The organism is Bacillus altitudinis (assembly GCF_001191605.1).
Taxonomy (GTDB): Bacteria; Bacillota; Bacilli; order Bacillales; family Bacillaceae; genus Bacillus; species Bacillus altitudinis.
The window spans coordinates 344,603-402,273 of the sequence record NZ_CP009108.1; the positions used below are offsets into that span (position 1 = coordinate 344,603).

58 protein-coding genes and 1 tRNA gene (2 of these 59 running past the window's edge) are annotated in these 57,671 nt (G+C 40.6%); 14 read left to right on the forward strand and 45 right to left on the reverse strand.

All coding sequences use genetic code 11. The features are described from left to right. From ID12_RS01760 to ID12_RS01795, 9 genes are all read right to left on the reverse strand, one after another. Positions 1-117, reverse strand: partial view of a macrolide family glycosyltransferase gene (locus ID12_RS01760; protein ID WP_050826634.1) — the 5' end (the start) only. The gene continues 1,053 nt to the left of window position 1, outside the view; 117 of the gene's 1,170 nt are visible here — the first part of the coding sequence; its start codon is at positions 115-117; the stop codon falls past the left edge of the window. A 167-nt stretch (positions 118-284) separates the two neighbouring features. After that, positions 285-1,175 carry an ABC transporter substrate-binding protein gene (locus tag ID12_RS01765; RefSeq protein WP_034657816.1) on the reverse strand — a complete coding sequence of 297 codons (891 nt, stop codon included), beginning with the start codon at positions 1,173-1,175 and terminating at the stop codon, positions 285-287. Positions 1,176-1,408: 233 nt separating this feature from the next. Further along, entirely contained in the window at positions 1,409-1,873 is a 465-nt protein-coding gene (locus ID12_RS01770; RefSeq protein WP_050826635.1) for a DinB family protein, read from the reverse strand. A 517-nt stretch (positions 1,874-2,390) separates the two neighbouring features. Next, positions 2,391-3,548, reverse strand: a complete 1,158-nt coding sequence (locus ID12_RS01775) for a toll/interleukin-1 receptor domain-containing protein (RefSeq protein ID WP_234717160.1) — start codon at positions 3,546-3,548, stop codon at positions 2,391-2,393. A 150-nt stretch (positions 3,549-3,698) separates the two neighbouring features. Further along, complete coding sequence (locus tag ID12_RS01780; protein ID WP_050826637.1) at positions 3,699-4,523, reverse strand: hypothetical protein; 825 nt, start codon at positions 4,521-4,523, stop codon at positions 3,699-3,701. A 75-nt stretch (positions 4,524-4,598) separates the two neighbouring features. Continuing rightward, positions 4,599-5,831, reverse strand: coding sequence for a Fic family protein (locus tag ID12_RS01785; RefSeq protein WP_050826638.1), 1,233 nt, complete (start codon positions 5,829-5,831; stop codon positions 4,599-4,601). Between the two features lie 436 nt (positions 5,832-6,267). After that, positions 6,268-6,351, reverse strand: a complete 84-nt coding sequence (locus tag ID12_RS19685; protein WP_123768178.1) for a helix-turn-helix domain-containing protein — start codon at positions 6,349-6,351, stop codon at positions 6,268-6,270. A gap of 49 nt (positions 6,352-6,400) precedes the next feature. Further along, positions 6,401-7,039, reverse strand: coding sequence for a hypothetical protein (locus tag ID12_RS01790; protein ID WP_123768166.1), 639 nt, complete (start codon positions 7,037-7,039; stop codon positions 6,401-6,403). Positions 7,040-7,257: 218 nt separating this feature from the next. Beyond that, positions 7,258-7,333, reverse strand: a tRNA-Arg gene (locus ID12_RS01795). Positions 7,334-7,585: 252 nt separating this feature from the next. Here ID12_RS01795 and clpP point away from each other — a divergent pair. Next, positions 7,586-8,182, forward strand: coding sequence for an ATP-dependent Clp endopeptidase proteolytic subunit ClpP (gene clpP, locus ID12_RS01800; RefSeq protein ID WP_007500118.1), 597 nt, complete (start codon positions 7,586-7,588; stop codon positions 8,180-8,182). Between the two features lie 55 nt (positions 8,183-8,237). Here the strand turns inward: clpP and ID12_RS01805 are convergent, their stop codons facing one another. Beyond that, a complete protein-coding gene (locus ID12_RS01805) occupies positions 8,238-8,816 on the reverse strand; it encodes an LOG family protein (protein WP_008347796.1) in 579 nt (192 codons plus the stop codon). A 136-nt stretch (positions 8,817-8,952) separates the two neighbouring features. On the opposite strand from ID12_RS01805, the gene ID12_RS01810 reads away from it, so the two are divergent. Then, positions 8,953-9,294, forward strand: coding sequence for a MazG nucleotide pyrophosphohydrolase domain-containing protein (locus ID12_RS01810; RefSeq protein ID WP_008347798.1), 342 nt, complete (start codon positions 8,953-8,955; stop codon positions 9,292-9,294). Between the two features lie 28 nt (positions 9,295-9,322). On the opposite strand, the gene ID12_RS01815 is transcribed toward ID12_RS01810, so the two are convergent. Then, on the reverse strand, positions 9,323-10,945 hold the full coding sequence (locus ID12_RS01815; protein ID WP_008348111.1) for a SulP family inorganic anion transporter: 1,623 nt from the start codon (positions 10,943-10,945) through the stop codon (positions 9,323-9,325). 37 nt (positions 10,946-10,982) lie between these two features. Further along, positions 10,983-11,564: a beta-class carbonic anhydrase gene (locus ID12_RS01820; RefSeq protein WP_008348113.1), complete on the reverse strand. Its 582-nt coding sequence runs from the start codon at positions 11,562-11,564 to the stop codon at positions 10,983-10,985. A gap of 563 nt (positions 11,565-12,127) precedes the next feature. Between ID12_RS01820 and ID12_RS01825 the strand changes: the two genes are divergently transcribed. Beyond that, positions 12,128-13,105, forward strand: coding sequence for a 2-hydroxyacid dehydrogenase (locus ID12_RS01825; protein ID WP_008348120.1), 978 nt, complete (start codon positions 12,128-12,130; stop codon positions 13,103-13,105). Positions 13,106-13,285: 180 nt separating this feature from the next. Next, complete coding sequence (locus ID12_RS01830; RefSeq protein WP_008348122.1) at positions 13,286-13,774, forward strand: ribonuclease; 489 nt, start codon at positions 13,286-13,288, stop codon at positions 13,772-13,774. Positions 13,775-13,826: 52 nt separating this feature from the next. On the opposite strand, the gene ID12_RS01835 is transcribed toward ID12_RS01830, so the two are convergent. From ID12_RS01835 to ID12_RS01915, 17 genes are all read right to left on the reverse strand, one after another. Beyond that, the gene (locus ID12_RS01835; RefSeq protein WP_008348123.1) at positions 13,827-14,570 is read right to left on the reverse strand and encodes an arylamine N-acetyltransferase family protein; all 744 of its coding nucleotides are present in this window, start codon (positions 14,568-14,570) and stop codon (positions 13,827-13,829) included. A 38-nt stretch (positions 14,571-14,608) separates the two neighbouring features. Then, a complete protein-coding gene (locus tag ID12_RS01840; protein WP_008348124.1) occupies positions 14,609-14,866 on the reverse strand; it encodes an HPr family phosphocarrier protein in 258 nt (85 codons plus the stop codon). A 26-nt stretch (positions 14,867-14,892) separates the two neighbouring features. Beyond that, positions 14,893-15,843 carry a DNA-binding protein WhiA gene (gene whiA, locus ID12_RS01845; RefSeq protein WP_008348125.1) on the reverse strand — a complete coding sequence of 317 codons (951 nt, stop codon included), beginning with the start codon at positions 15,841-15,843 and terminating at the stop codon, positions 14,893-14,895. A 17-nt stretch (positions 15,844-15,860) separates the two neighbouring features. Further along, entirely contained in the window at positions 15,861-16,820 is a 960-nt protein-coding gene (locus ID12_RS01850) for a gluconeogenesis factor YvcK family protein (protein WP_008348128.1), read from the reverse strand. Next, on the reverse strand, positions 16,821-17,708 hold the full coding sequence (rapZ, locus tag ID12_RS01855; protein ID WP_025208027.1) for an RNase adapter RapZ: 888 nt from the start codon (positions 17,706-17,708) through the stop codon (positions 16,821-16,823). 39 nt (positions 17,709-17,747) lie between these two features. After that, a complete protein-coding gene (locus tag ID12_RS01860; RefSeq protein WP_008348133.1) occupies positions 17,748-18,212 on the reverse strand; it encodes an 8-oxo-dGTP diphosphatase in 465 nt (154 codons plus the stop codon). A gap of 357 nt (positions 18,213-18,569) precedes the next feature. Beyond that, positions 18,570-19,520, reverse strand: coding sequence for a thioredoxin-disulfide reductase (gene trxB, locus ID12_RS01865; protein ID WP_024719880.1), 951 nt, complete (start codon positions 19,518-19,520; stop codon positions 18,570-18,572). A gap of 234 nt (positions 19,521-19,754) precedes the next feature. After that, entirely contained in the window at positions 19,755-21,131 is a 1,377-nt protein-coding gene (locus tag ID12_RS01870; RefSeq protein ID WP_017357905.1) for a C40 family peptidase, read from the reverse strand. Positions 21,132-21,495: 364 nt separating this feature from the next. Further along, positions 21,496-22,956: a tetratricopeptide repeat protein gene (locus tag ID12_RS01875; protein ID WP_017357904.1), complete on the reverse strand. Its 1,461-nt coding sequence runs from the start codon at positions 22,954-22,956 to the stop codon at positions 21,496-21,498. A gap of 130 nt (positions 22,957-23,086) precedes the next feature. Then, a complete protein-coding gene (gene hisIE, locus ID12_RS01880) occupies positions 23,087-23,716 on the reverse strand; it encodes a bifunctional phosphoribosyl-AMP cyclohydrolase/phosphoribosyl-ATP diphosphatase HisIE (protein WP_025208029.1) in 630 nt (209 codons plus the stop codon). Next, positions 23,713-24,471 carry an imidazole glycerol phosphate synthase subunit HisF gene (gene hisF, locus ID12_RS01885; RefSeq protein ID WP_035389615.1) on the reverse strand — a complete coding sequence of 253 codons (759 nt, stop codon included), beginning with the start codon at positions 24,469-24,471 and terminating at the stop codon, positions 23,713-23,715. The genes hisIE and hisF overlap by 4 nt, the downstream gene beginning before the upstream one ends. Next, the gene (gene hisA, locus ID12_RS01890) at positions 24,468-25,205 is read right to left on the reverse strand and encodes a 1-(5-phosphoribosyl)-5-[(5-phosphoribosylamino)methylideneamino]imidazole-4-carboxamide isomerase (RefSeq protein ID WP_007500079.1); all 738 of its coding nucleotides are present in this window, start codon (positions 25,203-25,205) and stop codon (positions 24,468-24,470) included. The genes hisF and hisA overlap by 4 nt, the downstream gene beginning before the upstream one ends. After that, a complete protein-coding gene (gene hisH / locus ID12_RS01895) occupies positions 25,202-25,840 on the reverse strand; it encodes an imidazole glycerol phosphate synthase subunit HisH (protein WP_050826640.1) in 639 nt (212 codons plus the stop codon). The genes hisA and hisH overlap by 4 nt, the downstream gene beginning before the upstream one ends. Beyond that, complete coding sequence (gene hisB / locus ID12_RS01900) at positions 25,840-26,424, reverse strand: imidazoleglycerol-phosphate dehydratase HisB (protein WP_017368110.1); 585 nt, start codon at positions 26,422-26,424, stop codon at positions 25,840-25,842. Before hisB ends, hisH begins: the two co-directional genes overlap by 1 nt. Then, a complete protein-coding gene (gene hisD / locus ID12_RS01905; protein ID WP_050826641.1) occupies positions 26,421-27,710 on the reverse strand; it encodes a histidinol dehydrogenase in 1,290 nt (429 codons plus the stop codon). The genes hisB and hisD overlap by 4 nt, the downstream gene beginning before the upstream one ends. Continuing rightward, the gene (gene hisG, locus ID12_RS01910) at positions 27,707-28,354 is read right to left on the reverse strand and encodes an ATP phosphoribosyltransferase (RefSeq protein ID WP_007500071.1); all 648 of its coding nucleotides are present in this window, start codon (positions 28,352-28,354) and stop codon (positions 27,707-27,709) included. The genes hisD and hisG overlap by 4 nt, the downstream gene beginning before the upstream one ends. Then, positions 28,347-29,522: an ATP phosphoribosyltransferase regulatory subunit gene (locus ID12_RS01915; protein WP_017368113.1), complete on the reverse strand. Its 1,176-nt coding sequence runs from the start codon at positions 29,520-29,522 to the stop codon at positions 28,347-28,349. Before ID12_RS01915 ends, hisG begins: the two co-directional genes overlap by 8 nt. A gap of 230 nt (positions 29,523-29,752) precedes the next feature. Here ID12_RS01915 and ID12_RS01920 point away from each other — a divergent pair, with 230 nt between their 5' ends. Continuing rightward, positions 29,753-30,544: a C39 family peptidase gene (locus tag ID12_RS01920; RefSeq protein ID WP_050826642.1), complete on the forward strand. Its 792-nt coding sequence runs from the start codon at positions 29,753-29,755 to the stop codon at positions 30,542-30,544. 78 nt (positions 30,545-30,622) lie between these two features. On the opposite strand, the gene ID12_RS01925 is transcribed toward ID12_RS01920, so the two are convergent. From ID12_RS01925 to hprK, 8 genes are all read right to left on the reverse strand, one after another. Then, positions 30,623-31,228, reverse strand: coding sequence for a DsbA family protein (locus tag ID12_RS01925; RefSeq protein WP_050826643.1), 606 nt, complete (start codon positions 31,226-31,228; stop codon positions 30,623-30,625). Between the two features lie 67 nt (positions 31,229-31,295). Then, the gene (locus ID12_RS01930) at positions 31,296-31,937 is read right to left on the reverse strand and encodes an NAD(P)-dependent oxidoreductase (RefSeq protein WP_025208036.1); all 642 of its coding nucleotides are present in this window, start codon (positions 31,935-31,937) and stop codon (positions 31,296-31,298) included. An 87-nt stretch (positions 31,938-32,024) separates the two neighbouring features. Further along, positions 32,025-32,453, reverse strand: a complete 429-nt coding sequence (locus ID12_RS01935) for an Rrf2 family transcriptional regulator (RefSeq protein WP_003213266.1) — start codon at positions 32,451-32,453, stop codon at positions 32,025-32,027. Positions 32,454-32,522: 69 nt separating this feature from the next. Next, positions 32,523-33,041, reverse strand: a complete 519-nt coding sequence (locus tag ID12_RS01940) for an acyltransferase (protein WP_017368116.1) — start codon at positions 33,039-33,041, stop codon at positions 32,523-32,525. A 1-nt stretch (position 33,042) separates the two neighbouring features. Beyond that, on the reverse strand, positions 33,043-33,693 hold the full coding sequence (gene ppaX / locus ID12_RS01945; RefSeq protein WP_017357895.1) for a pyrophosphatase PpaX: 651 nt from the start codon (positions 33,691-33,693) through the stop codon (positions 33,043-33,045). Further along, positions 33,690-34,634 (reverse strand): nucleoside recognition domain-containing protein, encoded by a 945-nt coding sequence (locus ID12_RS01950; protein WP_025208037.1) that lies wholly within the window; start codon positions 34,632-34,634, stop codon positions 33,690-33,692. Before ID12_RS01950 ends, ppaX begins: the two co-directional genes overlap by 4 nt. 16 nt (positions 34,635-34,650) lie before the next feature. After that, positions 34,651-35,475, reverse strand: coding sequence for a prolipoprotein diacylglyceryl transferase (lgt, locus tag ID12_RS01955; protein ID WP_017368118.1), 825 nt, complete (start codon positions 35,473-35,475; stop codon positions 34,651-34,653). An 11-nt stretch (positions 35,476-35,486) separates the two neighbouring features. Next, positions 35,487-36,419 carry an HPr(Ser) kinase/phosphatase gene (hprK, locus tag ID12_RS01960; RefSeq protein ID WP_003212943.1) on the reverse strand — a complete coding sequence of 311 codons (933 nt, stop codon included), beginning with the start codon at positions 36,417-36,419 and terminating at the stop codon, positions 35,487-35,489. Positions 36,420-36,595: 176 nt separating this feature from the next. Between hprK and nagA the strand changes: the two genes are divergently transcribed. Genes nagA through ID12_RS01975 form a run of 3 tightly spaced genes read left to right on the forward strand, consistent with a single transcriptional unit; the run spans position 36,596 to position 39,255 of the window. Next, positions 36,596-37,786, forward strand: coding sequence for an N-acetylglucosamine-6-phosphate deacetylase (gene nagA / locus ID12_RS01965; RefSeq protein ID WP_050826644.1), 1,191 nt, complete (start codon positions 36,596-36,598; stop codon positions 37,784-37,786). After that, entirely contained in the window at positions 37,786-38,511 is a 726-nt protein-coding gene (nagB, locus tag ID12_RS01970; protein ID WP_046527618.1) for a glucosamine-6-phosphate deaminase, read from the forward strand. The genes nagA and nagB overlap by 1 nt, the downstream gene beginning before the upstream one ends. 18 nt (positions 38,512-38,529) lie before the next feature. Next, positions 38,530-39,255, forward strand: a complete 726-nt coding sequence (locus tag ID12_RS01975; RefSeq protein ID WP_050826645.1) for a GntR family transcriptional regulator — start codon at positions 38,530-38,532, stop codon at positions 39,253-39,255. Between the two features lie 27 nt (positions 39,256-39,282). On the opposite strand, the gene ID12_RS01980 is transcribed toward ID12_RS01975, so the two are convergent. The 5 genes from ID12_RS01980 to ID12_RS02000 all read right to left on the reverse strand — a co-directional run bounded on the left by ID12_RS01980 (position 39,283) and on the right by ID12_RS02000 (position 45,258). After that, complete coding sequence (locus tag ID12_RS01980; protein WP_050826646.1) at positions 39,283-43,137, reverse strand: lamin tail domain-containing metallophosphoesterase family protein; 3,855 nt, start codon at positions 43,135-43,137, stop codon at positions 39,283-39,285. A gap of 94 nt (positions 43,138-43,231) precedes the next feature. Further along, positions 43,232-43,618: a phage holin family protein gene (locus tag ID12_RS01985; RefSeq protein ID WP_007500042.1), complete on the reverse strand. Its 387-nt coding sequence runs from the start codon at positions 43,616-43,618 to the stop codon at positions 43,232-43,234. Further along, positions 43,619-43,813, reverse strand: coding sequence for a PspC domain-containing protein (locus tag ID12_RS01990; protein WP_008348183.1), 195 nt, complete (start codon positions 43,811-43,813; stop codon positions 43,619-43,621). Between the two features lie 6 nt (positions 43,814-43,819). Next, positions 43,820-44,911, reverse strand: coding sequence for a DUF4097 family beta strand repeat-containing protein (locus ID12_RS01995; protein ID WP_007500040.1), 1,092 nt, complete (start codon positions 44,909-44,911; stop codon positions 43,820-43,822). Between the two features lie 11 nt (positions 44,912-44,922). Further along, positions 44,923-45,258: a hypothetical protein gene (locus tag ID12_RS02000; protein ID WP_008348186.1), complete on the reverse strand. Its 336-nt coding sequence runs from the start codon at positions 45,256-45,258 to the stop codon at positions 44,923-44,925. A 197-nt stretch (positions 45,259-45,455) separates the two neighbouring features. Here ID12_RS02000 and ID12_RS02005 point away from each other — a divergent pair, with 197 nt between their 5' ends. Continuing rightward, a complete protein-coding gene (locus ID12_RS02005; RefSeq protein WP_008348188.1) occupies positions 45,456-45,686 on the forward strand; it encodes a hypothetical protein in 231 nt (76 codons plus the stop codon). A gap of 33 nt (positions 45,687-45,719) precedes the next feature. On the opposite strand, the gene uvrA is transcribed toward ID12_RS02005, so the two are convergent. From uvrA to ID12_RS02020, 3 genes are all read right to left on the reverse strand, one after another. After that, the gene (gene uvrA, locus ID12_RS02010; protein WP_050826647.1) at positions 45,720-48,596 is read right to left on the reverse strand and encodes an excinuclease ABC subunit UvrA; all 2,877 of its coding nucleotides are present in this window, start codon (positions 48,594-48,596) and stop codon (positions 45,720-45,722) included. 7 nt (positions 48,597-48,603) lie between these two features. Then, positions 48,604-50,589: an excinuclease ABC subunit UvrB gene (gene uvrB / locus ID12_RS02015; protein ID WP_035389639.1), complete on the reverse strand. Its 1,986-nt coding sequence runs from the start codon at positions 50,587-50,589 to the stop codon at positions 48,604-48,606. 290 nt (positions 50,590-50,879) lie between these two features. Further along, positions 50,880-51,125 (reverse strand): CsbA family protein, encoded by a 246-nt coding sequence (locus ID12_RS02020; protein ID WP_008348197.1) that lies wholly within the window; start codon positions 51,123-51,125, stop codon positions 50,880-50,882. A gap of 285 nt (positions 51,126-51,410) precedes the next feature. Between ID12_RS02020 and ID12_RS02025 the strand changes: the two genes are divergently transcribed. The 5 genes from ID12_RS02025 to ID12_RS02045 form a co-directional block, all read left to right on the forward strand. Further along, positions 51,411-53,942: a PEP/pyruvate-binding domain-containing protein gene (locus ID12_RS02025; RefSeq protein ID WP_050826648.1), complete on the forward strand. Its 2,532-nt coding sequence runs from the start codon at positions 51,411-51,413 to the stop codon at positions 53,940-53,942. 90 nt (positions 53,943-54,032) lie between these two features. Continuing rightward, positions 54,033-54,605, forward strand: a complete 573-nt coding sequence (locus ID12_RS02030) for a TetR/AcrR family transcriptional regulator (protein ID WP_025208046.1) — start codon at positions 54,033-54,035, stop codon at positions 54,603-54,605. Between the two features lie 40 nt (positions 54,606-54,645). Further along, positions 54,646-55,980, forward strand: coding sequence for an MFS transporter (locus ID12_RS02035; protein ID WP_019743411.1), 1,335 nt, complete (start codon positions 54,646-54,648; stop codon positions 55,978-55,980). A gap of 268 nt (positions 55,981-56,248) precedes the next feature. Then, on the forward strand, positions 56,249-57,232 hold the full coding sequence (locus ID12_RS02040) for a YncE family protein (protein WP_050826649.1): 984 nt from the start codon (positions 56,249-56,251) through the stop codon (positions 57,230-57,232). Further along, positions 57,229-57,671, forward strand: partial view of a response regulator transcription factor gene (locus ID12_RS02045; RefSeq protein WP_024719907.1) — the 5' portion only. Its footprint extends 244 nt past the window's final position; only the first 443 of its 687 coding nucleotides appear in the window; its start codon is at positions 57,229-57,231; its stop codon lies beyond the right edge, outside the window. Before ID12_RS02040 ends, ID12_RS02045 begins: the two co-directional genes overlap by 4 nt.

Genomic DNA, 57,671 nt, shown 5'->3' on the forward strand with positions numbered 1-57,671 from the left:
ATGTTCAGTTGTGACCACATGCACTTCATCACCTCGATCAACAAATGCTCTTATCATTCCTAACATTGGGTTCACATGTCCTTCAGCTGGGAACGTAATCATTAAAACCTTCGCCACAAGAATCCTCTCCTTATTGTCAATTCCCTTCCATGTTAATCTTATACAGTGATCGGGCTCAACAAATACGCCTGAAAAGGGGATAAATGAGACTTATGGCTAGTATTTTAAGAGGATAGCAGAAAAAAAGACAAAGCCTCCTGTTTAAGTGCTTTGTCTTTTTTCTATTAATTTTTGAGCAGCATTTGTTTAAACGCAGCAGACTGTTTTTCAATTGAGATTGGATCAGCATAGATAAATTCTTTGATTGAATAGGATAAAACATGTCCTTGTTTCACTGCTTTATTCTTCTTCCATACACCGCTACCTGTGATATCTAGATTAGGTGCTTTTCCATCCTTTGTTGGTACAAGTAAATAGTCACCTGTATACTCATTCATCTCTTCTAATGAAATACCGAGATACCCTTCTTTCGGAAGAGCCTTATCCGCTTTTTCAGGCAGGCTAAATCCATACCCTTGATAGATGACCTCCCCACCGCGGCCAAAGTCTGTACCAAATAAGTATACCTGCTTAGGCTGCACATCCATAATGGAGAACGTCTTGTCTTCACCAATTTTTGCTTTGACCTCTTTGCCGTCTTTTTTCAGTTGCTCGTCCATTTCTTGTATTTGTTTTTTCGCTAACGATTCTTTTCCAAGAATCTTTCCGATTTCAATATGCATCTCTTTGAAGCTATGCTCACTTGTTGTGAAAGTAATTGTTTTTGCGATCTTTTTATATTTCTCAACTTGATCATTTTGTGAATAAGCAATGATGAGATCAGGCTTCAGTTTGGCGATTGCCTCCACATTTTCTATCGGCACCCTCTTCACACCTGTTTCATCTAAAAAGGATGATTTAGGATAAACATCTGTCATGCCAACAGGTGTCACACCTAACTTTTTAAAATTTCCAAGCTGCGCTGTTAACACAACAATACGCTTTGGCTTGTCAGGAATGGTGATCTTTTCACCCGTTTCAGTTGTATATGTACGAGTATTTGATTCTTGTTCTTTATTGTCTTTCTGCCCGCAAGCCACCAACAATACTGCCAGCAGACTCATAAGCCAAATCATTTTTTTCACTGACGAAACCACCTTTAATTGAGAATGATTATTAATTATAGCATAAATAGTTTGGTATAGATGTAAAGTTTTAGAAGTGAACGCCACACAAAAACCCCTCTCTTAATGGAGAAGGGTTTGAGAGACCTTGTTCTATCGTGAACTAGGTCGAGTATGAACTCGAAGAACGTATAATTGACATTACTTGAACCAACACGATGGATGGTTATTTGAATTGAGGACAGTTATTCAAACATAGAAATTTTAGGGTCTTTATCGTAACAGTGAACAAGCATAGCGTGTACTTGCCCCCTATGATGATAAACATGTGCTAAAATCTCTAACAACCATTCATACCTTGTATATGTCACACCCCAATAGGAAGTGGTACGAGACAGTAGTTCTGTGTCCGATAATTTCATATAATGATTTTTTAATGAATGGAAATTAGTCATTAAGCCTTTTTCTATCGACTTTACAGTTTTATATGATACATTAGCATAAAATGTTTCCATCTCTTCTTGGGTCGCCTCATTCGCAATACGCCAGTCAGCTTCACAAATGATCGCAATGTGTTCCAGCAACTCTCCGATAGACTGCTTATGAGGTGTTGGTCTTTTTTGTAAATCAGTTTCTTCTAATTGCCTTACTATTTTTATCAATGTTTTAACAGCTACTTCAATTTGATGTAAAACACTTTCACAATTCATTAGTGCCTCCTTATGAATGAATTCTGCCCTTTTCGTTGAACAAGCTTTGAGAATATTGTTGATGCAATGATTTTACACCAATTAAACTTTATTTGATCGCTATCATAAAGAAAATTTGTCTTTTTAACAATTGTAATCTGTGTTTTTCGATAAAAAATGAACTACTTCACTTAAACGCTGATACATAGTGAAGAGTTCCTCTCAATTTACTCACACAACACCACTCATAAAAAACAAAAAACCCTTTATTTCAAAGGGTTTTCAGCTTCTTTCATAAATGATCAATCGAATCCTATCGGATACTATAGACGCGCTCGGAGAACGTATAGTTTATGTCTTTAATTACTGTTATAGCAACTTTTTGATATTATCTCGAGCAAAATTTGTGCAAAGAATATTTCTATTTTCACTTTAAATCAGTATTAACCACACTAAATATCTTAAAATCTTTTATAAGTCCACCTCTCGTTTTGTTAAGCCTACTCTCAAATCCGATACCCAATCATTTAAAAAACATTTAGTAGATGTGGTACATTCCGTTAAATTCGTGCCAATTGCCATCAGCATCATAATTTAAAGAACCTTCAAACCCGCAATGATTCCATATTAGATCATAGCTCGGTTTTAAAAGGGTATCTAGTTTATCATCCCAAGAATTTATAATCACAGTAGGTAACTTTAAGGTTGATTCATTTATTTTCTCTCTCGGGAATTTAATGTTTCCAACATAGTAATCTGAAATGTTGAAGAGAGTAATATTAAGAGCAATTGGTAACTTAATATCTACACTTCTTATGGCTTTAAGATATTTATAGGCGTGTGCAATTATATCCTTTTCAAATTTTATGAATGGTATATATTTCAATTCATCTCGTGGCTTAAGAATACCCATATCAACAGATTCAATTATTCCGTTTTTAAAGAATTGTACATATGCATGGTATTTTTCAGCATGTGGCCATTTTGAAAATGTACAGTATCCATCTTTATTAATTTTATTGTCCCATCCATTTGTAAAAAATGGTTCTAGTAACATGGGTTTATTCAATTTATTTACGGGTAATGTTAAATTCCTAGTAATAGATTCTAACGGCACTAAGTGTACAGCAAATTTTGCGCCTTCCAAAACTTCCTCAACAAAATTATTGTTCTCAAGTTCTTTTATACGAGAATCTAACCATTTTTCATACCACTTCCCTTGAATGCTTTCAAGTTTCTCACTCTTTTGAATCATTCCTGGAAATGGAGGAGGAGACATTGGTTTTTTTCGCTTAATTAAAACTCCTTCGAGTATTGCAGCTTTAGCCTCATCTTCATCTTTACCAACTAAATCTATGTAAATGATTTGTGGTAAGAGTCCTCCCAAATCAATATCTTCAATTCTTACAGGCATAAACTTTTGATTCACTCCTGTTGGATCTGAAGCAAATGCTGCAGCCCATTCTGATTGAGTATAAGTAGAACCCAAATAGTTTTTTGAGAGTAGCGCTAAGGTGTGGTTAGCGAATGTTGCTCCATGCTGCATTTGAAGAATAAAGTTTTGACCAGCTTTAAAATCCCAATTTTGATAAAAAACTTTATACCCAGCCTCTTCCAACAAGTAGGAAATCCAACTAGCATATCTTTCATCATTATGATTGTAGCTAATGAAAAAATCGTATTGTTTTTCAGTCATGTTTTTGCTCCTCTTTACCCCAAGTATCATTTTGAGAACTGAGGTATCTTTATACAGCAACCCCAAACACAAATTTGTCTATACTGATGTATTACTCAAAAGTTGTCGTACGAATTTAAAGAGGATGAGTTTTTCTCTACTCGTCATCTCTTATATCAACACTTCTAATCTAGAATAACTACTCTCAATGAAACATATCAAATCTTTCACATTGACAATAATGTGAAAATCTCCACCAAATTCAATCCGATCGAACATAATGTCATACTCTTCTTTATCTATTACACCAATTGCAAATAATTTATTTATCTCAGTCTTTTTTGAGGTTTGATCTTCACTTATATTTTTTTCTCCGGGATAAACTGTAATGCTTATACAAGAACTACTTAACTCCTCTGTAGTTGAAGATGTATTGATAACTAGAGGAAATCTCATAAGATCTATAGATTTCCCTAGTTTACTAACGTATGGCGAAAATTCAAGTCCTGATTGAAACCCCCTCTTTTTATGTCTATTTGTTTCTGTTGGGTGAATTGCACAAAGAGAACGGATATATTCAACAAATTGAGAATCACCTGAAGTATTCATTCCATACTTTCTTCTAAAATCATCCAAAACAAAGAAATCATTAACCTGAGGTTTTTTAAACTCTTCTTTGGATAAATTTGCAATTAATTGATTTGTTATCATTTCTATTTGGCTTGCATAATTGAGTAATTCAATAAATTTAAATTCAACATAATCTTTTTCAAAATCAATTTTCATTTCGCTACTATTCAGATACATGCCAATTTCTTTTACTCGAGTTAAACAAGCCATTAAAAAATTCCATTTGTATTGTTCCTGTATGATTTCCCCTTTATTATTTTTAATCCCCGTAGCATTTTCAGAGTAGCCATTTTCTAACAATCGTTTGTTGACTTGCTCAACGATACTGATATCAAGATTACATCTGAATTCTGTACTTTTTTTCATAAACGTTTACCCCATTGAGTTTACTTTAATAATACCACCTAGTTAAACCTTTTGCGGAACAAAAAACTCATTGTTTTAAACTCTAAGTGTATTCTCCAGAAAACCCTCATCTACTTTAAATGCTTTAGGTCTTAGGCTAACTTGTTCTATATAACCTTCTGACTCTAATTCGCTCACTATTTTATCCACTTTATATCTCGTTATATTAACAGCATCCATTAGTTTCGTTATTGAAATATTAGCATCATTATTTACAAACACAGAAATATCAACCATAAATTTTAATATCAACCACTTGTCTCGGCTACTCTCTACAAAATCTTCATTAAAGAATTTTGCTATTCTCTCACGTTTTCCCAAACTTATTTCTAAATCCTCTATAATCTCTTCTTGGCCCATAGATAATAATTCAAGCATATCCATTAAATAAAATGTAAGTTCTCCTTTATTCAATGGATTGGGTACTCCTTCAAGTGCCTTATAATACTTATTTTTATTCTTATTAACAGCATATGAAAATGTTATAGCGGAGTATCTCTCAAGATATCTAGATAAATAACTGCAAACCAATAATCGCCCTGTTCTTCCGTTTCCATCATAAAATGGATGTACATACTCATAAAAATAGTGAGCAACCATATAACGATATAATTCAGGGTGTTCATCATCTTCCAAATATGTTATAAGTGTATTTAAACACTCTATTATTTTGTCCTCGGTACTAACTCCTATATGTGTGATCGATAAACCATTGTTTACCTCAACATAACCTTTTCGGAACAACCTACCGTCGGGCTCATTACTACTTTCAATTTCCTTCGAAACTAAATCATCATACAATTCTCTAAAATCCCGCACAGTTTTAAACGGTTCAATATCATCGATAAACAAATATGTTTTCATAAGACCCGTAAAACGTTTGTTAAGATTTTCCGATCTATTTACTCCTTCTAATACACTTTCCAGTTCTTTTTTTGTACTTCTTATCCCTTCAATTTCATTGTTACTCTGCGCTTCATTAACAATCATTTTATGAAAATATGGTTCTAATATATATTGCGGCAGTTTCGCAATTAATGATGAGATTCTTGAACTATTTTTTAACACCTTATTATTTAATTGCATCAAATATGGTATGTTAACGTAAAATAAGGAGTGATGACACTGAGTAAGTTTACCTTTTCTAAATCCTTGCACAGATAATGGGGTTAGATAGGAACCATAACTATTTATTCGCTTTTTATATTCTTCTTCGGCAAATTGTTCACCTTTCTTATAAAAAAGCTTTGTTAATTTTTCATATTCCACAATTCCAACCTCCCTTATTTTAAATTATGCCCATTTTTTAAAATTATATAACTTGTAACGTGATTTTAAAACAAATTATTTTTCGTTTTCAAATACTAGACCCTGACATTATAAAAATCCCCTAAAAATATTAATTCTTTTCACATAGCTGCTATTCAATGTTTTAAACCGTAATCCATCAGATATAATCATAAAACTTCTTTGCGCTTATATGATAAGTCCATTTGGAGTTTAATTTCACCGCTGTGCCAAAAGGCAAGACAGAACGTTGCAATCCAACACGTACAAATTGTTCTGATTTCCCCAGAATCTCAGCTGATTTTTTACATATATCGCCTTATCGGTATTATCCTTACTTATTTCATCATTATGCTCAAAGGAAGTCATCCTAAGAACTGAAATACTTTACCTTCCTATTTTATATATATTTGTTTTTTTATGGTAAATATTCACTTATTAAGGATTTCCCTATACCTGTCATCTTTGACAATTCAGCCTGTGAAATATTTGTTTCGTCCATAGCTTTTCTGAGAACTTTTGCAAAACTCTATCCACCTATCTCCTCTCTGCTATTTCTTTTTTATCCATTCCATATCCTCTTTTGTCCATCCCTCTGGTAATCCATTTGGGAATGGATCATCGGCATACACTGACTTCAATAGAACCTCGTCATATTCCTTCGTTTCCGAATCCATATGGGCATACATATGAGCGTATAGCTCTAATTGCTGTTGCACATCCACCATAACGAGATTCACACCCATAGGCTGTGATTTCAGTTTCATGCCACAATTCCCCATATAAGACCAAATTGGGCTATAAAACTTACGCCCTCCATCCACAAGATCATACGTGATTCTTTTGTCTTTTTTCTCGACCTGTTCATCATCAAATAGGCGACCTGTATGACGCTCGACGTTGATATGCGGAAGCTCATACTTAATGTCGTACACTGATGTTTCGCCCTTCATTTCACTACTGTGCTTCGTTTCTTCCATTTCAATTAAAGAACGGTTTCCGCTTTTCTTGTATGTCAAATAACTATCGACCATATTCGTCGGAACTTCAAAATCAAATGCAGGCGCAACCTTTCCGCCGATTTCATTTTCATAATGAAGATTCACTTCCCTTTCAAAGCCATAACCTGTTTTCTTTCTTGGAATTTGATTAATAGGTATACTTAACTGTTCATAAAACACCTTTCCCATCAAAGGCGTTTTTTCTGTCATACAAGGATGTTGTCATGACAGCTTCTTACTTTTCTCCACATCTCAAAAGATCCACAAATGGAAAATTTGTATAAAACGTAACATTATCGTTTACTCACTTTTAATTCCACCCACATAAAAAAGCTAAAAACCCTTTATTTCAAAGGGTTTTTAGCTTTTTCACAAATTATAAATCCAATCCTATCGGATACTATAGACGCGCTCGGAGGGATTCGAACCCCCGGCAGACGTGGTACCGGAAACCACCGCTCTATCCAACTGAGCTACGAGCGCACGATATGTTTTTAAACGTCAGCATATCAAATTATAAGGGAAATGCTGCAAGAAAGCAATGATTAATCGCTATCCCTGTCGATGCATTTTCTTCATTCCCATACATATACTCATATGATGGTTTGAAGTGGAAGAGTTTTGGGGAAAATGGATAGGGGTATTTGATTTTAGGTCAGCATTTTGTTTGACCTTTATTGACCAAAAATGTATCATTGAATTACATACTTACCTAAAAGGTGAAGGAGGAACATTATGAATTTAATACCTACAGTCATTGAGCAAACAAATCGTGGGGAAAGAGCTTACGACATTTATTCTCGTCTTTTAAAAGACCGTATTATCATGCTTGGTTCTGCGATCGATGACAATGTTGCCAACTCCATCGTATCACAGCTTCTCTTCTTAGAAGCCGAGGATCCAGAAAAAGATATTTCTATCTACATTAACAGCCCTGGCGGTTCGATCACAGCTGGTATGGCCATTTACGATACGATGCAATTTATTAAACCAAAGGTATCAACTATTTGTATTGGTATGGCTGCATCTATGGGTGCGTTCCTGCTTGCTGCTGGTGAAAAAGGTAAGCGTTATGCCCTTCCAAATAGTGAAGTGATGATTCACCAACCACTAGGTGGTGCGCAAGGTCAAGCAACAGAAATTGAAATTGCGGCAAAACGAATCCTTTCTTTACGCGATAAACTGAACCAAGTACTTGCTGAACGTACTGGTCAGCCAATTGAAGTCATTGAGCGCGATACAGATCGTGACAACTTCAAAACAGCGGAAGAAGCACTTCAATACGGACTCATTGACAAAGTCTTGACCCGTAATACAGAAGAACAAAAATAATCACAAAACAAACCGTCTGCTCTTTGAACAGACGGTTTTTTGTTATGCATCTATTTTAAGACAGCTCCGTCCATTTCTGTTGAAGAGTTGGTGTTTGATAAGAAGCCATCTGTGAAATCAATTCTTTCGGTTCTCCAGAGGCATGTAGTAATTGAAGGTGTGATTCATTCGAAAAACCTTCCTGTACACTAAACTTCACCATGTCTATGAGCGGATTGAAATAGTCATTCACTTGATACAATCCGATTGGCTTTTGATGGATGCCAATTTGCGCCCAACATAGCACCTCAAATAATTCTTCATATGTACCAAAACCACCTGGCATGGCAATAAACCCATCGGCCAGCTCGCTCATTTTCGCTTTTCGTTCATGCATCCCTTTGACTTCAATCAATTCGGTTAGCTCTTGATGCACAACCTCTCCTCTAAAAAGCCCTTTTGGCATGACTCCGATCACTTGCCCGCCGTTTTTCAATACCTCATCCGCTATAGCTCCCATTAAGCCAATTCGTGAGCCACCGTATACAAGGCGGATTCCTTGCTCTGCCATATAAGCCCCTAGCTCGACAGCTTTTTGTTTGTAGATGTCATTCACACCTGGATTCGAACCAGCAAACACACAAATCGTTTTCATCAAAACAGCTCCATCTCTCTCTATGATTTCTTCACCCACTCATTCTACTATAATTCATTGTAAAGAAACAGCCGCTCTATCTATATATAGTGTAAAATCAGAAGGTGAACACCATATAAGGAGCTGTATAAAGAGAATGCAAACAACTGAAATGGAAAAATGGATCAAAGATTTCTACAAAATGAGAAATTGGACAGAATACGGGCCGTTTATCAGGTTAGGTTTCCTGATGGAAGAAACAGGAGAACTCGCTCGTGCAGTCAGGGCGGTCGAAATTGGACGCGATCGACCTGATGAGAAAACACAGGAGGACGCCGCGTTAAGAAAGGACCTTATTGAAGAAATGGGAGATGTCTTAGGAAATCTACTTGTTCTAGCTGATCTCTATGATGTAACAGTAGAAGAGGTCTTCTCTTCCCATCAACAGAAACTCACACAACGGTTTTCTAGTGAAAAAGAGCAGGTAAAAAGCCCGTGACCGACATGTCACGTGCTTTTTTAGCCTTTTATAGCTGCTGTGGTGAAATATCATCCGTTCGTTCAAAGAAATGCTGTTTTCCAATGTGATGGAAAAGACCGGTACGATGCAAAAGCTCTTTTGGCTGTGATTGAAGCCCTACAATCATCAATTTTCCATTGTGATGCTTTAAACGATTAGAAATGTTCATCAGAACCGCTTCTGCTGAGGTGTCCATATAATTCACTTTGTTCATAAGCAAAATGAGTGTTTTCGGCTTTGTCTGAACATGATCCAAAATCGAATTTTCCAATGAATCGGTTGTACCGAAAAAGAGTGGCCCTTCAATCGAATACATACTAACCCCTTTCTGATCGGTCTCCCTTTCTAAGGCAGCCGCCGTTTCGATTTGAGGAACAGCGACATTTGTGTGGATATTCGTTGTCTGGCTCATTTTTTTGATAAAGGCGATAAACGCTAAAATGAGACCTGCAGTCACCCCTATAATCAAATCACCGATGACCGTTAGCAGGAAGGTCACGACAAGCACAAGGGAATCCGCATTTTTGACTTTGACAATATTGATAAACTCTTTTTTCTCACTCATATTCCACGCCACAAACATCAAAATCGGTGCCATGGCAGCAAGTGGAATCATCGATGCATATGGTGCAAATAACATTAAGATGAGCAAGACAACGACACCATGCACGACTCCTGAAATGGGGCTTGCTCCACCATTTTTAATGTTTGTTGCCGTACGAGCAATCGCTCCCGTCGCTGGGATCCCTCCGAAAAGCGGTGCCGCCATATTGGCAATTCCTTGCCCGACAAGCTCCTTGTTGCTGTCATGCTTTGAGCCTTTCATATTATCAGCAACCATAGCTGACAAGATGGACTCCACGCCGCCTAAAAGGGCAATGACAATAGCCGGCGGCAGCAGATAAATCATTTTTTCAATCGTCAATTCAGGAAAAGCGAAAGTTGGCAGCTGACGAGGGATTTCGCCATATGCAGAGCCGATGGTTTCAACTTGTCCTTGAAAAAAGAGAACAGCTATAAATGTTGAAACGAGTAGACCTAATAGAGCACCAGGTATTTTGGGAATGTATTTTTGTGCCGCCAAAATCACGATGAACCCAACAATCGCTGTGAGAATGGCGAGACTGTTTGCGGTACCGAGATGGACCACGATTTCTCTCATATTGAGGAAAAAGCTTTCATGTTTTTCAACACCCTTTAATCCGAGGAAGTTGGCAATCTGTCCTGAAAAAATAATGACAGCAATGCCGGCAGTAAAGCCGATGATAACCGGACGAGGAATAAATTTCATGAGCTTTCCTAGTTTGAATATTCCGAATAAGACAAGCATACAGCCTGCCATAAAACCAGCAATGAGTAAGTTTTCAATACCGTACTGGCTGACGATCCCGAATAAAATTGGAACAAATGCCCCGGTCGGTCCTCCAATCTGATACTTTGAACCACCAAACAATGAAATCAAAATGCCGGCAACGATGACTGTGTATAATCCGTATTCTGGTCCGACACCAGATGCAATGGCAAAAGCCATGCCTAAAGGAATTGCCACAACGCCCACGACAAGCCCAGCGATTAAATCGCGTCTAAACTTTGATGAATCATAACCTTCAAATCTTCCATAAAAACGCATGGTATGTGTTGGCCTCCTTCAAGTATGTGTAGATGATTTAGGTATATTGCGGGTCGATCTGTTTATCTTTTATAACGATATCCAGCTTTCCTGTTGCCGGATGAATCACTAGTCCATGAACAGCTACATCACTTGGCATGAGCGGGTGCTCTTTGACTAATTTCACACTTTGGGATACGCTCTCTTCCACTGAATCAAAGCCTGTCAGCCAGCCCTTTAAATCGACACCTGCGCTTTTCACAATGCTCAAACACTTTTCCTCAATTCCCCGTGCTTTTGCCTTTTCAAGTAAAGGGTCTGCCGCAAGGCCTGCCATTCCGCATTCATGATGTCCGACAATGCATACTTCCTCTGCTTTCAGCTCATAAATGGCTAGTAAAATACTCCGCATGACACTGCCAAATGGATGTGTGACGATGGCTCCTGCATTTTTAATGATCTTCGCATCACCATTACGAAGCCCCATGGATTGCGGTAATAATTCCAACAGGCGTGTATCCATACAAGTTAATATAACCAATTTCTTCTCAGGAAATTTTCCCGCCTTGAAAGGCTCATACTGTCTCTCTTTCACAAAATCTGCATTGTGCTGAAGAATCTGTTCTAATGTTGATTCCATCCTGTCATCTCCTATCTTTTTTAAGTGATTGTAACGCCTTACCTGGCCTCCTTTTCCCTTGTGTGTTCTCAAGCATAGAGAAGAAAAATGATAGAAAAAAAAGAAAAAAATGAGAAAACGATGAGAGAATATGTAAGCATTTTCTCTATTTTGCTCTTTGTTCCGCTTCAGCACAGGGGATATGCGGCTTTTGCTTACAAACGATGGCTCACATTTCACCAAAAGACGATGAAAAGGTTTAGTAGAAAATGACCGTCCCGTTTAATACACTGCAAATATAATAAATTTTCTATCAAAAAGTCTCGATCTATTTTCCAGTTTGTCAGATTATCTCCCGAAACATCTAGCATTTTTCTATGACTCATCTACTAATCACTCGTTTTTCTACATCATAAAAAGACATCAGATGGCCATGTCATTTACTCTTTCACTATAAAAATCTCTTCTTTTCCGTTATTTCAGTATATTAAATATTGAGCAGCTCATATTCAAACGTGTACTGCCAAAATGGTTGCTTTATAATAAAAAGAGAAAGATGACCATGTGAAAGGAGCGAGTTGATGATGAAACCACATATTTTTGTCGCCAAACCCTTACCTGCCTCTTTTGAAGACATGCTAAAAGAACATTGTACATATGAGGTATGGCAGTCAAAGGACCCGATCCCAAGAGATCTGTTATTTGAGAAGCTGCAGAATGCTGATGGCCTTTTAACATCTGGTACGAAAATTGATCAAGATTTATTAGATCATGCACCCCAACTCAAGGTGGTGAGCAATAATTCAGTCGGCTATGACAATTTTGATCTAGAAGCCATGAGACAAAGAGGCGTGATTGGTACGCACACGCCTTATACACTCGATCATACCGTTGCTGATCTTGCCTTTTCGCTCATTCTCTCTTCTGCAAGGAGAATTGCCGAGCTTGATCGTTTTATCCGCAAGGGAGAATGGACAAAATTTGTTCAAGAGGAAGATATATTCGGCATTGACGTCCATCATCAAACGCTTGGGATCATTGGAATGGGACGAATCGGTGAGCAAGTAGCCAAACGAGCCGCTCATGGTTTTGATATGAACGTCCTCTATCACAACCGGAGCCGGAACGAGAAAGCCGAATCGGCCTACGGCGCTGTATATTGTGCACTGGATGACTTGCTGAAGCAAGCTGATATCATTGTGTTAATCACACCACTGACGGATGAGACATACCATATGATAGGAGAACGGGAATTGAAATTAATGAAGCCGACAGCTTTATTCGTGAACATCTCCCGCGGAAAAACCGTCGATGAGAAAAGCCTCATTCAAGCACTGCAGGAAGGGTGGATTAAAGGAGCTGGTCTGGATGTGTATGAGCAAGAACCGCTTCAGGAAGATCATCCTTTCAAAGAGATGGACAATGTCACACTTGCCCCGCATATCGGTTCCGCTACTGAAACGACAAGAGATCTTATGCTGAAACGAGCCATTCATAATGTGATTCATGGAATTGACGGCAAAGCCCCTGTTGATATTGTGAAGGAGCTTGCCTCATCTTAATTGAAAAAAGGCGCAGGGAACTGCGTCTTTTTGTTTACGTCATCTAGAGACAGTAGGTCAAAAAGCCTCATTTTTTCCAATCTCCTGATTCTTTACATTCTCTTCATATGCCGGTGCTATAATATGAGGTAGACAAGCATCAAGAGGACGGCATCCCATTTCCTTTTGAGGAGGATCAAGATGAAAAAAATAAGTTCGATTTTTACTCTGTTCGCTCTGATTGCTGCCATTCTGTTTTCTGGATTTATCCCGCAGCAAGTCCATGCAGAAACACCACTTACTCCAACAGCCACAAATGAGACTGCTTCCGTACAGCTTGCACCAGAACTTCGTACCCTTGCCGTCATTAATACCTTTGATGGTGTAGCAGATTACTTAATCCGCTATAAACGACTACCTGATAATTACATCACCAAATCACAAGCGAGCGCCCTCGGATGGGTGGCATCAAAAGGAAATTTAGCTGAAGTCGCGCCGGGCAAAAGCATCGGTGGAGACGTATTCTCTAATCGGGAGGGACGCCTTCCATCCGCTAGTGGCCGTACATGGCGTGAAGCCGACATCAACTACGTCTCCGGTTTCCGTAATGCAGACCGCCTAGTATACTCAAGTGACTGGCTCATTTATAAAACAACCGATCACTATGCGACATTTACGCGGATTCGTTAATCATTATAAAAAGACAGCCCTAAGTCAAAAGGGCTGTCTTTTTTCATATTGTTTACGGAAGCAGTTTTTGTACGTACTCCTCAAACGGTTGTGAGAGTGGTTTCTTCGATACTTCTTCCTGTTCATGTATCGTGACATGATCCTCTGTCACGATCACACGACCTGTTGGTGTCAGTTTGGATGCAAGCGGTCTTTTGTTAAAAGGAGAGGCTTCATTTTCATAAATCTCATGCCTCAATTGCACAAGTGTATCTTCACCGACTTCTTTCAATGTGAAAGCATAACCTGTTTCAGCACCTGCTCCCCTATCCAATTGGAGTAGATGGGTTCCTTTTTCTGTTTCCTCTGCGTTCACTCGAAAACGAAGAGACGGTGCTTCCACCCATTCACCTGTAAAAGGGACGGGCTGAAGGGGTAAATTCACACCAAATCCGGCATCAATGAGGTAGCGCTCATGGTGATGTTGAAGGACGATGGCTACATGCGTCCCATCCAGTGCCCACTTCTCTGCTTCTTTGTTATATACGGTCCCTTGAACGAGCTGTACGGCGAGACCTGCCTCTTTTAAGACATAATATAAGAGCGGATTGAGGTCATAGCAAAGCCCACCTCTGCTGCCTTCCAGAAGATGATGCTTCAAACCTTCTTGATCCAAAGCATAGGCGTGTTTACCCACCACAGATCTATTTTCAAAAGGAAAGGTATAAGCCATCTTCCTTAGTAAATCCGGTAATTGATCAAACGTAATGGACGAAGCTTCGTATCCAATTTTCTGTAAAAAGGCTGATTGAATCACAACTTTCCCTCCTAAAAAAACTGAGCCCTTGAAGAGACTCAGTTTTCTTGATTGATAAAATCCGTTAACGCATCGATGGCTTCTTGTTCATCTGCTCCATCAGCTATTAGTTTGACGGTGACCCCAGAGCTGATCGCAAGGCTCATCAGTCCCATAATACTCTTCGCATTGACTTTTTTCCCATCTTTCTCTAGAAAAATATCAGCACCAAAACGATTGGCTTCTTGAACGAACAAAGCAGCCGGACGTGCCTGCAAACCCGTTTTCAGCTGAATTGTGACCGTTTTTTCCACCATATGATCTGCCTCCCTTTTTTATTTCCCTATTTGAGTGTAACAGCTTGTCCGTTTCTTAATTGTTCTGCAATTTGATCTAGCTTTCTTAAACGGTGATTAATGCCTGATTTGCTGATCTTGCCGCTTTCCACCATTTCGCCAAGTTCCTTTAGTGTGACTTCTTGGTAGTCAATACGCAGTTGCGCAATTTCACGCAGCTTATCTGGCAGGGCGTCTAGTCCAATCTTTTCGTCAATGAATTGAATATTTTCAACTTGGCGCAGTGAGGCACCGATCGTTTTATTCAAGTTTGCTGTTTCACAATTGACGAGCCGGTTCACAGAATTCCTCATATCTCGGACGATGCGCACGTCTTCAAAACGAAGCAATGAGTTATGAGCACCCACAACACTTAAGAATTCCGTAATTTTCTCCGCTTCCTTCATGTATGTGATAAAGCCTTTTTTGCGTTCAAGTGTTTTACTATTAAGATGGAATTGATTCATGAGCTCACAAAGGGCATCATTATGTTCTTTGTATAGTGAAAAAATCTCAAGGTGATACGAAGAGGTTTCTGGGTTATTCACAGAACCTCCTGCTAAAAAAGCACCTCTCATATAGGAACGCTTGCAGCATCTTTTTTTCACAAGTTCTTCTGAAATGTTGCGTTCAAATACAAATTGTTCACCTAATATCTTCAGGTCCTCTAAAATGGTTTTCGCTCGTTCTACCAGTCTGACAATATACACATTATTCTTTTTTAATCTCATTTTTTTACGAACGAGCAGCTCGACAGTCACATCGTATTTCTTTTTCAAAAGGGTATAAATACGTCTTGCAATGGCTGCGTTCTCTGTCTGTATATCTAAAATCAATTTTCGATTAGAAAAAGATAATGAACCGTTCATACGGATGAGGGCAGAAAGCTCTGCTTTTGTGCAGCAGTCCTTCACTTCCAGATTAGTCAGCTCTTTTTTTGTTTCGGATGCAAATGACATCCTTGCCACCCCCATTCCTATTTTTTCTGATGCAGCAAATCGACAAGCAGCGCAGCTACTTTCAGCGTGTCATGACGAATCACATGCTGGTCATATGTAATGATTTCCCCAGGGATGACTTCTAGTCCCATGGCTTTGAGTACATCTGTGTCGAATTGTACAGGCTGCGCCTGCTCTTCTGCATATTTTGCTTTGATTTCTTCTGGAATTTCTTTATTGTTCACAAATATCGTATCGATAAATGGTCGGTCCATATGATCGTTTAGTGCCTGCACATGATCAGCTGCACTGTAGGAAAGCGTTTCCCCCGGCTGTGTCATGACATTACAAATATAGACTTTTTTCGCCTTAGAACGAATCACTTCTTCGCCAATATGCGGTACAAGCAAGTTTGGCAAGATACTTGTATACAAGCTGCCAGGTCCGAGGACGATCAAGTCGGCTTCACGAATGACTTGAATCGATTCTGGGAGCGGTTCAATCGTATCGGGTGTGAGGAACACTCGTTTAATTCGCTCACCATAGGTTGGGATTTTTGATTCTCCTGTTACCACTTGCCCATTTTCTAATTCAGCATGAAGAACAACACTTGAATTCGCTGCTGGCAATACTTTTCCTCTCACATTTAAGACCTTGCTCATTTCTGTGACGGCATGAAAAAAATCACCGGTTATATTCGTCATAGCCGCAAGAATGAGATTGCCGAGAGAGTGGCCTGTTAAGTCATTCCCTTTATTAAAACGGTGCTGAAATAAATCTTCTACAAGCGGTTCGACATCAGAAAGTGCCGCAAGGACATTCCGAATATCGCCTGGAGGCGGAATATTCAAATCATGTCGCAGTCTGCCTGAGCTGCCTCCATCATCAGCAACCGTTACAATAGCGGTAATATCCACTGGCTTTGTTTTTAGCCCTCTGAGCAAAACAGATAAGCCAGTGCCTCCGCCAAGAATGACCACCTTTGGAAGTGTCGTCATCTATTTTCTGCTTCTCTTTTCAATGTCCCGGTGAGTGACATGAGTATAGTAGTCATTTTTAAAATACTCCGATAAGTAGTTCGCTAGCGTCACTGATCGGTGCTGTCCGCCTGTACAGCCAATGGCAATAACAAGTTGGCTTTTTCCTTCTCGTTTATAGGACGGTAGCATAAAGCTGAGAAGGTCGATTAATTTCTCTGTGAACTTTTGCGTTTCACTCCACTTCATGACATAGGAGCGTACTTCTTCATCATTTCCAGTCTGTGGACGCATGCTCTCAATATAGTAAGGATTCGGCAGAAATCTCACATCAAATACAAGATCAGCATCAATTGGCAAGCCGTACTTAAAGCCAAATGACATCACATTCACTGTAAACACTTGCCCCTGATTCGTAGCAAAGTGTGTGACAATCTTTTCTCGAAGCTGTTTCGGTTTCAAATCCGATGTATCAAAAATCATTTGGGCTCGGCCTTTTAACTCTTCTAACAGATCGCGTTCCATCGCGATTCCTTCGAGCGGCAAACCTGTTGTCGCAAGAGGATGCGAACGTCTCGTTTCTTTGTATCTTGAGACAAGTACCTTATCGTTTGCATCTAAGAATAATATTCTTGGTGTGATCCAACCAAGATCACTCATTTCATCTAAGGCTGCAATTAAGCTATCAAAGAATTCGCGTCCGCGCAAATCCATCACAAGGGCCACCTTGCTCATCTTTGAATTGGATTCCTTCATGAGCTCTAGAAACTTCGGTAAAAGTGATGGCGGTAAGTTATCCACACAAAAGTAACCTAAGTCTTCAAAGCTTTGGATGGCAACGGTTTTCCCCGCACCTGACATCCCTGTAATAATCACAAGCTGAATATCATCTTGTTTGTGCGTATTCATGCCTGCTCCCTCTCCTTCTTTATGAAAACGGTTCATTTATTAGTCTCCTTGAGGATCTAATCGATAAGCAATCAGCTCAAAGTCTGGTGTATACGTAAAAGTGCCGTGGAGAAGTCCTTTCCCTTTCAACATGAAGTCAAGAATATGGGAATCTCCTGGAGCCATCGGCAAGCTGGGTACATCTTTTACATCATGCCATTTTAAAATGCCTTCCTCCGACTCTGATACGTTTTTTCCTGTAAAGGAATCTGCCATAAAGGTGAACATCATCCACTCTTGAACGATTTGATCGCCTTCTTTTATGATAAAGGTAAACACGCCTTTTAGCTGCGGATTTAAAATATAAATGCCTGTTTCTTCTCTAAATTCTCGAACGACTGAATCCTTGACCGATTCTCCGCTCTCCATTTTGCCGCCAGGTGCTACCCACCAGCCTCGTCTTGGCTTTTGCAGCAAGAGAACTTGATCTTCGTGATGCAGCACACAATTGGTTACTCGTTGCATCCGCTGTCACCTACTCTTTTATGTCTTTTTCTTATTATACAGGTTCATCATGACTCCCACAATGAACATGCCCGTTCTTCACTGAAAACAGACAGGTTTTCGTATGAATATGGTGACGGGCACTTTCTCTATTCTTTATTTTACAACATCTAACGGTTCTCCATGCGTCATTTGTGAACATCTCGTGAATTTCTGATTTTAAGCAAAAAAAAGGACACGGATTCACATCCGTGCCAAACATGTATTCCTTATAAAAGGGGGTCAATTACTAGTTTTATCATAACGGATAATTATTTCACCCGTGTTACATTCCAGTTAAAAGCCCGTGACGCAATATTAAGGATTTACGACATCTGTTTATTTCATTGCTTTTAGCTTTTCAGCAAGCTCTTCTACATAATGCTGTGCACTCTGTGCTGCAATACTTCCATCACCTGTTGCTGTGACGATTTGACGAAGTGTTTTCTCACGAATGTCTCCAGCTGCGAAGATTCCTTCAACTTTTGTTTCCATTCTTTCGTTCGTCTCAATGTAGCCCTCTGCATTTGTAATCCCTAGATTTTCAAATGGTTTAGACAGCGGCAACATACCGATGTAGATAAAGACGCCATCTGTTTTGAAGTCTTCTTCCTCACCTGTCACGGTATCAATTAATGTCACACTGCCGACTTTCCCGTTCTCTTCATTGATTTCTTTAACGGTTTTGTTCCACATAAAGTCGATTTTTTCATTATCAAATGCACGTGCTTGTAAGATGCTTTGGGCACGAAGTTTGTCGCGTCTATGGACAATTGTGACTTTAGACGCAAAGCGAGTGAGGTAAACACCCTCTTCTACTGCTGAGTCTCCTCCGCCAATCACGACAAGCTCTTTGTTTTTAAAGAAGGCACCGTCACATACAGCGCAGTATGATACGCCGCGGCCGCCAAGTTCTTTTTCGCCTGGTGCACCGATTTTTTTGTATTCAGCACCTGCCGCAATAATAACAGAGCGTCCTTTGTATTCTTTGGAACCAGCTTTGACGATTTTGTACTCTTCTCCATCTACAATTTCTTTAATATCGCCATACGCATACTCGGCACCGAATTTCTTTGCATGCTCAAACATTTTATTTGAAAGTTCCGGCCCTAAGATGCTTTCAAAGCCCGGATAGTTCTCGACATCTTCCGTATTCGCCATTTGGCCGCCTGGAATTCCTCTTTCAATCATCAGTGTTGAAAGATTTCCCCGTGATGTATAAACAGCGGCTGTCATTCCGGCAGGACCCGCTCCAATGATGATCGTATCGTAGATTTTTTCTTCTGACACAACTGTCACTCCCTCTTCAATTGCTGCTAGCATTTCTTATTAGAATGCCCTTGGGTGATGCTTCCATTCATGACAGAGAGCATCAATTCCACTCTTAGCTTTTATGCCTTACCCATATCCTATTAAATCTGCGGATAATAAGCGAATCATTTGCTCATATCTTCAAAAAAAGAAAAAGCTTCCTTAAACTGCTGTTTAAGGAAGCCTGTTTACGGTTATATAGTAAGTAATGATTTATTCAACGACTCTTCTTACAACGCCTTTGAATGCTTTTTTCCAGTAAACGTTGCTCATTGAGTCAACTGAAACACCGCGAGAGCTGTTATCGTTCAAGAATGTACCGTTTCCTAAGTAAATACCAACGTGGCCATTTACTTTGTACGTATCAAAGAACACAAGGTCTCCGCGTTTCATGTCAGATGCACTTACAGCTCTTCCTTTACCTACAAGCGTATCTGTTGTTGTACCGCCAACTGGTCCAAGGTTGATGCCTGCTGATGCAAATGCCCAGCGAACGAATGAAGAACAGTCAAAACGACGTGCGTCAATATCGGCTTGTGATCTGCCGCCGCCCCATTTATATGGAGATTGTCCTACAATCGTAGAACCTGTGCTGATTGCACCTTCGATTCCGCCTACGTTATTGCTAACAGGTGATCCACCGCCAGAAGATGGCTTTTTGCTTGGTGAACTGCTGTTGTTGTTATTATTTGAAGATCCACTGTTATTTGAAGAAGAACCGCTGTCGTTATTAGAGCTGTTGTCTTCTGCTTGAACACTAGCTTGACGTTGCTGTTGTCTTTGTGCTTTTTCTTCTTTTGCTTGTTGAGCAGCTTCTCTTGCTTCTTTTTCAGCTTGTTTTTGAGCAGCGATTGTTGCGTCTTTTTCAGATGCAATGCTGTTTGCCTCAGTGTTTAACTCGCTGATTTGAGAAGAGGCACTTCCTTTTTGCTTTTTCACTTGCTTGAATAGCTTGTCTTTCTCATCAAGCTGTTTATTTAAGTCTGTTTGAAGTGTTTCAAGCTTTGCAAGCGTCTTTTGAACATCTTCAAGCTTTGTGTTTAATTCGTTTTCAGACTTTTGTAATTCCGCTTTGTCTCTTTCTTGTTCTTTAATGATTTCGCTGTCTGCGTTGATTAATGTAGATACAGCACCTGCACGGCTGATGAAATCGCTAAAGCTTTTTGCTCCTAGTAATACATCTATGTATTTCGTAGAACCACCGCTTTCTTGAAGCGCACGTACACGCTTTTTCAAGAATTCGTTTCTTTCTTCGATACGTTTTTCTGTATCAGCAATTTCTTTTTTCAGTGCTTTGATTTCTTTTTTTGTTTTTTCGTTTTCTTTTTGTTTTTCTTCGATTTGATCACTTGTTTTTAAAGCTTTTTCGTCAATTTCTTTTAGCTTTAGCGCAAGTGCCTCTTGTTTTGCCTCAAGCTTTGAAAGCTCTTCTTTTTTCTTTTGAAGATTCTTGTTTACCTCTGACTGCTTGCTGTCTAGTTCTTGTTTCTTTTGTTCAAAGTTCTGTGCATTTGCTTCATGAGTAAATGGAATAAATAAACCGCTCGCTCCAATCACCGAAGCTAAACCGAAAGTAATAAACTTTTTCACGTATAGTTCCTCCTTTGACAATTTCCCAAGCGACATGAGAAAGCAGCAAATTCTCTGCGACCAATCTGTGCTTCCTGTGTCTTTCTTCCTGATGATTCAGTCAGATGTTGACCAGATTGTTTCTATCACTAGGTGTTGCATTATGTATAGTAAAATATTTAAATATATATCTTTGTTTTAATCCACGAGTTTCATTATACATGACACATCGACAAAATGAGCTAATATTTTTATTACATTTATGTTTCAAATAGATGTCGAGATTGTCATACTTCGCCAAATCCTAGCAAATCCCACCTTTTTATCCAAGAAAAAAGCATGACCTTTTCGGCCATGCTGCTGTTATCTGATTCTATTTACCTATTCAAACCATGAACGCACAAATAACATTCTCATATTTTGACAGCGTTTGAACGCTGATCTGAAAAGAAGCTGCGATCTCTTTTTTGCTGACAGCTGATTCTTCTTGTTCATTCATCCATAGATAATAAGAAGCTGCTGCCCATGCAATGGCATTTTTCTTCTCTACGCCTGAAGCGCGTGCTTGCTGAATAATATGGAATAACCAAAAATATGGCATGTGGCTATCAGGCTGCACCGCTTCTTCCAAAGCAGATGCCGCCTGTTTTGCGAAGACCGCATCTTCTGAAAACGATCGTTCTTCCATTTGATCTTCATATAAAAGTAACTCAATAAACTGCTGTTCAAAGGCCGTTTTCGCAGCGCGGGAATCAAGAACAGATTGCAAGACGTCACGTTCACCTTTTTGTTTGCTGACATAGTAGGCAGTGAGTCGTTCCTCAATTGAAACCATTGGCTCAGACTCCTCTGGTTTGTCTTGCCACGGCTTGATTTCATCTGCATCAATATCTTCTTCCACCATCTTATCCCAGACGGTTTGCGCCAGCGTTTTGTGGCCCGTATAATAGGCTGCACTTGCCAGCCAGTATAAAAACGTACTATCACCTTGGAAACCTGTTTTATACAAAGAATAAAGCCATTTAAATGCCCATTCAAATTCTCCAACAAGGGCAAATGTTGCGCCAAGCTTATAACGCTGTTCACTTAATATTGGATACACGTGCGTTAATTGCTTCGCTAACAGATTGACCTTTTCTTCTTCTTTTTCATAATGATAGAAAACAAGCTGATTACAAAGGGCATGCAGATTACCGGGATTTTCATGAAGGACCCGGTTCAACATTTCTTTTGCCTGATCGATTTGGCCAGAATAAAAATAGGCCAAAGCGAGATTATTATACGCTGACCAAAACTCTGGATACTCAACAATCATCTGTTCCAGCATCTCGATTGCTTCATCTAGCCTGCCGCTTTCTAGCAAATGGTTGGCTTGATCCTGCTTTACAATCAGATCATCCTGATCATAAGGAAAATCTTCATCAACATCGTCACTCATATCAAGCAGATCGAGGAGATCGTCATTTTCATCTGCAAATTCCCCGTCTTCTTCCAGCGCAGCATAAGCAGTGGCGCATCTATATGCCTCTTGAAACAAACCGAGATTCGCATAATTATTGGCTTTAAAGTAGTGACACTCTGACATGTTCTCATCCAAGTGTTCAAGGATAAAATCAAGCAGTTCATTAGATTGTTGGTAATGACCCATTTCAGTATAAATAATGGCAAGCTGCGACAGCATTTCTACATTTTCAGGCTCAAGTACGATGGCCCGCTGTATCAACTTACTTGCCCTAGACAGATTTCTTTCTCTATATGCTTTTAGACCTTTATGAAAAAAGTAATGCCCATCTTGGAATAGCTGGACGACTTGTGTGTGATTATTTTGAGAAGTGTATTTACTCACCGATACCCTCCATTTCGAACAGTGTACCGTGTGTAGTATAACATACTTCATGAGTCGTCACATAGAACAAAAGGAAAGGAAGGATTTGTTTTTCATTTAAAAGCAAAAAGCTGGGGGTACCCCCAGCTTTTCATTCCCCTTGATGGCGCTTTTTCAATACCTTTAATACATCATCAAGAGGCAGCTGCTGTTCACGTAATAACACAAGAAGGTGATACAGGAGATCTGCTGTTTCCCATTTCAATTCTTCTTGATCTCGGTTCTTCGCTGCAATGATAACTTCAGAAGCTTCTTCCCCTACCTTTTTCAGGATTTTGTCGACTCCTTTTTCAAATAAATAGGTTGTATACGCTCCTTCTGGCATTTCCATCTGCCGTTTCGCAATGACCTGTTCCAGTTCATTTAAAATAGCAAAGCGGTCTTGTTCTCCCCTTTGCTGTTTCACGCCCTCTTCTGAAAAACAGCTATAGCTGCCTGTATGGCAGGCTGGGCCGCTTGGTGTCACTAGAACAAGCAGGGCATCTTGATCACAGTCATAGCGAATAGATGTAACACGCTGGGTATGTCCAGATGTGGCTCCTTTGTGCCAAAGCTCATTTCTCGACCGGCTAAAAAACCATGTTTCCCCTGTCTCTAATGTTTTTTCATAGGATTCTTGATTCATATACGCCAAAGTAAGAACTTCCTTGCTTTGAGCATCCTGTACAATGGCAGGAATGAGACCTGCATCATTAAAGGTTAATTCGTTTGCCTGTTTCATCTTACCTTCACCCCGTGTTCTCTCAAATATGTCTTCACCTCTTGAATTGAGGTTTCTTTATAATGGAAAATAGAGGCTGCGAGTGCGGCATCAGCTTCACCTTTCGTAAAAGCCTCCAGCATATGCTGCGCATTGCCAGCACCTCCTGAAGCAATAACTGGCACTGTGACTGCTTCTGATACAAGCCTCGTCAAACGATGCTCAAAGCCCGTTTTCTCACCATCGGCATCCATGCTAGTCAGCAAGATCTCGCCTGCTCCTCTTCGCACGGCTTCTTTCGCCCAGTCACTCACTTCTAAATCCGTTTGACGGCGTCCTCCGTGCGTATAGACCATGTATGCTTGTTTCTCTTCATCGTATTTCGCATCAATCGCAACAACGATGCACTGTGAACCAAAAAAGTCGGCTCCTTCTGTTATTAGCTCCGGTCTTAAAACAGCCGCTGTGTTCACAGACACCTTGTCTGCCCCCGCTCTTAATATACGCTTCATGTCATCAAGGTGGTTAATCCCGCCGCCCACCGTGAACGGGATAGCGAGAGTGGATGCCACTTGTTTGACCACATCCACCATCGTTTTTCGGCCTTCATGAGAGGCAGATATATCAAGAAAGACGAGTTCATCCGCACCTTCCTCGTCATAGATCTGCGCTAATTCGACCGGATCACCAGCATCCTTCAACCCTAGAAATTGGATCCCTTTGACAACACGCCCTTCCTTTACATCAAGACATGGAATGATTCGTTTTGTCATCATATGCTGTCAAGCCCTTCAAACGCTTCAGCTAAAGTAAATTGCTTTGTGTACAGCGCCTTGCCAATGATGGCACCAGACACACCTGTCTGCTTTTGTGCTGACAGCTTTTGCAGATCACTCACTGCACTGACACCACCTGAGGCAATGACTTGTTTGCCAGTTGCTTCTGCTAATCGAACCGTACTTTCCACATTTGGACCAGACAGCATGCCATCCATTTGAATATCCGTGAAAATGAAGACCTCTGCGCCTTCCTTTGCCAGTTCCTGACCAAGTTCCTCCGCCTTCACTTCCGACGTTTCAAGCCAGCCTTCAGTCGATACAAAACCGTTTCGTGCATCAATGCCAATGGCGATTTTCTCTCCATATTGCGCCAGCATTTTTTTCACAAAAACCGGGTTTGACACCGCTGAACTGCCAAGAATGACTCTCGATACGCCATTGTTTAAATAAAATGCAACATCTTCTTCTGTCCGAATGCCGCCGCCAATTTGGACATTCACATCTAATGAGGAAGCAATCGCCAGCACATGCTCATGATTCACGCGTTTTCCTGCTTTTGCGCCATCTAAATCAACGAGATGTATCCATTTCGCTCCTTCATTTGCAAACAGTCTCGCCATGTCTAACGGTGAATCTCCATAAATGGTTTCTTGGTCATAGTCTCCTTGCACAAGTCGTACACATTTGCCATTTCTCATATCAATTGCTGGATATAATGTAAAATCACTCATTTGCTCACCCTCTGTTCGTTTGCTAATTGAATAAACTGTTTCAACAGTGCCATTCCTGTTGTACTGCTTTTTTCAGGGTGAAACTGCGTTCCAAACACATTCCCCTTCCCAACAACGGCAGGTACTTGCACACCATAGGGTGCACTTGCCAATAGGTCTTCTGGATTCATGCCGCTCACATAATAAGAGTGAACAAAGTATGCAAATCCTTCCGGCACACCTTCAAACAATGGAGAGGGCTGATGAAATGTGAGCTCACTCCAGCCCATATGAGGCACCTTCAGCCTTTGTCCATCCTGATCACGATCCTTCAAAAGAACGACACGTCCTTTTAAAAGGCCTAGCCCTTTTGTTTTTCCTGCTTCTTCACTTTCTTCAAACAACAACTGCATGCCAAGGCAAATGCCAAATAACAGCTTTCCTTCCTGCACGACTTGGTGGATAAACGCCTCAAGTCCTGTCTGTCTTAACAGCAGCATCGCATCACGAAATGAACCGACTCCTGGCAAAATATACGCATCTGCCTTTTTCAGCTCCTCTGCTTCAGAAGACACGATATAAGACGCTCCTGCTCGTTCCAGTGCTTTTGATACGCTAAACAAATTTCCCATTCCATAGTCAATTACGCCAATCATTAGAGCATCCCCTTTGTCGACGGAATCCCTTTCACACGCGGATCAATGGTTGTTGCTTCATCTAAGGCGCGTGCCATCGCTTTAAAAATGGCTTCAATCATATGGTGGGTATTGGTTCCATAGTGAACGATCACATGCAGATTGATTCGTGCTTCAAGGGCAAATTTCCAAAGAAACTCATGAACCAGCTCCGTATCAAAGGTGCCGACCTTCTGACTAGGGAAATCGGCTCTCATTTCCAAATGAGGACGATTGCTTAAATCCACGACTACTTGGGCGAGTGTTTCATCCATTGGAACAAAACTAGAGCCGTAGCGCTTAATTCCTTTTTTATCACCGAGCGCTTCTTTAAACATCTGCCCAAGCACAATGCCAATATCTTCTGTTGTGTGGTGATCATCGACATCTGTGTCTCCTTTTGCATCTACAGTTAAGTTAAAATGTCCATGCTTCGTGAATAAGTCGAGCATGTGCGTCATAAAAGGGACATCTGTCTGAATATCTGCTTTTCCTTCGCCATCAATCTCTAGCGCTAACGAAATGTTCGTTTCATTTGTCTGTCTCGCTGTTTCCGCCTGTCTCATTTTGATTCCTCCCGCTTTCTCGCTTCAATCGATCTGGCATGTGCTTCAAGCCCTTCTAATCTTGCAAAAGCCGCAATGCTTTCCCTATGTGTTTCAAAGGCTTCTTTACTATATGAAATGATGCTCGTTTTCTTTTGGAAATCCGTGACGCCGAGCGGACTAGAAAACCTTGCCGTCCCGTTTGTTGGCAGCACATGGTTCGGTCCTGCGAAGTAATCCCCTACCGGCTCTGGGCTGTAACGCCCTAAGAAAATTGCTCCAGCATGCTTGATTTGACCAAGTAGTGATTCTGGATACGCCGTCAGCACTTCTAAATGCTCTGGGGCTAACTGGTTCACGATATCAACTGCACGATCCAAAGATTCTGTTACGTAAATATAACCATGGTCTTGAATAGATTGTGCTGCAATTGATTTCCTTGGCAAAGTATCAAGCTGCGCTTGCACCTCCGCTTGCACTCTTTCAGCCAATCCTTTAGATGGTGTCACCAAAATACTGGATGCCAATGCATCATGCTCTGCCTGTGAAAGCAAATCAGCTGCCACCTCATGTGCAGTTGCCGTTTCATCTGCTAAAACAGCAATTTCACTTGGACCCGCAATCATATCAATGTCTACTTGACCAAATACTTCCCGTTTGGCAAGTGCTACATAAATATTTCCTGGACCGGTGATTTTATCAACAGGCTGAATACTTTCCGTTCCATATGCAAGAGCGGCTATCGCCTGAGCACCGCCCATTTTGTACATTTCTGAAATGCCCAACTCCTTCGCAGCTACTAGCACAGCGTCAGACAGACGGCCGTCATTTCCTGGCGGTGTCACAAGGACAATTCGCTCAACGCCGGCAACAAGTGCTGGGATCACATTCATTAAAACAGATGATGGATAGGCGGCCGTTCCCCCTGGGACATATACACCGACCGCATCAAGCGGTGTTACTTTCTGACCTAGCATTGAGCCGTCCTTTTGGTGATAAAACCAAGAGGAGGTTAGCTGACGCTCGTGGTATGTTCGAATATTCCGGATCGCCGTTTGGATGATTTGGATCATCTCCGGGTCCAAACGTTCGTAGGCTTTTGTCTTTTCATCCTCCGTCACAAGTGGCTGTTCAATAGAGACACCGTCAAATTGCTTCGTGAAAGACCGTACGGCTTCGTCACCATTTTTTCTCACTTCTTCGATAATCCGCTGAACAGCCAGTCGCTGCTCTTCCGTTCCTGTATCTAGAGAACGCTTGAGTGAGAGAGTGTCTGTCTCACCTTCTTGTATGTAGGTGATGTTCATGATGTTTCCTCCCCTTCTCCTTCGATGATTCTTGCCAGACGCTGCGCCATTTCATCGATTACCGCATCCTTCATTCGATAGCTCACAGGATTGACAATAAAACGTGACGTAATGTCACAAATATGTTCCGTTTCGACAAGCCCATTTTCCTTAAGTGTTTGACCGGTGGAGACAATGTCAACAATTCGATCGGCAAGTCCGATGAGCGGTGCTAATTCAATGGAACCATTTAGCTTAATGATCTCCACCTGCTCACCTTGTTCTCTAAAATAAGAAGAAGCGACATTTGGGTACTTTGTGGCCACACGCGGCGCAACACCGCCCCAGCTGGCTCCCGGCAAGCCCGCTACAGCTAAATGACATTTGCTAATGTTTAAATCGAGCACTTCGTACACATCCCGTGCTTCTTCAAGCATGACGTCTTTCCCTGCAATGCCCACATCCGCTACACCATGCTCTACATATGTCGTCACATCCATTGGCTTCGCTAAAATAAAGCGGAGATTTTCTTCCGGTACATCAATGATTAGTTTTCTTGAATCTTCAAATTCCTCCGGCAGCTGATATCCAGCCTGTCTTAATAGCCCTGCTGCTTCTTCAAATATCCGCCCCTTTGGCATTGCCATTGTCAACACTTTACCCATTTTGCTCTTCCTTTCTAGCGCCGATAAAATAAGTCACTTGCTCAAATGCCTTGGTCATGGCATCGATATTTTCAATACCTGCTAAGTCTTGGAGAACAATCCTTTTGCCCTTTGTCCGCTCTTTTTCTGCAAAATCAAATGCTTCAAGCCGTTGTTCTTTACTAAAAATCACAGCCTCTTGGGGCTCATTTATTTCTTTTGCGTCGAGTGCCTCAAGAAGACGGTCTAATCGAAGTCCGAAGCCTGTAGCGGGTGCGGGTGCATCAAAGTGAGCAAGCAATTGATCATACCTTCCTCCACTTCCGATCACAGACCCAACATGATCTGCAAATACTTCAAACAAAATTCCCGTATAGTAGCTCATATGACTGACCATGCTTAAATCCAAACGGATATATTCTGTACAGCCGTAATCTTCAAGTGTCTCCCACAGCGCCTTTAACTCCGCCAGCACTTCTTTTCCCTCTTGTGACACCACAATTTCTTCAGCCTGCTGGGTCACTTCTTGACCGCCGCGCAGCTCTAAAAGCTGGAGCAGCCTTGTTTTATCGATGGATGAGAGCGGCAATTGTTTGACATGCTGCCTGTATCCCACATAATTCTTTTCATATAAAAATCGGCGCAATACGTTGGCCCGCTCTGTATTCCCTAGTACATCTAAAAACAAGGTCTCAGCCAAAGCCACATGACCGATCGCAATTTTGAAGGATTGAAGTCCAGCATTTTTTAATGCAAACACGACAAGCGCTATGACTTCAGCATCTGCACTAATCGAACCATCACCGATCAATTCAATACCGACCTGCTCAAATTCAGAAGGTCTTCCGCCTTCTCTTTCCTGTGCCCGAAACACGTTGGCTGCATAACCGACTCGAAGCGGATATGCCTGTTCGTGAAGCTTTGAGGCCGCCACTCTCGCAATTGGTCCCGTCATATCAGGTCTAAGCACAAGGGTTTGACCATTTTGATCAAGAAGCTTAAACAACTGCGTATCTGTAATCGCCGATTGAACACCGACTGTATCGTAAAATTCAAGCGTTGGCGTTTCCATTAAACGATAACCCCAACCATTCATGACCTCTGTTAAAGAATGCCTAACTCTTTTCTTCGTCTCATACAATCCTGGTAATGAATCTCGCATACCATATGGTTTTTCAAACATGAACATGTTCCGCACCTCCAACACATTAAAACAAAAAATTCCGAATCCTTTAGTTCGCTAATATGATAATATGCTAACAAAATAAAGTGATTAAATCAATCATTTTTATTTTCCCCTTTTTTTCCTTAATCATTTGTTCATATATTACATTAAAATGACACCTAATCCTTTTTGATCTCTTTGCTTTAGGAACATGCTATAATACTTAAAAATATTGAATAACACAGGAGATTACAGTGAAATTCATCCAGACATTAATCTTAACTTTGTTGTGCGCATGTCTTGTTTATTTCGGCTTTATTTTCATTTCACAATTCGACCAAGTCAAGAAAACAACGTCACCGCAAGAAGCCAAAGAAAAAGAAAATGATACCGCACTAGCAGCAGAAGAAACACGTTCTACGAAAAAAACAGAAACGACACATTCTAGTTTAAAAGGAAATAAAAAAGCCATGGACGTCATCCTCTTTAATCAAATGGATGCACCAAAGCTTTATAACGGATGCGAAGTCACGAGCTTAGCCATGCTTCTTCATTACAGCGGATATGAGCATATAACGAAAAACGCATTGGCAAACGAGATTAAGCGTGTCCCGCTCAATTATGAGAATGGCTTAAAAGGAGACCCTCATGACGGGTTTGTAGGCGATATGGAGAATGGGCCAGGTCTTGGTGTGTACCATGAACCCATTTATCAGCTTGCGAAAAAATATGTAGGTAATCAAGCGGTGGACTTGACCGGCAAGCCAGTTAAAAAAGCCATTTACCAATCACTTGAAAAAGGTTATCCTGTCTGGGTCATTACAACTTCGACCTTTGCCAAAACAGATAACATTGAAACATGGAATACACCAAATGGAAAAATAGATATCAGCTTTAATATGCATAGCGTGGTCATCACTGGCTACGACAAGGATCACATCTACTTAAATAACCCATACGGAGAAAAAAATCAAAAAGTCGATCGTGAACAGTTTGAGGATTCTTGGAAACAGATGGGCAGCCAGGCGATTATCATTAAAGCATAAACCACTTCTCCCATTGAAGAGAATTCACACATGCATCAAAAACATCCTCCATACGAATGGAGGATGTTTTTGAATGATTTATTTTTTTAGTATTTCCTTCAGACGGTCTTCAAGCTTTTCAGCCGTCATCGCACCCCCACCAAGGCTGATGTATTCATCCCCTTTTTTTAGTAAAAGTGTAGGATAGCCATTCACGTTCAATTGCTGAACCTTTGCAAAATCGGCATACGCATCATTGATCGTTTCTGTCTCATTCATTCGTTCAACCAATACATCAGGGTCAAGTTGGTGTTTCATAGCGATATCTCTATAAGTTTCTTCATCACTTAGGCTTTTTCCGTCTTGATAAAAGGCCTTTTGCATAGATGAAGCCAAGTACAATGCATGCTCTGGTGCGATGGATCTTAATGCTGAAAATCCAATTGCAGCAGCCTCAGAGTCTAAAATGAATGTTCTGTTTTCTAGCAACTCTTCGTAACGGTCTCCAAATTCGACACCTGTCAGCTGACTGATACGCTCATTTGCTTCTGAAATGTGTGGATAATTCTTTATCGGTAGACGACGCTCTCCTACAAATAAACCGCCCGATACAAGTGTCAGTGGTATCTCAGGGTGATTTTCGTGTAAAGTACGGATGCTGTTTGAAAATCCATAACACCAGCCACAATACGCATCCCATACAATTGATCATTCATAAGACAGACTCCTCACTCATCGTTTTTTAGCGACAATGAAACGCATGTTATTCTACTTATTCTGCTTCAGAAACCACAGTAAAACGTTCTCCAACATGAGCAGCTTGTTCTATCTCATCGACAAGCGCAACGGCGTAGTCAGCATAACTCACATAGCTTTCACCCTTCGAATTGACGATAAGATGGTCTTTGCCTTTCACATAAGCACCTGTACGTTTGCCTGCTGGATCAAAGAATGCAGCTGGACTAAGAAATGTCCATTTTACTCCTTCGGTCTTTTGAAGATCTATTAAATTTTCTCCTTGCTGTGAAGCAGTAGCAAAGTATTCCTTTGGAAACTCCGGTGTGTCCATCAGTCTAGTTGTTTTGGCCTCATCTACAAATAAACTTCCAGCACCTCCCACGACGATTAAACGCGTTTCTGGTGTCTCTTTCAAGAGATGAATGAGTTTTTTCCCTGCTTCTACATGAAGGTGCTCTTGTCCTGCTGGCGCACCAAATGCGTTTACGATCACATCAAAGCCTTTGACGTCTCCTGCCTCTAAGTGAAAAACATCCTTTTCTAAAACAGCTGCTGATGAATTAGTCACTTTTTGTGCATCTCGAACGATTGCCGTTACTTCGTGCCCTCTCGATTGAGCTTCTTTTAAAATGTGTTGTCCTGCTTTACCTGTTGCGCCAATGATTCCAATGTTCATGTAAATTCCTCCTACAATATAAGGTTATTTTGATCACTTAAGATGTAACCAATATGGTTACAACAGAGGTAAAAAAAATTGAATAGATCATCCAATTTTTTTGATTAAAACCTGCGTTAGTTCACTTAATTTGATCTCAGCAAGCACTTGCTCCATCGCACTTTGAGCACGGCACAAAATTAATTCTAGTACAGCTTGAATATTTGCACCGATCGGACAGTCAGGGTTTGGGCTTTCATGAATTTGAAACAACTCTCCCTCATCCACCACTTCAACGGCTTTATACACATCGAGCAGTGTAATGTCATCCTCACTTCGGTTTAATTGAGAACCGCCTTTGCCAAGACTCGTTGAGATTAGGCCTGCTTTTTTGAGCTTACTCATGATACGGCGAATGACCACTGGATTTGTATTGACACTTCCTGCGATATCCTCCGATGTCTGTAATGATCCTTTTTCAAGTGATAGCAAGGCCAGAATATGGACAGCGACAGTAAATCTGCTGCTGATTTTCATGTTTTCTCACCTCTGTTGTAATCATTATAGTTACACCATGTTAGAATGTCAACAAAAAAGTCTGCCGAGCTACTCAGCAGACGTAGATTGACGTGCTTCCATTTCCTCTTTTGTATATATCATCCGCATTGGATTACCTCCAACAAAGGAGCCTGCCGGAACATCTTTGTTCACAAGAGTTCCTGCCGATACAATCGCACCATCACCAATTGTCACTCCAGGTAGAATCGTTGAATTTGCCCCAATTAAGACTTCATCACCAATATAGACTTCCCCAAGCCTATACTCTTTAATCAAATACTCATGGGACAAAATGGTCGTGTTATAGCCAATCACACTATTTCGACCGACAGTGATTTTCTCAGGAAACATGAGATCGACCATCACCATTAAAGCAAACGCCGTATCCTCCCCGACTTTCATTCGAAGGAAGGTGCGATAAATCCAATTTTTCATTCCCATAAAAGGCGTATACCTTGCCATTTGAATAAAGATAAAGTTTTTCACAACCTTGAGAAAGGGGACCGTCCGATAGACTTGTCTAAGCGAATTGACCCCTTTGACAGGATAACGATCTGTTTTTCTCAACTTAATCAGCTCCAACAATCGCCAAGAGATCACTCATTTTCTGCAGCATATAATCAGGGCGATGCTTTAACAGGGCTTCTTCTCCCTTAATAGACCAAGCAACACCTGCTGTTTTCGTCCCTGCCGCTTGACCAGATAAAATGTCGTGATAGTTATCGCCAACCATGATCGCCTCATGCGGATCACTGCCGAGCTTGGATAATGCCAGCTGGACTGGTTCTGGATGCGGCTTCTCATTTTGTACATCATCAAGTGTGACAATGACCTCAAAAAAAGGCTCCAAACCAGTCAGCTTTAATCCCATTAAAACCGTATCACGTATTTTTGTAGTCACAATACCAAGCTTAAACCCTCGATCCTGAAGAATTTTCAACGTATCTAACACCGTCTCGTACTCCGTCACAAGCAGGTCATGCTGTTCATGATTAAACGTTCGATACATCTGAATCATGTCATCTGTCAGATTCGGATCCATTGCAGAGAATGTATCAAATAATGATGGACCAATGAAATGAAGGATATCCTCACGGCTGTATTGACCAGGGTAATAATGATCAAGCGTATGCTGAAATGAAGCAATAATTAATTCATTTGTATTGATTAATGTGCCATCTAAATCAAATAGCACTGTGTTAATAGTTGATTGGTTCATATGGCTTCCTTTCTAACAGCTGTATGTTCGCGCCTCCGCCAGATATAGCTGATGGCAGCTGTCAATAAAATAGCAGAAATAAGGCGAATAAGAAGAAGCGGCCAGACTGGAATACCTAAAGGAATGAAAATGAGTGTATCTTCGACCACCGCATGACACGCCACAAGGAAAATGAAAGCAAGTGTTAAATCCTTTTTGCTGACACCGTCCTCTTCCACTGCCTTCATCATGACGCCTGCCCCGTAGGCAAGACCAATGGTTAAACCAGCCACCATCGTCATAGACGTATTTTCTTTCATTCCAAGCATTCTCGTAAAAGGAGACAGCCACTTAGACAGCGTATGGAGCCACCCTAAGTCTCTCATAAATTGAATGATGATCATGAGAGGAATGACAATACAAGCCAGCTGCAGCACACCAAGAACAGCTTTCTGTAAAGCAAGAAGTACGATCATATACCAGCTAGAAGGCACATCAGCCGACTGAGCAGCTGTCAGCAAACCATATTGCGCCGGCTCCTCGCCTCCCTGCCAAACGAGGTGAATGACAATTGCTGACACGACGGCAAGACTGATTCTCACCAGCAAAATGACAGACACCCGCAGCCCAACCTTCGCCGCCACTGTTGATTCGATGATCAAGTTGTGACAAAAGGAGAGCATGACCGCTAAAATGAACACTTCCTTCACAGGCAGCTCTAATGTCAAGATGGCTGCAATACCCGCATACAAGTTCAGCATATTTCCTAAAACAAGCGGAATGGCCGCTTCCCCTGAAAGACCAAACAGGCCCATAAAAGGACGGATGAATTGTATCATCCAATCCATCACAGGTGTATGCTGCAAGATACTAACGAGAATGGTAACCGGAAAAATGACTTTTCCAAGTGTCCAAGTTGTCGATAACCCTGCTTTCAAGCCGTTTTTCCATGTCTCACCCATCTCTTATCCCCCTTGCTTAATTTGATGAGTTGTTCTCTTTATACCGTATAGATGCATATCCCTTGATTCTTCTAAACACAATCAGCAAAACAGCCACTGCAAATATGGCAATCGAAATCATCTGTGCAATTCGAAGATGCTCAGTCAGCATTAAGCTGTCTGTTCTCATTCCTTCAATGAAGAAACGGCCGATTGAATACCAGATTAAATAAGACAAGAAAATTTCGCCTCGACGCAATGATGTTCTACGTAATAAGATTAATATCAAAACGCCTGCGATATTCCATAATGATTCATATAAGAACGTAGGGTGATAGTAGGTCCCGTCAATGTACATCTGATTAATAATAAACTCAGGCAGGTGCAAATTTTCTAAAAAGGCTCTTGAAACAGCCTCACCATGCGCTTCCTGATTAATAAAGTTCCCCCAGCGCCCGATGGCTTGCCCTAGTAAAATACTAGGCGCTGCGACATCGGCGATTTTCCAAAAGGACACCTTTCTCACTTTAGTAAAGACAATCGCTGTCAGCACCGCCCCTATCAGTCCGCCATGTATGGCAATTCCACCATTCCAAATCTTGATGATTTCATTTGGGTGCTGCTGATAATAATCCCATTCAAAGGATACATAATAAATTCGTGCACAAATAATGGCGATAGGAATGGCAAATAAGATGAGATCAATAAACATATCTTTATTGATGCCTCTTTTTTCACACTCCCTTAATGCGAGCCAGAGTCCAAGCAGGGCTCCGACCCCAATAATCACACCATACCAATGAACCGAAATAGGTCCGAGCTGAAAAGCAATCGGATCAATTGGTTGAATTGCTTCATTCATATAGACAGCTCCTATTCATCCTGGCCATTGTCTTCAATGACATCGGCAAGTTTACTTGTAAATTGTTCCGCTGCATTATGTCCCATTCGTTTCAATCTGAAGTTCATAGCAGCTACCTCGATGATGACCGCTAAATTTCGTCCCGGACGTACAGGGATGGTCAGCTTTGGTACATCTGTATCGATGATCCGCATTTTTTCTTCCTCAAGTCCTAAACGGTCATACTGTTTGCCTTGTTCCCAAAGCTCAAGGTTCATAACAATCGTAATTCTCTTATAGCTTCTGACAGCGCCCGCTCCAAATAAGGTCATCACATTAATAATGCCTAATCCACGGATTTCTAGAAGGTGCTCAATCAGCTCTGGTGCGCTTCCAACTAACGTATCCTGATCCTCTTGCCTGATTTCCACGCAATCGTCTGCAACCAGCCTGTGTCCTCTCTTCACTAATTCTAAAGCCGTTTCACTTTTACCTACGCCACTTTTTCCAATTAACAGTACACCTACACCATATACATCTACGAGTACGCCATGAATCGCAGTCGTTGGTGCAAGCTTGCTTTCTAAAAAGTTCGTTAATCGACTCGAAAGTCTTGTCGTTTTTAAGCTTGAGCGTAAAACCGGCACTCCATTTTCATTTGAAGCTTCGATCAATTCCTTTGGTACTTCACGATCTCGTGACAAAATAATGGCAGGGGTAATATCTGTACAAAGAGACATCATTCTCTGCTTTCGTTCGCGTTCTGGGAGCTGTTCAAAAAAAGAAAGCTCTGTCTTCCCTAAAAGTTGAACTCTTTCTTTTGGGTAATATGTAAAATATCCAGCCATTTCAATACCTGGTCTGGAAAGATCACTGATTGTAATGGGACGATTAATCCCTTCTTCCCCACTTACCAGTTCAAGATGAAATTGTTCCATTATGTCCTTCGTACGAACTTTCGGCACGCTTCTTCCTCCTTTTATCACAGGCGTTTCAGAAATACAGCTCTATTTTATCACTTTCAATGATGAACCCAAAACAGTATTTTATCCTGATCCTGTTTCAACACATTCACTGGTATAGACAACTATACTTAAAAAAGGTAAACTGAATCTAACGACGAGAATAAGGGGGCACAATCATGAGCAGTTCTTTATTGCTCTCCAATATTCATATTGTGACAAAGACAGAAATCATTGAAAACGGTTTTGTCGGTTTACGCGATGGCAAGATCGACTATATTTCAACATCACCACCGACAGGAAATTATGAAAAAGTATATATTTCCCGGGAAAACTTTTATTTACTCCCCGGAATGATTGATATTCACATTCATGGGGGATATGGTGCAGATATGATGGATGCGACACCAGAAGCCATGAATACACTTGCTGATCACTTACCCGCAGAAGGAACGACAAGCTTTTTAGCAACAACCATTACACAAAATCATCAAGAGATTGAGCAAGCACTTAAAAATGTCGCACAGTGGAGACCCTATAATGAAAAGCAGGCTGGAAGTCAGGCACAATGTTTAGGCATTCATCTAGAAGGTCCTTTTATTTCTAAAGATAAAGCTGGTGCGCAGCCAGCTCAATGGATTACACAGGCTAACCTTCCTCTTTTTGAGAAATGGCTGAGTGCATCTGATCAGCTGATTCGAATTGTCACTTTTGCACCTGAGGAAGATACTGATTTTGCATTTCTTTCCTTACTAAAAGAAAAAAATATCATTCCTTCTATTGGACATACAAATGCTCATCATGACATGATTGAACTAGCAGCAAAGCACGGTGCGCGTCATGTCACGCATCTTTATAATGCAATGAGTTCATTTCAGCATCGTGAGCCCAATGTTGCAGGAGCTGCACTTACAAACGAAAAGCTTTTGACTGAGCTGATTACAGATGGCATTCATTCACATCCTCTTTCCGTAAAGCTTGCGTATTTGGCAAAGGGAAGTGAACGTTTGATCATGATTACAGACTCAATGCGTGCAAAAGGACTTGGAGAGGGGACCTACGAATTTGGCGGGCAGACTGTGACAGTCGGCGGTGAAAAAGCATTGCTGGCAGATGGAACACTTGCAGGATCGATTTTACAAATGAAAGATGGGGTCAAACGTATGAGACAGATCACACAATGTGGATGGACAGAAATTGCTCAAATGACCTCAACAAATGCAGCCACTCAGCTCGGGATCGATCATCAGCTCGGTTCGATCGAAGTTGGAAAACTGGCAGACTTGGTCATTTGGGATGAAACTGGCGAACTCATGATGACGATCTGCCATGGACAAATCGCTTATGAAAAAAAGGAGGCCACACACTGATGAACATCATCGAATTTGCAGATAAAGATCAATTAGGAAAAGCAGCAGCTGCTTTCATTGCACGTACCATTGAATCAAAAACAGATGCGGTTCTCGGTCTGGCAACTGGCGGTACACCAATTGACACTTATAAAGAGTTAATTCAGTTGCATCAAACAGAACAATTGTCTTTCAAACAAGCAAGAACAGTGAATCTGGATGAGTACGTGGGAATTGATCCAAATCATGAAAATAGTTATATGACTTACATGAAGCGTCATTTATTCGACCATATTGATCTCCCATCAGATCAATATTTCCTCCCCAATGGTGCTGCTTCTCACTTGGAAGAAGAGTGCTTAAGGTATGATCAGCTCATTGAAGATTTAGGGGGTATTGATCTTCAGCTACTTGGTATCGGACAAAATGGACATATCGGGTTTAATGAACCTGGTACTCCCTTCGACTCAAAGACGCATGTCGTCCAATTAGATGAACACACTCGCCAAGCCAATGCAAGATACTTTTCTTCTATTGATGAGGTGCCTACACATGCCATTACAATGGGAATTGCAAGCATTCTTTCAAGCAAAAAAATTCTCCTTCTCGCATCAGGAAAATCAAAAGCGGACGTGATACAATATTTAGAACGAACAGAGATTCACCCAGACTTCCCTGCATCTGCTCTAAAACTTCATGAAGATGTGACGATTTTTATTGATCGAGAAGCTGGTTCACTACGCTAAACACGAGAGGATTTTCACATGTTTATTGATAAGCAGTCACCTATCCCCATGTACCATCAGATTATGGAGAACTTGAAAAAGCAGATTGAGGATGGAACGTTAGCACCTGATACACTCATTCCTTCTGAAAGAGAATATGCCGAACGCTTTGGTATTAGCCGAATGACTGTCAGACAAGCCTTATCGAACCTTGTGAACGAAGGATATTTATACCGGCAAAAAGGAAAAGGAACATTTGTTAGCCGAAAGAAGTTTGAACAACCGCTTCAGGGCTTAACAAGCTTTACAGAAGATATGCGTCAACGTGGGTTCAAAGCTTCAAGTCAGTTGATTGATTTCAAAAAAGTCGCATGCCCAGAGCACTTGCTGCAATCATTACAGCTGTCGAACAGTGAAGATGTCTATGAATTAAAACGAATCCGCCTTGCAAACGATGAACCAATGGCTATTGAAACGAGTTATATACCTGAAAAATTTGCTGGCGAGCTCACAAAGGACCATTTAACTGGATCTTTATATGAATATATAGAAACGAACACAGGTCTAACCATTGCCCATGCCAAGCAGGAGCTTGAAGCCAATGTTGCTTCAAAGGACGAAGCTGACCTGCTGTCTATTTCATTAGGGGACCCTGTCCTCTCCATTGTAAGAACAACTTATTTTCAAAATGAAATTCCATTCGAGTATGTCATGTCCATTTATAGAGGGGATCGATACAAACTCACTCACACAATGGAAAGATAAAACTGTGCTCCTGAAAGCACAGTTTTTTTATTTCCTAAGAAATGTTGATTGATCATCATTTTTTGTATGAATTTTCCATATAGGCGAAATCGCTTTCCCTTCGAAACGGTCTTTTGCTACAGTGTACCAATAATATTCTTGATTTGGCTTTAACCCTTTCCATTCAAAGCTTGCTTTTTTACCACTTTTCACACCTTTGACCTCTCCAAGAAGAACGTTTGTGTAGACATTCAATTCAAAATAATTGGTTTTAACGGATTTCATTTTAGGTGTTAAATCCACATCAATTGAAAATTCATCTTGATCTCCATACGTTTTTGGATCATAGAAATGTTCTTGATTCAAGTAGGGTGAATATGTGGTGAAATGAAGTTTATTTTTTTCTTGATCCGCAGTGATCAGCCGCATAAAACCTTGACCGCCTTCAGGACCTGACTGGTAATCTGCAAGGATTTGATATACTTTTCTGTCCACTTTTCCATCATGATCATCGTCAATCTCATCTACTTTTCGACTGGCTCCGTGGTAGTGACCGCTAAATACTGCGACAATATTCGGGTGACGCTTTACCACTTGATGGAAGATCAAATCTCCAATTGGGCTTCGATTGCCGCTCACTAACAAATACTCATGGAAATTTAAAATGACAATTCGATCTGGATGTTCAGAAATGACTCGATTTAACCAGTCAATCTCATTTTGCTTGATCCCCCAGCCCATATACACCATCATATAATCATTGCCACCAGCAGAGATAAGATCATAATGACCTCGATTGTTTTGATAGGATTCACCGTAATACGGCTTGTCTTCAAAGCGTTTCGCTCCAAAATATCTCCCATATTCCCTATAATGGCCGTCTTTGTGCCTGACATCATGATTACCAGCTAATACACCGTAAGGAATCTGATGCTTATCTAACACACGCATAAATGTATCGGCACGATTCCACTGCTTGTCCTTTGAATCATCCACAATATCACCTGTATGGAACACATATTGAATATTTAATGGGTCCCTTTGATCTCTGATCCACTCGACCATTTTTTTGAAGATGTGAGGATAACTTCTGGCATAATATTGAGTATCAGACATCCACACCATCTTATAAGGCTTTAACGTCTTACTGACCTCATCTTGTACAAGCAAATCAAACGTTTGATTTTTCATATACTGTCTGACTGACAGCAGCCCTTTCAGGTAAAATTCCTTTTCATCCTTGGCAAAGTGATGAGTGATTTTATCCCACTTTTCTTGCTGATGATTCCAAGCGTACATCGTTACCTTTCTCCCTGATAATGAGCTTCCTTTCCATACAGCCTCGACAACATCCTTTTCACGTACATCGTGATGAACCTTGATTTGAAAGCGATGATAAGGAAAATGCTGTAGATCTTTCGTTTCCACTGATTTACCATCAGCAAATGCAATGCGATTTCTTTCTCGATCAGAAAAAATCATTTCCCCTGTTTCATTTAAATGTTTTGGCGGCTCTGTTTCCGCTGCATATTTGAAAATCTTCATGGACGGATGCAGCGATGTATATTGATAGGCACGGTAAAAGGAGTAATCTAACTGATCATTTGTAGGATCATTGGTTAGCACTGTTTGCTTAGATGATTCCATTTTTGTCCTATCTGACACTCTCTCTGGCGTCTCAGGGTGTTCATGTACCGTCTTAAAAACCTTTTTCAAAGTTGATTTGTTTCCAGCGGCATCTTTTGCTTTTATCTTCAATGTGTGCTCCCCAGGTTCTAATTCGCTAGAGGACGTTTGATAAGGCAAAGAGATCGGTTTTCCATCTAAATATGCCTTCATCTCCGCTATATCACTCCAACGATCCGTCACCTTTGCCTTTAACGTAAAGACGCCTTTAAATTGGTCATTTGCCTGTATATTACTCTTGATTTTCGGACCCGTGTTATCGACTTTCACACGTACAGATTGAGATTCGTCTGCGGTTTTAGCCTGAACAACATGTACTCCTTCTTTCAGCCTTCTTGTATCCCACTGAATATAGCTTGAAGCATATGCTTGCTTCGGGATTTGAAACTGAAATGCTCTTACCTTCTTAGCGCTGCCACCGTCGCCCATTTTCCATTCCTCATGCTGGCTCGCATTTAGAGGCAGAATTTGAGTTCCATTCGATAAAATCATCTGGACATTTTTCAATTCAAAATCATCGTGATTTTCTCCAGGAAATCGGTCAAACGGCGATGACTTCGTCCCAGCATGGAATGATATCGTTTGTGGACCTGCCTTTTCTAAGTGTTTTTCTGGTATTGGTATTGTATAGGTGCGATACACTTTTGTCGAATCATCAAAAATGGAAAGTAAGTGCTTACCTATAGATACACCATTCTTAAAATATAAATTTGTCCCTTTGACATCAAATGCAAGATATGGATCTGCTTCAAGTGCAGGGAATACTTGTCGAATCGGTTTTCCATCTATCATTAATTGTATGCTTTTTTTCTGATCTGCTGTTGCTTTTAAGTGAAATACGCCAGAAACCGTATCTCCTTCTTCTACATTCAATCGAAGGCCGTGAGCTTTGCTTACTTGTTCCACATCAATTGTTTTTTTCATTGTCATTGCTTGATTTTCGCCGTCTGACGCTTCAATCTGATATTCCAATCGTTCTTTACCGATGAGCTCAGGTGAATAAATAATATGGTGAAACAGCCGATCATTATGATCCTTTTGAAGCAGCACCTCTTTAAAATCTTCATGACGATTGATTCGATATCGCAATTTGACCGTTTTGACGGACTGATCATCCTGCACATCTGCTCTCATTTCAATGCCTTCAGTTGGTTTTATCGGTTGATTGTCTGTCATATCTTCGATCACAGGTTTATGAACATCTTGTGATATTTCTTTTTTTTCAGTTGGAACTTGTGCTTTTAACACTTTTCCGGGTGTCGGCTCTTCCTCCACTTTCGAGATCAGCTTCATTTGTGTCGTTCCATCCATTGGATACTTGAACAGTAACGATCTGTGCTCGCTAAACAATGAAGACTTTAAACGATAGGATGCCGACGATACCTCTTCTCCTATATTTGTTGTGATAGAAACAAGGCGGGATTTAGAATTGGACAATCCTTTACTCTCAATGACCGATAGATGCTCGCCCTCTTTTAAATGGCTTTTGTACATCGCATTAAAATCCGCTACTGTTAAATGCTCCTGTCCTTTTTTTCTAAGCCAAAATACGTACGGTTTTCCAGGAGAAATGGTGATCGGACTTGTGTGGAATGAATATATATCATCCATCTCCACGCCTTGCGCTGGATTGCGATAGCGAAGCTGATAATGTCGAAGTGAAATGGGTGCATGTGTTGTGTTATACACCTCGATGAATTCAAAAGCATCCTTGCCTTTGCGGTTTTTTGAATTCACCACGATTTCTGTCATCAATAGCTCAGGGATTTGTGAGAGATCCTCTTCAAATCCGTTTAAGTGAACAGCTTGTTCGGTTGTTTTGATGACAGACTTCTGCGTCAGGAATTCTGTATAGTAATGAACTGTTGGATTCCACAATTGATCTGTCGGGATTTTCGCTGTAAATTCTGGTTTCATCCCCGGCAATCGTTCCATTGGGATCAATCGATATCCCAGTTCATCACTCTGTTTATAGTACAAGTTTGCAGACAAAATTTGCTCTGACTGACTAATAGATGCCCGAAATTGAAGATCACGGTTTTTTCCTTGAACCGGACGGACATCTACTTGAAATTGATCAAAGATAAAAGGTGAAAAGGGCTTATTTCGTATGTTCACTTGTGTTTGTGTCAAAGATCCTGCTGAAGCAGGCTGACTGAAACAAAAAAGAATGCTCAAAAAAAGCAAAAGAATGATTTGTCTGCTCACATTCACCATCGTGCACCGCCTCCCTTCGGATATTGTGTCTCCTGAAGACGGTTTTTATGACAGATGGAACGGGGAAACGATATAAATTCACACAAAAAAACCGTTAGCTTTTTTTCGCTAACGGTTCCACGATTCCTTTTTGTATGAGCAGATGGAAAATGGATAAAATGACAGCCATCCAAATGGCCGTTCCAAACCCATCAATGTTAAAACTATCTCCCATAAAGCTTGAGGTCATCATCAGTGTGATGGCATTAATGACAAAGAGGAACAATCCTAGTGAAAGTACTGTCACTGGCAGCGTTAAAATGATCAAAAACGGCTTCACTAAAATATTGAGCAAGGACAAAATAATACTTGCTACAATCGCAGCGCCAAAACCTTCAATATACACACTACCAAGGCCTGGCAGAATGCCTGAATCAAAATATCCAGCAATGACGATTAAAAGTAATGCATTGACGAAAATACTAACGATCCATCTAAGCATTTAGTTAGTGCCTTCTTCCGGAACAACAAAATACCAGATGAAGTAGATCAAGAATATCGGCATAAATGCTGTCATAAATCCGATGATCACCGTTAAAATACGAAGCAGGGATGCATCGACACTTAAGTATTCAGCAAGTCCACCAACAACACCCGCTATTTTTTTATCTGTCGCTGAACGATAAAGCTTCTTCATGTAGAATCACTCCTTGTCTGATTGGTGCTTTACTTGGATTGAGCCTGTTTTTGTTTCTGCAAAAATGGATATATTGTGCTCCGCCTGTTGATTGGCTTTGATCATTTTCTCTTTTTGCAGCGTTTCATTTTTCTCTTTAATCATATTTGCATCAAGCAGTTCATGAGAGATCGATCCGAGATTGCTTTTCAGCTCCGCAGTCACTGCACAAGCACGCGGAATCTGAACGTCCACACTGCCTGTTGTCGTTTTTGCATAGATCGAACGGCATTTCTCATCTGACAGCTGAACAGCAATGTTCCCATTGAAGCTCTGTGCATCAATTGATTCACTTTTCCCACGCAGGTCAATGAGCCCATTAATGGTTTCTACTTCAATCATACCACACTCGTGATCAGCCAGTTTGATTTGTCCATTTGCTGTTTCAATTCCGACTTTTTCTGCTTGTAAAGAGGCAAAAGAGACGACGCCATTTGTTGTTTTTGCAGCCAGTTCTTTTGTCTTTAGCTTTTCCCCGCGAATCGGTCCATTAAACAGTTTGACTTTGATCTTATCGTATTGGATACGAGGTACATACAGGGTGACATTGACCTTCATGGTCTTCTTTTCAGTTCGGATAAAAAATTTGTCCCCTTCAAGCCCGCAATCCAGATGTTGAAGAAATTGCTGTCTTGCCTGCTCTCCATCCTCTGCACGGTAAATTTTCGCATGACACTCTGCCCGAACATCCCCATCATCCCAAGGCATCAAATTGAGACTGCCGTTTGCCAATTGAATATCTAAATGAGATAGTGCCGCGTCTTTGAATTGAAAAATGTGTTCAACGTCGACGGACTGTCCAAAGTTCAAATCAAGATCTACATCTTTGACCTTTTTCACCGCCGAATCTAACCATCCAAACAGCTTGGCACCGAGGTTTTCAGTACCAGTTCCTTTATTCTCTGTGCCAGCTTTTTCTTCATGAAAGGTATGATCAGCCGTTGATTTTTCTAGTGAAATGGACTGATTTTCTTCTAATTTTTCAAGTAGCGTAATTGCTTCTTTTGCAGATAATGTCCCGTCTTCTACTAATTTTAAAATGCGTTCTTTTTCATTCATACAAAGCCCTCCTACGATTTGATGGATTGAAGCACTTTAATACCTTGAATGATATTCCAAATGACAGAGATCAAAAAGCCAATGGCGACTAAAAAGGACAAGATAAGTACGGTGAACACTGGAACGAGTGAGTCGCTTGCCTGTGTCGTCAATAAAAAGGGGATAGCTCCAAAAACCAGCAGCACACACGCTGCGACTGGCAAAACATGTGACCACAATGCACGCAGCGAATGCCGTTTCGTTTCCTTTTGATCCACTACAAAATATGCCACGATCGGTACAATAAACGGCATGAAAAATACACTAAAATAACAAATAGATGCAATGATCGACTGATCTCTGTTCATATATATTCGCTCCTTCATGATGAAAATTCCTTTCTAACTCATACGTTTATGGCGTATAAAAAGTTTCAAACTCATTCGATTTACATATGACCTTAGACACAAATTATTTCTTTTTGCACCTAAGTGTAGATTCTTCATGGATTACCCTTTAAAATATGTTGAAAAGATGGTGATTATCATTATAGGGGGTAATTATTTTGACAGATCATCATAATGCTAACCACACGGCACAAACGCTTTTAGACCTTATACAGAAACAGAAAAGCATGAACAGCGATATGATCAAGGAGCTAGAGGCCATTCATCCGTCTCATCCGAAGTATGGTGATATCCGTTATTTAAAAGTACTGCTCGATAGTAGCAGCACTCATATTTTAAAGGATTTAACGCACCTCAGTAACTTAATGCCAAAGGAAGATGTGCAATAAAAGGAAAACCCCTCTTTTCCGAGGGGTTTTTCTTTATGAGGATGTCACACTTTCTGTTTCTTTGACTAACTGTTTCATTCGCTCACGGTCACGCTCTAAAATCGGTTTTAGGTATCGACCGGTGTAAGAAGCTTCTTCTTTAGCAATGTGTTCAGGTGTTCCTGAAGCAATAATCGTTCCTCCACCAGCACCGCCTTCTGGTCCTAGATCAACAAGGTAATCGGCTGCCTTAATAATATCAAGGTTGTGCTCAATGACCAATACCGTATCCCCGTTTTCGACCAAGCGTTGGAGCACTTTTAACAACCTAGCAATATCATCCACATGAAGACCGGTTGTCGGTTCGTCTAAAATATACAAGGATCTTCCGTTTGAACGGCGGTGAAGCTCAGATGCCAATTTCACACGCTGCGCCTCTCCACCAGACAATGTCGTGGCAGGCTGCCCAAGTGTAATGTATCCTAATCCAACATCAAAGATCGTTTGCAGCTTCCGCTTAATTTTCGGGATATTCTCGAAAAATTGAAGTGCGTCCTCTACCGTCATTTCAAGCACATCGGAAATATTTTTTCCTTTATACGTGACCTCTAGAGTCTCGCGGTTATAACGTTTCCCGTGACACACTTCACAAGGCACATATACATCAGGTAAAAAGTGCATTTCAATTTTAATAATGCCATCTCCACGACACGCTTCGCAGCGTCCACCTTTCACGTTAAAGCTGAATCGCCCTTTTTTATAGCCTCGTACCTTCGCTTCATTGGTTTGCGCAAAAACATCCCGCACGTCATCAAATACACCTGTATACGTAGCAGGATTGGATCTTGGTGTACGGCCAATTGGAGATTGATCAATATCAATGACTTTGTCTAAGTGATCCATTCCTTTGATTTCTTTGTGCTGTCCTGGCTTCGCTTTTGCTCTGTGCAGTTTTTGGGCAAGGGATTTCAATAAAATTTCATTCACAAGTGTACTTTTCCCTGATCCTGATACACCCGTCACAGCGGTAAAGACACCTAAAGGAAACTTCGCATTCACGTTTTTAAGATTGTTTTCTTTTGCCCCTTTAATTTCAATGAAGCGCCCGTCAGGCTTTCGTCTCTCAATCGGAAGCGGGATGAATTTCTCACCAGATAAATATTGTCCAGTCAACGATTTTGGGTCCTTCATGACTTCTTCTGGCGTTCCAGCTGAAATCACTTCTCCTCCATGAACCCCTGCTCCTGGTCCAATATCAATGAGATAATCAGCGGCAAGCATCGTATCTTCATCATGTTCTACGACAATCAGTGTGTTTCCGATATCACGCATGTTTTTCAATGTCCCAATCAACCGGTCATTATCCCGTTGATGCAGACCAATCGATGGTTCATCTAAAATATAAAGAACGCCTGTCAGTCTTGATCCGATTTGTGTCGCCAAACGAATCCGCTGCGCCTCCCCGCCTGATAATGTGCCAGCAGACCGGCTTAATGTCAGATAATCTAATCCGACATTATTTAAGAAGGATAAGCGCTCTTTGATTTCACGTAAAATGAGCTGAGCAATCTGCAAATCTTTCTCAGACAACTCAATTTTCTTATAGAAATCAAGGGCATCAGATACAGACAAATCGGTCATTTCTCCGATATGTTTGCCATTGATGAGAACCGCAAGCGTTTCTTTTTTCAGGCGATATCCTTTACAGGTCGGGCATGGCTGATTGGCCATATATTTTTCCATTTGCTCCCGAATATAATCGGAGCTCGTTTCCTTGTAACGCCGTTCAATGTTACGAAGCACACCTTCAAACTCGATTTCATTTTCACGGACCTGGCCAAAATCATTTTCATATTTAAAATAAATCAGCTCAGAGCCGCTGCCATATAAAATTTTATCAAATAAATGCGTCGGGATATCTTTTACTGGAATATCCATGTCAATTCCATAGTGTGTACATACGGCCTCAAGAAGCTGCGGGTAATATTGTGAGCTTTGAGGCTCCCATGGGGCAATGGCATGCTGCCGTAAAGTCAAATCCTTATTCGGAATCACAAGCTCTGGATCTACTTCTAGTTTAGAACCAAGCCCATCACAGCTTGGGCAGGCACCGAAAGGGCTATTAAACGAGAACATTCTTGGCTCAAGTTCCCCAATAGAGAATCCGCAGTGCGGACAAGCATGATGCTCACTAAATAACAGCTCCTCTTGTCCAATCACATCAATCATCACACGGCCTTCACCAAGTCGGAGTGCCGTTTCAAGAGAATCAGACAACCGTGCCGCCACGCCTTCTTTCACGACAATTCGATCAATCACCACTTCAATGGAATGCTTTTTATTCTTTTCAAGCTCGATCTCTTCTGACAGGTCCTCCATCTCGCCATCAACTCTGACTCGAACGTAGCCCTGCTTCCGAATTTGATCAAGTACTTTCACGTGAGTTCCCTTACGTCCAGATACGACCGGAGCAAGCACTTGTAGTTTCGTTCGTTCTGGATACTCTAAAATGCGGTCTGTCATTTGCTCAATCGTCTGTGATGTAATTTCGATCCCATGAATAGGACAAATCGGTTTTCCGACTCGAGCATATAATAGACGCAAGTAATCATAAATTTCTGTAACAGTCCCAACGGTTGATCGAGGGTTCCTGCTTGTCGTTTTCTGGTCAATACTAATCGCTGGAGAAAGCCCTTCAATCGCATCTACATCTGGTTTGTCCATTTGACCGAGAAATTGACGTGCATAGGCTGACAGTGATTCAACATACCTACGCTGACCTTCTGCATAAATGGTATCGAAGGCAAGCGACGATTTTCCCGAACCAGATAAACCCGTAATGACCACTAGCTGATCGCGCGGGATATTGACATCAATATTTTTAAGGTTGTGGGCTCTTGCCCCTTTCACCTCTATTCGTTCCATAGCCATCAGGCATTCATCCTTCCGCTTTTAGCTCTAGCAATAGATCTCTTAATTCTGCTGCTTTTTCAAAATCAAGCGCTTTTGCTGCATCTTTCATTTCCATCTCGACGTTTTCGATCACTTTTTCTCGTTCTTTTTTGCTCATTTTTGACAACTTTGGTGCTGCTTTTGTTTCGTATTCTTCTGAATCCTCATGTACTTTTGTTGCCTTGATCACATCTCGAATCTTCTTATGGATCGTTTGCGGAGTGATACCAAATTTCTCATTATACGCTTCTTGCTGCTCACGTCTCCGCTTTGTTTCTTGTATGGCAATGTCCATTGATTTCGTCATATTGTCTGCATACATAATAACCCGGCCTTCTGCATTCCTTGCAGCACGGCCAATCGTCTGGATGAGGGATCTTTCTGAACGTAAAAAGCCTTCTTTATCCGCATCTAAAATCGCCACGAGCGACACCTCTGGAATATCCAAGCCTTCTCGAAGAAGGTTGATCCCTACAAGCACATCATATTTTCCGAGACGTAAATCACGAATAATCTCAATCCGCTCGAGTGTCTTAATTTCTGAGTGCAGATAATTGACCTTGATTCCGATTTCTTTCAGATAATCTGTCAGATCCTCAGACATTTTCTTCGTTAAAGTCGTCACAAGCACACGCTCATTTTTCTCAACCCTTGCATGAATTTCCCCAATTAAGTCATCGATTTGTCCTTCAATTGGACGGACTTCAATGATTGGATCAAGCAAACCGGTTGGACGAATAATTTGTTCCACAACCTCTGGCGTTTTCTCAAGCTCGTATGGGCCAGGTGTTGCAGATACATGCACAATATGGTTAATGTGCTTTTCAAACTCATCAAATGTGAGGGGTCTATTATCAAGTGCTGACGGCAGACGGAATCCATGATCAACAAGCACTTGTTTTCTTGCCTGGTCCCCATTGTACATGGCGCGAATTTGCGGGATGGTCACGTGTGACTCATCGACAACAATCATAAAATCATCCGGAAAATAATCAAGCAATGTGTAAGGTGTTGAACCAGGCGGACGTAGGGTGAGATGTCTTGAGTAGTTCTCAATCCCTGAACAAAAGCCCATCTCTCTCATCATCTCAAGGTCATACCTTGTCCGCTGCTCAAGACGCTGTGCTTCAAGCAATTTCCCGTTTTCACGAAGCTTTTCCAACTGTTCCTCAAGCTCTTTTTCAATATTAATAATCGCTTTTTCCATCTTTTCTTCTCTTGTGACGAAGTGAGATGCTGGGAAAATAGCAACGTGGTCACGATCACCGAGAATTTCTCCAGTGAGAGCATCTACTTCACGAATACGTTCAATTTCATCACCGAAAAACTCCACTCTGATACAATGCTCATCTCGTGAAGCAGGAAAAATTTCAACGACGTCTCCTCGAACTCTGAAGGTTCCGCGCTGAAAATCTATATCATTACGAGAATACTGAATATCCACAAGCTTACGCAGCAGCTGATTTCGTTCAATTTCCATTTCAGTTCGTAAAGACAGCACAAGCTCTCTGTATTCTTCAGGAGAACCTAAGCCATAAATACAGGACACACTGGCAATGATGATGACATCTCTCCGCTCAAATAATGAGGATGTGGCGGAGTGCCTTAGCTTATCGATCTCATCATTAATGCTGGCATCCTTTTCAATAAATGTATCAGTTTGAGGCACATACGCCTCAGGCTGGTAATAATCATAATAACTCACAAAATATTCGACAGCATTATTCGGAAAGAATTCCTTAAACTCGCTGTATAATTGTCCGGCAAGTGTCTTGTTATGCGCAATGACAAGGGTTGGTTTGTTCACTTCTTTGATCAGGTTGGATACAGTAAAGGTCTTTCCCGTACCTGTAGCACCTAACAGCGTTTGATGCTGTTTCCCCTGATGGATGCCCTCCACAAGCTTTTCAATGGCTTTTGGCTGATCCCCTTGGGGCTGATAGTTAGAAACTAATTCAAAGCGGTCACTCACATCAAAGCCTCCGTTTCGTTACGAAATCTATCTAATGAATATATTATCATAAAAGAACACAAAAATACGAACTAAAGTTCGTGTCTGACTTGATTTTTATTTCCAATACAACCATACCCTCTCTGCCGTGGCTCATAACCCTCTAAAGAAACCTTCCTTTCAGTATGGAACATTTTGGAGTGAGATATTCGATCAGCAGAAAAACCACAAAAAAGAAAGCTGCACTCACTAGAAATCGTAAGCACAGCTCCTGTATCAAAAACATTTTCTTTTCATCAAGAGGGATCACATCAATGATGTTTTTCAGCCTTCTCTCTTTTTTCGACTTCTTTCTTGGCCATAAACAATGCCCCGGCCACTAAAGAAATAATATCTAATCCTACGATAAAGTAGGTTTCTGTATAGCCTTTCATATACGAAGCAAATAAAAGCGCTGCTGTTAATGCAATGCCAACGTAATGATTATAAGTAACCTTTGAAAATAAAATAACGAGCAAGAAAGGAAAAACAAGTGCAAATATGGCTTTTGTAATCACAAAAACCCTCCCTCTACATGGTCTACTCCCTTGATTATAGTAAAGATTGGCATAATGAACAATTCACAGTTTTCGATTTCAGCTTTTTTTCTTCTCGGGTGAAGACTTTTGATATAGATGAGGAGGAAAATTAGTGAAAACGTCCCCTTTCTAAAGATAGGTCTTTACGTCTTTGACAGTTACATCCAATAAATTCTATGATGAAAATGATAGTGCGCACTATCATTCAAAAAAACAAAAAGAGACAAATGAAACCATTGGCTATTTGGATAAGGGGGCATTCCCATGTATTCAGTATTATTTCATGCGGCTGAAGAATCCGCATCACTCGCAGGGGCAAAAGGCGTGAATTTAATTAAATTAAACAATCACGGACTGCCAGTTCCAGATGGATTTATTATTAAAACGAACAGCTTTGCAAGCTTTCTTTCATATCACAATTTCCATCCAACTGATCAAAACCTTGCCCGAAAAATCACAGAAGCTTCGTTTCCTTCACAAATGGAGACAGAATTACTTTCATCCTTTCAATCATTGTTGAAAACATATCCATCCGTTGCAGTGCGATCCTCTTCTGTTGCGGAAGATCTCGAAGGCGCCTCCTTTGCAGGTCAATACGAGACCTATTTAAATATCAAAACAAATGAAGAATTCTTGCAAGCCGTCAAAGAATGTTGGTCGTCTTACTTCGCAGCAAGAGTCACAGAATATAAGGAAGAGATGATTGAGAACGAGGAAGAGATGCCGCTCATGGCTGTTGTTGTACAAGGATTGATCCATTCTGACATCTCTGGTGTCATCTTTAGTGAGAATCCTGTATCAGGAAAAACAAACGAAGTCATGATGACTGCAAGCTATGGACTAGGAGAAGCCATCGTCTCCGGTCTTGTGACGCCAGATACATTTATTGTAAACAAAGAAACGTACTCTATTGAAAAATCACTAGGAACAAAAGAAGTGCAAATTGTTCCCTGTCAAGAGGGCGTCATTGAACAACCCGTAGGTGAGGAGATGGCTGGCCAATTTTGTCTTCGAGATGATCAATTGATCCAAATCACGAAAATGACAAAACAAGTAGAAGAACTTTATGGACATGGAGTAGATATCGAATTCGGCATGTCAAATGGTACTTTTTATTTACTTCAAGCAAGACCGATTACTGCTGCTTTTACCAATACAGCAAATGGCTCCTCAGGTGCATCCTTTCAAATGAAACCTGAAGAGCTGCAAGACTTCTGGATTTCAATGGACGATCATATGCCTGGACCCACAAGTCCTCTTTTTTCAAGTTTGATCATACCTGCTTTAAAAAACGGGATGAAGAAAATCGGAGAGAAGTATCAAGTACCAGACCTTAATATTAAAGATATCAAGCTTTATAGAGGCCATTTGTATTCTTCACCGTCTATGCCAGAAGCAGAAGTGGTAGCCGAACCAGTTTTTGACGAGAGCCTATTCGAACTGTTTCCTCGTTTAAGCGAAAGAATGTATCGCATTTTAGAGCAAAACTTGTTCCCATTATACGAAAAACTTGATCGGCAAATCACTCAATCGCTGACAATTGATGAAGCCATTAATGGCTTTCAAGAATTAAAAGAGATTTATCTAAGAGCGTATGACGACCATTTTGACATTGTCATACCTCAAGTCATTCTATCAGCAATCATTGAAGACATGCTTGTCTCATATGCTGGCGATCAAACACAAGTCGTCCTGTTGCATGAAATGATGATAGGTGTGATGAACAAGTCTCTTGAAACAGATCAAAAGCTATCTCACTTGGCAAAAGACGTCCTTCAAGATTCGGAACTTCTTCAGGCATTTACCGATCATTCAGCGAATGCTGAACTATTATATGCACTCAATCATACAGAAAAAGGGAAAAACTTCATTTCCAAAGTAGAAGATTTTCTCCAAGTCTATGGTTGGCGGTCTGTTAAAAGCCATGATTTCACAGAGGAAACATGGGTGGAAAATCCTGAATTTGTCTTGGACATCATTAGAAACAACATTCGGTACCAATCTGATTTTGATGAAGAATTTGCACAAGCCGTGATCAAAAGGCAAGAAACGTATGAACAGTTTATCAGTCAAGTGACAGATGAAGCGTTTAAAACAAAATTTGAGGAACTTTATCATTTTGCACTCCATGCAGCCAATATTCGAGATGATCATCACTTTTACATTGATGCCATGTTAGATGCAAAAGCGAGACTCTATCTCTTAAAAATTGGTGAACTTCTTGTTCAAAAAGGAGCGATCCCTCATCAAGAAGACCTTTGGTATCTTTACGATGATGAAGTACTCAATGCGCTCACAACTTCGACCACATACGATTCGATCATTCAGCAAAGAAAAATTGAAATGAAGGAAAATGAATCCATCCAACCACCAGCTTATACAGGAACGCCTTCTGAAGCTGAATTACAGCAAGTAGAAAGAATGCTCGGTTCGCTAAGGGAAAATGAAAACAACACAGACGATGCAATCTATGGAATTGGTGCATCTAGCGGCATTACTTCTGGAAGAGTCAGAGTCATTACATCTGCTGATGAATTTTCACAATTTGAAAAAGATGACATTTTAGTTTGTAAAACAACGACACCTTTATGGACCAGCTTATTTAGAGACGCAAAAGCAGTCATCACCGATTCTGGCGGCATTTTGTCCCATTCCGCTATTATCGCTAGAGAATATATGATACCGGCTGTCCTAGGTACACGGATCGCAACTGAAAAACTAAAATCCGGTGACCTCGTGACAGTAGATGGAGCCAATGGGCGTATCCAGTTATTAAATCAGCATTCACGGGCATAGTCGTCACTGTTTGAATCATATTGGCGGTCACAGATTTTATCGGTATACTTACTTTGTTGCAAACACATTCATAACCTGAGGTGAGTATGCTTGTTAAAATCAACAAATCAACGGATCATTCGCGCAACAATGGAATTATTGTCTGAAAAGGGCTATCAAAAAACAACGACAAAAGAAATTGCGACAAAAGCGAATGTAAGTGAAGCGACAATTTTTCGTAACTTTAAAAACAAACGCGGCGTGATTGCTGCCATTATGAAAATGAAATCAACACCGACCAAAACCCTTGAAGCAGAATTTAAAGACGATTTATACACCGATTTAAAATTTCTCGGTAGCTATTTCCTTGAAGATTTGACTTCAAAAAAAGAATTTATCTATATCAGCATGAGAGAACCCGCTATGTTTAAAGATTTAACAGACCATGAAAAAATTTATCCTCAAGAATTGAGAGACATGCTGATTCATTATTTCAAAAAAATGGGTGCTCAGCATCGTGTATTAGAAGGAAAAGAAGACATCTATGCAGATATATTTATTAGCACGTATTTTGGCTTTTTCATTCAACAGCTAGAGCAAGACATTCAGCTTGTTTTAACAAAAAAAGAAGACTTTATTGAGACATGCACACACATTTTCATGAGAGGAATTTCCCCCACTTAATTGGGTGAAATTCTTCTTTTTTACAAAGGTGGTAAACACATTGAATCTTAAAAAAGAGAACTTGATCATTTATTCTTTGCTGCTTGGAGCTATTTTAGTTCCAGTCAATTCAACCATGATCGCAGTCGCTCTATCATCTATATCAACTTATTACGATCAATCCATATCAAACATTACTTGGGTGGTCACGATTTATCTAATTGTCATGGCAGTCACTCAACCTATTGCGGGTAAGCTGGGAGATATATACGGCCACCGCAGCATGTATTTAGCTGGTGTGATACTCTTTTTGATTGGCTCCATTGGATGTGCTTTCGCACCTAATCTTGCTTTTCTTATTAGCTTCCGATCAATTCAAGCGGCAGGCGGAGCTATATTAACGCCGAACAGCATTGCTTTAATTCGTGCAACAGTATCACATGAAAAGCTTTCTAAAACTATGGGTTTTTTCGGTTTTGGAGCGGGAATTGGTGCCGCACTTGGACCTTTTATCGGCTCTATTCTCATTCAGAGCTTTGACTGGCATTCCATTTTCCTAGTGAATATACCATTTTTGATTCTCACACTTGTGACAGGCGTTTTTATGATTCCGAAGATGAAACATACACGTTTACAAGCCAATGTAGATATCATCGGTTCGTTATACTTAACAATCGGGATCGCCACACTCATTTTGTTTACTAAAAGCCAAGTATTAAACGAATACATGATCTATGGCGTTCTAGCGGTCATTTCCATTCCTTTATTTTTCAAACACGTACGAAAAGTTACAAATCCCATCATTGATTTGACACTATTTAAAAACAGTACTTTTACGAACGCTAACCTTTCTATCATGCTTAGTAATTTTGTGATGTACGCGATTCTTCTCATCATGCCGCTGTTTATGGAGCAAAAACTCGCGCTTTCTCATACACAAAGCGGGATTTTCCTTTCGATCTTTTCACTCTGTATGTCTATTAGTGGATTACTCGGAGCAAAGCTCCATCCAATAAAAGGTGCCAAAAAAATGATTCGATTTTCATTTCTATGCCTTACTTTATCCGGTGTTATGCTGATCACACTAAGCAGCTACCCAAATTTACCACTCCTTATCATCACATTAGTCGCTGGGGGGATCTCATCAGGTATTGGCATGACTAGCATGCAGATGGCTTCTTTAACATCTGTTGATCAGAGTTTATCCGGCTCTGCATCTGGGATTTTTTCTACCTTTCGATATTTCGGAAGTATCATTTCATCTACTTTAATTGGTATATTAAGTGGTTTTCAATCTTTATTTATCGTATTAATGGGGGCAGGTATTCTTGGTTTCCTCCTCTCTCATCGTCTAAAAACGAAACCCACTTCTCATTCATCTGAACACTCTGCTTAATGACTCCCTTCGCTCTATTTAGGGCGGGGGAGCTATGATTATTTGTTACTGTAACCGATTATGGATACAATGATCAAACTGTGAAAATGATCTTTTACTCATGAAAAAATGTCATATGAATAAACGAAAAAGAAATTTCAACTTTCATTCAACTCTACTTCCCCACCTAAAAACTTCTTTTCATATCTTCCAGCATTCATAACTTCGATTTTTTTTCACAATTTTTGTGTTATGCTTTTTGAAAATAGAGCACCAAAGGAGCAGAAGGATGAAACGAGTGAAATATTTTTTAATATGCTTGTCAGCTCTACTATTTTTCCTAGCAGGCTGCGGAAAAGACCAGCAATTTACGCCACCTGGCAGCTCTCAATCAATTGCTGTCATTTCTCAACTAAAAAAAGCCTCCTTTTCAATCGTTGATTTACAAAAAAATAAAATTGTCTCTTCCGTTGATTTAAAACATCCTCTCACTGATCTTGTTCACATCAACAAAGACGTGATCATTGCATCAAGTAAGGAAGGACAATCTCTTATAGAAATCAATTTAAAAAAAGGAACAGCAGCGGACTATATGGATATGAATAAAGGTCTGACTTCACTTGCGTATGATGCGGATACCAACACTTTACTTGTGACCGATTCAGAGAAAAATGTCGTTTATTTTATCGATACAGTGCACAAGAAAATAAAAGCAACTGTGAAGACCGGGACATTACCCTCTTCTATGGCGTTGTCTTCTTCAGGAACGTTGTTTGTTTTAAATGCAAAAAGTCATTCTGTTTCAGTCATTGATATTGAAAAGAAAAAAAAGATACGAACGATTTCCGTCCTAGAACGGCCATCTGGCATTCATTTTGATGGGCATTCCATTTGGGTTGGAGGGCACGGTAAACCGGGCACATTAAATAAGAGCATTTTTGCTTACGACCCTAAAACAGGTAAAAAACAGCGAGAAATCAAACTAGGTGTTATGCCAGTCGCATTTTTTTCAGAAAAAAACTCTTCTACTTTATATGTATTATGTCATGGAGACCACACACTATATAAAGTAAATACCGAGAAAAACAAACTGCTTTCCTCTGTTGAGACCGGTCAAAATCCGAATTATATCACTGCTGATTCCTCATCTATATATGTCAGTAACTTAGATGACAATTCAGTATCCGTCATCGACAAACATACATTTATGTTGAAGAACCGACTGAACATCCCAGCAGGACCTTATGCTATCATGTTGGAGGAAAAGAAATGAAAGAACAGATGAATATTTTAATAGTAGATGATGAATTAGATATGCTTGAGTTAATCGGATCCTTTTTGCAGAGACAAGGCTTTCACGTGATAACTGCAAATAATGGCACGGGCGCCTTACATCAGCTTGAAAAAGAGGCCATTGACCTTGTTGTATTGGATATTATGATGCCAGATATGGATGGATTCGAAGTCTGCCAGCGCATCAGGCAAACCTCCCAAATCCCCATTTTATTTTTAACAGCTAGAAGTTATGAAGAAGATCGCATTAAGGGGCTGGAAATTGGAGCAGACGACTACATCATGAAGCCTTTTAGTCTACGTGAGCTTGCAGCTAGAATTGAAACGACATTAAGACGAATTAGAGGTCTTTCTTTAAAGCGCAGTCGAATCATGATTGGTGACTTGGAGATCGATCAAGACGGCAGACAAGTCTATCT

What these genes read in the sequence shown, in the direction of transcription:
- ID12_RS01765 (WP_034657816.1), bottom strand. Translation starts at nt 1,175, where the DNA reads ATGATTTGGCTTATGAGTCTGCTGGCAGTATTGTTGGTGGCTTGCGGG.
- ID12_RS01770 (WP_050826635.1), bottom strand. Translation starts at nt 1,873, where the DNA reads ATGAATTGTGAAAGTGTTTTACATCAAATTGAAGTAGCTGTTAAAACA.
- ID12_RS01775 (WP_234717160.1), bottom strand. Translation starts at nt 3,548, where the DNA reads ATGACTGAAAAACAATACGATTTTTTCATTAGCTACAATCATAATGAT.
- ID12_RS01780 (WP_050826637.1), bottom strand. Translation starts at nt 4,523, where the DNA reads ATGAAAAAAAGTACAGAATTCAGATGTAATCTTGATATCAGTATCGTT.
- ID12_RS19685 (WP_123768178.1), bottom strand. Translation starts at nt 6,351, where the DNA reads ATGGACGAAACAAATATTTCACAGGCTGAATTGTCAAAGATGACAGGT.
- ID12_RS01790 (WP_123768166.1), bottom strand. Translation starts at nt 7,039, where the DNA reads ATGGGAAAGGTGTTTTATGAACAGTTAAGTATACCTATTAATCAAATT.
- clpP (WP_007500118.1), top strand. Translation starts at nt 7,586, where the DNA reads ATGAATTTAATACCTACAGTCATTGAGCAAACAAATCGTGGGGAAAGA.
- ID12_RS01805 (WP_008347796.1), bottom strand. Translation starts at nt 8,816, where the DNA reads ATGAAAACGATTTGTGTGTTTGCTGGTTCGAATCCAGGTGTGAATGAC.
- ID12_RS01810 (WP_008347798.1), top strand. Translation starts at nt 8,953, where the DNA reads ATGCAAACAACTGAAATGGAAAAATGGATCAAAGATTTCTACAAAATG.
- ID12_RS01815 (WP_008348111.1), bottom strand. Translation starts at nt 10,945, where the DNA reads ATGCGTTTTTATGGAAGATTTGAAGGTTATGATTCATCAAAGTTTAGA.
- ID12_RS01820 (WP_008348113.1), bottom strand. Translation starts at nt 11,564, where the DNA reads ATGGAATCAACATTAGAACAGATTCTTCAGCACAATGCAGATTTTGTG.
- ID12_RS01825 (WP_008348120.1), top strand. Translation starts at nt 12,128, where the DNA reads ATGAAACCACATATTTTTGTCGCCAAACCCTTACCTGCCTCTTTTGAA.
- ID12_RS01830 (WP_008348122.1), top strand. Translation starts at nt 13,286, where the DNA reads ATGAAAAAAATAAGTTCGATTTTTACTCTGTTCGCTCTGATTGCTGCC.
- ID12_RS01840 (WP_008348124.1), bottom strand. Translation starts at nt 14,866, where the DNA reads ATGGTGGAAAAAACGGTCACAATTCAGCTGAAAACGGGTTTGCAGGCA.
- whiA (WP_008348125.1), bottom strand. Translation starts at nt 15,843, where the DNA reads ATGTCATTTGCATCCGAAACAAAAAAAGAGCTGACTAATCTGGAAGTG.
- ID12_RS01850 (WP_008348128.1), bottom strand. Translation starts at nt 16,820, where the DNA reads ATGACGACACTTCCAAAGGTGGTCATTCTTGGCGGAGGCACTGGCTTA.
- rapZ (WP_025208027.1), bottom strand. Translation starts at nt 17,708, where the DNA reads ATGAATACGCACAAACAAGATGATATTCAGCTTGTGATTATTACAGGG.
- ID12_RS01860 (WP_008348133.1), bottom strand. Translation starts at nt 18,212, where the DNA reads ATGCAACGAGTAACCAATTGTGTGCTGCATCACGAAGATCAAGTTCTC.
- hisIE (WP_025208029.1), bottom strand. Translation starts at nt 23,716, where the DNA reads ATGAAACAGGCAAACGAATTAACCTTTAATGATGCAGGTCTCATTCCT.
- hisF (WP_035389615.1), bottom strand. Translation starts at nt 24,471, where the DNA reads ATGATGACAAAACGAATCATTCCATGTCTTGATGTAAAGGAAGGGCGT.
- hisA (WP_007500079.1), bottom strand. Translation starts at nt 25,205, where the DNA reads ATGAGTGATTTTACATTATATCCAGCAATTGATATGAGAAATGGCAAA.
- hisH (WP_050826640.1), bottom strand. Translation starts at nt 25,840, where the DNA reads ATGATTGGCGTAATTGACTATGGAATGGGAAATTTGTTTAGCGTATCA.
- hisB (WP_017368110.1), bottom strand. Translation starts at nt 26,424, where the DNA reads ATGAGACAGGCGGAAACAGCGAGACAGACAAATGAAACGAACATTTCG.
- hisD (WP_050826641.1), bottom strand. Translation starts at nt 27,710, where the DNA reads ATGAACATCACCTACATACAAGAAGGTGAGACAGACACTCTCTCACTC.
- hisG (WP_007500071.1), bottom strand. Translation starts at nt 28,354, where the DNA reads ATGGGTAAAGTGTTGACAATGGCAATGCCAAAGGGGCGGATATTTGAA.
- ID12_RS01915 (WP_017368113.1), bottom strand. Translation starts at nt 29,522, where the DNA reads ATGTTCATGTTTGAAAAACCATATGGTATGCGAGATTCATTACCAGGA.
- ID12_RS01930 (WP_025208036.1), bottom strand. Translation starts at nt 31,937, where the DNA reads ATGAACATTGGAATCATTGGCGCAACAGGTAAAGCAGGACAACACATT.
- ID12_RS01935 (WP_003213266.1), bottom strand. Translation starts at nt 32,453, where the DNA reads ATGAAAATCAGCAGCAGATTTACTGTCGCTGTCCATATTCTGGCCTTG.
- ppaX (WP_017357895.1), bottom strand. Translation starts at nt 33,693, where the DNA reads ATGAACCAATCAACTATTAACACAGTGCTATTTGATTTAGATGGCACA.
- ID12_RS01950 (WP_025208037.1), bottom strand. Translation starts at nt 34,634, where the DNA reads ATGGGTGAGACATGGAAAAACGGCTTGAAAGCAGGGTTATCGACAACT.
- lgt (WP_017368118.1), bottom strand. Translation starts at nt 35,475, where the DNA reads ATGAATGAAGCAATTCAACCAATTGATCCGATTGCTTTTCAGCTCGGA.
- nagA (WP_050826644.1), top strand. Translation starts at nt 36,596, where the DNA reads ATGAGCAGTTCTTTATTGCTCTCCAATATTCATATTGTGACAAAGACA.
- nagB (WP_046527618.1), top strand. Translation starts at nt 37,786, where the DNA reads ATGAACATCATCGAATTTGCAGATAAAGATCAATTAGGAAAAGCAGCA.
- ID12_RS01975 (WP_050826645.1), top strand. Translation starts at nt 38,530, where the DNA reads ATGTTTATTGATAAGCAGTCACCTATCCCCATGTACCATCAGATTATG.
- ID12_RS01980 (WP_050826646.1), bottom strand. Translation starts at nt 43,137, where the DNA reads ATGGTGAATGTGAGCAGACAAATCATTCTTTTGCTTTTTTTGAGCATT.
- ID12_RS01985 (WP_007500042.1), bottom strand. Translation starts at nt 43,618, where the DNA reads ATGCTTAGATGGATCGTTAGTATTTTCGTCAATGCATTACTTTTAATC.
- ID12_RS01990 (WP_008348183.1), bottom strand. Translation starts at nt 43,813, where the DNA reads ATGAAGAAGCTTTATCGTTCAGCGACAGATAAAAAAATAGCGGGTGTT.
- ID12_RS01995 (WP_007500040.1), bottom strand. Translation starts at nt 44,911, where the DNA reads ATGAATGAAAAAGAACGCATTTTAAAATTAGTAGAAGACGGGACATTA.
- ID12_RS02000 (WP_008348186.1), bottom strand. Translation starts at nt 45,258, where the DNA reads ATGAACAGAGATCAGTCGATCATTGCATCTATTTGTTATTTTAGTGTA.
- uvrA (WP_050826647.1), bottom strand. Translation starts at nt 48,596, where the DNA reads ATGGCTATGGAACGAATAGAGGTGAAAGGGGCAAGAGCCCACAACCTT.
- ID12_RS02025 (WP_050826648.1), top strand. Translation starts at nt 51,411, where the DNA reads ATGTATTCAGTATTATTTCATGCGGCTGAAGAATCCGCATCACTCGCA.
- ID12_RS02040 (WP_050826649.1), top strand. Translation starts at nt 56,249, where the DNA reads ATGAAACGAGTGAAATATTTTTTAATATGCTTGTCAGCTCTACTATTT.